This window comes from Bartonella sp. TT119HLJHH (assembly GCF_042193385.1).
Classification (GTDB): domain Bacteria; phylum Pseudomonadota; class Alphaproteobacteria; order Rhizobiales; family Rhizobiaceae; genus Bartonella.
This window is the reverse complement of record NZ_JBHILS010000010.1, coordinates 1-57671: the sequence shown is the minus strand read 5'-3', so window position 1 is coordinate 57671 and position 57671 is coordinate 1. Positions and strand designations below refer to the sequence as shown.

43 protein-coding genes, 2 tRNA genes and 6 pseudogenes (1 of these 51 running past the window's edge) are annotated in these 57671 nt (G+C 36.4%); 29 read left to right on the top strand and 22 right to left on the bottom strand.

Going from position 1 to position 57671, the window contains the following annotated elements; all coding sequences use genetic code 11:
- Positions 1–486, top strand: the end of a protein-coding gene (gene clpA, locus ACFIJL_RS06625; RefSeq protein ID WP_375623665.1) for an ATP-dependent Clp protease ATP-binding subunit ClpA. Its footprint begins 1866 nt before the window's first position; the window shows 486 of its 2352 coding nt (coding positions 1867–2352); the start codon falls outside the window, past its left edge; it ends in the stop codon at positions 484–486.
- Positions 487–493: 7 nt separating this feature from the next.
- Here the strand turns inward: clpA and ACFIJL_RS06620 are convergent, their stop codons facing one another.
- Complete coding sequence (locus ACFIJL_RS06620) at positions 494–916, bottom strand: HIT family protein (RefSeq protein WP_375623663.1); 423 nt, start codon at positions 914–916, stop codon at positions 494–496.
- A 134-nt stretch (positions 917–1050) separates the two neighbouring features.
- Entirely contained in the window at positions 1051–1512 is a 462-nt protein-coding gene (locus ACFIJL_RS06615) for a RidA family protein (RefSeq protein ID WP_375607219.1), read from the bottom strand.
- Positions 1513–1657: 145 nt separating this feature from the next.
- Here ACFIJL_RS06615 and ACFIJL_RS06610 point away from each other — a divergent pair, with 145 nt between their 5' ends.
- The 13 genes from ACFIJL_RS06610 (at position 1658) to lpxB (ending at position 15740) form a co-directional block, all read left to right on the top strand.
- A complete protein-coding gene (locus ACFIJL_RS06610) occupies positions 1658–2494 on the top strand; it encodes a cell envelope integrity EipB family protein (RefSeq protein ID WP_375623661.1) in 837 nt (278 codons plus the stop codon).
- Positions 2495–2661: 167 nt separating this feature from the next.
- On the top strand, positions 2662–3441 hold the full coding sequence (gene rpsB / locus ACFIJL_RS06605; RefSeq protein ID WP_273788135.1) for a 30S ribosomal protein S2: 780 nt from the start codon (positions 2662–2664) through the stop codon (positions 3439–3441).
- Positions 3442–3543: 102 nt separating this feature from the next.
- Entirely contained in the window at positions 3544–4467 is a 924-nt protein-coding gene (tsf, locus tag ACFIJL_RS06600; RefSeq protein ID WP_375623659.1) for a translation elongation factor Ts, read from the top strand.
- 156 nt (positions 4468–4623) lie between these two features.
- On the top strand, positions 4624–5343 hold the full coding sequence (gene pyrH / locus ACFIJL_RS06595; RefSeq protein ID WP_012755043.1) for a UMP kinase: 720 nt from the start codon (positions 4624–4626) through the stop codon (positions 5341–5343).
- A 37-nt stretch (positions 5344–5380) separates the two neighbouring features.
- Entirely contained in the window at positions 5381–5941 is a 561-nt protein-coding gene (frr, locus tag ACFIJL_RS06590; RefSeq protein ID WP_012755044.1) for a ribosome recycling factor, read from the top strand.
- Between the two features lie 725 nt (positions 5942–6666).
- Positions 6667–7482 carry a phosphatidate cytidylyltransferase gene (locus tag ACFIJL_RS06585; RefSeq protein WP_375623656.1) on the top strand — a complete coding sequence of 272 codons (816 nt, stop codon included), beginning with the start codon at positions 6667–6669 and terminating at the stop codon, positions 7480–7482.
- A 15-nt stretch (positions 7483–7497) separates the two neighbouring features.
- Positions 7498–8646 (top strand): RIP metalloprotease, encoded by a 1149-nt coding sequence (locus ACFIJL_RS06580; RefSeq protein WP_375623654.1) that lies wholly within the window; start codon positions 7498–7500, stop codon positions 8644–8646.
- A gap of 203 nt (positions 8647–8849) precedes the next feature.
- Entirely contained in the window at positions 8850–11246 is a 2397-nt protein-coding gene (gene bamA, locus ACFIJL_RS06575; protein ID WP_375623652.1) for an outer membrane protein assembly factor BamA, read from the top strand.
- A gap of 65 nt (positions 11247–11311) precedes the next feature.
- Complete coding sequence (gene lpxD / locus ACFIJL_RS06570) at positions 11312–12358, top strand: UDP-3-O-(3-hydroxymyristoyl)glucosamine N-acyltransferase (RefSeq protein WP_375623650.1); 1047 nt, start codon at positions 11312–11314, stop codon at positions 12356–12358.
- Between the two features lies 1 nt (position 12359).
- On the top strand, positions 12360–12827 hold the full coding sequence (fabZ, locus tag ACFIJL_RS06565; RefSeq protein WP_375623648.1) for a 3-hydroxyacyl-ACP dehydratase FabZ: 468 nt from the start codon (positions 12360–12362) through the stop codon (positions 12825–12827).
- Positions 12828–12851: 24 nt separating this feature from the next.
- Entirely contained in the window at positions 12852–13676 is an 825-nt protein-coding gene (gene lpxA / locus ACFIJL_RS06560) for an acyl-ACP--UDP-N-acetylglucosamine O-acyltransferase (RefSeq protein ID WP_375623646.1), read from the top strand.
- 2 nt (positions 13677–13678) lie between these two features.
- Positions 13679–14551 carry an LpxI family protein gene (locus ACFIJL_RS06555; protein ID WP_375623644.1) on the top strand — a complete coding sequence of 291 codons (873 nt, stop codon included), beginning with the start codon at positions 13679–13681 and terminating at the stop codon, positions 14549–14551.
- The gene (gene lpxB / locus ACFIJL_RS06550) at positions 14544–15740 is read left to right on the top strand and encodes a lipid-A-disaccharide synthase (protein WP_375623642.1); all 1197 of its coding nucleotides are present in this window, start codon (positions 14544–14546) and stop codon (positions 15738–15740) included. Before ACFIJL_RS06555 ends, lpxB begins: the two co-directional genes overlap by 8 nt.
- A gap of 20 nt (positions 15741–15760) precedes the next feature.
- Here the strand turns inward: lpxB and ACFIJL_RS06545 are convergent, their stop codons facing one another.
- From ACFIJL_RS06545 to gltX (ACFIJL_RS06515), 7 genes are all read right to left on the bottom strand, one after another.
- A complete protein-coding gene (locus ACFIJL_RS06545; protein ID WP_375623640.1) occupies positions 15761–16534 on the bottom strand; it encodes an amino acid ABC transporter ATP-binding protein in 774 nt (257 codons plus the stop codon).
- Positions 16535–16613: 79 nt separating this feature from the next.
- Positions 16614–17321, bottom strand: a complete 708-nt coding sequence (locus ACFIJL_RS06540; RefSeq protein WP_375623638.1) for an ABC transporter permease — start codon at positions 17319–17321, stop codon at positions 16614–16616.
- The gene (locus ACFIJL_RS06535) at positions 17318–18040 is read right to left on the bottom strand and encodes an ABC transporter permease (protein ID WP_375623636.1); all 723 of its coding nucleotides are present in this window, start codon (positions 18038–18040) and stop codon (positions 17318–17320) included. The genes ACFIJL_RS06540 and ACFIJL_RS06535 overlap by 4 nt, the downstream gene beginning before the upstream one ends.
- A 79-nt stretch (positions 18041–18119) precedes the next feature.
- A complete protein-coding gene (locus ACFIJL_RS06530) occupies positions 18120–18872 on the bottom strand; it encodes a transporter substrate-binding domain-containing protein (RefSeq protein WP_375623634.1) in 753 nt (250 codons plus the stop codon).
- A 468-nt stretch (positions 18873–19340) separates the two neighbouring features.
- Entirely contained in the window at positions 19341–20093 is a 753-nt protein-coding gene (locus tag ACFIJL_RS06525; RefSeq protein ID WP_375623632.1) for a transporter substrate-binding domain-containing protein, read from the bottom strand.
- A gap of 670 nt (positions 20094–20763) precedes the next feature.
- Complete coding sequence (gltA, locus tag ACFIJL_RS06520) at positions 20764–22059, bottom strand: citrate synthase (protein WP_375623630.1); 1296 nt, start codon at positions 22057–22059, stop codon at positions 20764–20766.
- A gap of 265 nt (positions 22060–22324) precedes the next feature.
- Positions 22325–23755 carry a glutamate--tRNA ligase gene (gene gltX, locus ACFIJL_RS06515; protein WP_375623628.1) on the bottom strand — a complete coding sequence of 477 codons (1431 nt, stop codon included), beginning with the start codon at positions 23753–23755 and terminating at the stop codon, positions 22325–22327.
- A gap of 111 nt (positions 23756–23866) precedes the next feature.
- On the opposite strand from gltX (ACFIJL_RS06515), the gene ACFIJL_RS06510 reads away from it, so the two are divergent.
- The 7 genes from ACFIJL_RS06510 (at position 23867) to gltX (ACFIJL_RS06480) (ending at position 34079) form a co-directional block, all read left to right on the top strand.
- Positions 23867–26137, top strand: a complete 2271-nt coding sequence (locus ACFIJL_RS06510; RefSeq protein ID WP_375623626.1) for a ComEC/Rec2 family competence protein — start codon at positions 23867–23869, stop codon at positions 26135–26137.
- 352 nt (positions 26138–26489) lie between these two features.
- Positions 26490–27194 (top strand): ribose-5-phosphate isomerase RpiA, encoded by a 705-nt coding sequence (rpiA, locus tag ACFIJL_RS06505; protein WP_375623624.1) that lies wholly within the window; start codon positions 26490–26492, stop codon positions 27192–27194.
- A 105-nt stretch (positions 27195–27299) separates the two neighbouring features.
- Positions 27300–27869 (top strand): DUF2059 domain-containing protein, encoded by a 570-nt coding sequence (locus ACFIJL_RS06500; RefSeq protein ID WP_375623622.1) that lies wholly within the window; start codon positions 27300–27302, stop codon positions 27867–27869.
- Between the two features lie 203 nt (positions 27870–28072).
- A complete protein-coding gene (gor, locus tag ACFIJL_RS06495) occupies positions 28073–29464 on the top strand; it encodes a glutathione-disulfide reductase (RefSeq protein ID WP_375623620.1) in 1392 nt (463 codons plus the stop codon).
- Between the two features lie 68 nt (positions 29465–29532).
- Entirely contained in the window at positions 29533–30912 is a 1380-nt protein-coding gene (locus ACFIJL_RS06490) for a class II 3-deoxy-7-phosphoheptulonate synthase (RefSeq protein ID WP_375623618.1), read from the top strand.
- Between the two features lie 121 nt (positions 30913–31033).
- Complete coding sequence (locus tag ACFIJL_RS06485; RefSeq protein WP_375623616.1) at positions 31034–32695, top strand: NAD+ synthase; 1662 nt, start codon at positions 31034–31036, stop codon at positions 32693–32695.
- A gap of 10 nt (positions 32696–32705) precedes the next feature.
- A complete protein-coding gene (gene gltX / locus ACFIJL_RS06480; protein WP_375623614.1) occupies positions 32706–34079 on the top strand; it encodes a glutamate--tRNA ligase in 1374 nt (457 codons plus the stop codon).
- Positions 34080–34139: 60 nt separating this feature from the next.
- Here gltX (ACFIJL_RS06480) and ACFIJL_RS06475 read toward each other — a convergent pair whose 3' ends face one another.
- A complete protein-coding gene (locus ACFIJL_RS06475; protein ID WP_375623612.1) occupies positions 34140–35543 on the bottom strand; it encodes a DEAD/DEAH box helicase in 1404 nt (467 codons plus the stop codon).
- 146 nt (positions 35544–35689) lie between these two features.
- Positions 35690–36463 (bottom strand): NAD kinase, encoded by a 774-nt coding sequence (locus ACFIJL_RS06470; RefSeq protein WP_375623610.1) that lies wholly within the window; start codon positions 36461–36463, stop codon positions 35690–35692.
- A gap of 263 nt (positions 36464–36726) precedes the next feature.
- On the opposite strand from ACFIJL_RS06470, the gene ACFIJL_RS06465 reads away from it, so the two are divergent.
- The 4 genes from ACFIJL_RS06465 to ACFIJL_RS06450 all read left to right on the top strand — a co-directional run bounded on the left by ACFIJL_RS06465 (position 36727) and on the right by ACFIJL_RS06450 (position 40316).
- Positions 36727–36803: transfer RNA gene (locus ACFIJL_RS06465), tRNA-Arg, on the top strand.
- Positions 36804–37342: 539 nt separating this feature from the next.
- Positions 37343–37750: a YbfB/YjiJ family MFS transporter gene (locus ACFIJL_RS06460; RefSeq protein ID WP_375623680.1), complete on the top strand. Its 408-nt coding sequence runs from the start codon at positions 37343–37345 to the stop codon at positions 37748–37750.
- 1899 nt (positions 37751–39649) lie between these two features.
- Complete coding sequence (locus ACFIJL_RS06455) at positions 39650–39880, top strand: hypothetical protein (protein ID WP_375623608.1); 231 nt, start codon at positions 39650–39652, stop codon at positions 39878–39880.
- 151 nt (positions 39881–40031) lie between these two features.
- Positions 40032–40316, top strand: coding sequence for a DUF6990 domain-containing protein (locus tag ACFIJL_RS06450; RefSeq protein WP_375623606.1), 285 nt, complete (start codon positions 40032–40034; stop codon positions 40314–40316).
- A 527-nt stretch (positions 40317–40843) separates the two neighbouring features.
- Here the strand turns inward: ACFIJL_RS06450 and ACFIJL_RS06445 are convergent.
- Entirely contained in the window at positions 40844–42412 is a 1569-nt protein-coding gene (locus tag ACFIJL_RS06445; protein WP_375623604.1) for a TerC family protein, read from the bottom strand.
- A gap of 437 nt (positions 42413–42849) precedes the next feature.
- On the opposite strand from ACFIJL_RS06445, the gene ACFIJL_RS06440 reads away from it, so the two are divergent.
- Positions 42850–42925, top strand: a tRNA-Lys gene (locus ACFIJL_RS06440).
- 1002 nt (positions 42926–43927) lie between these two features.
- Here the strand turns inward: ACFIJL_RS06440 and ACFIJL_RS06435 are convergent.
- The 4 genes from ACFIJL_RS06435 to ACFIJL_RS06420 all read right to left on the bottom strand — a co-directional run bounded on the left by ACFIJL_RS06435 (position 43928) and on the right by ACFIJL_RS06420 (position 49730).
- Positions 43928–44881 (bottom strand): YbhN family protein, encoded by a 954-nt coding sequence (locus ACFIJL_RS06435; RefSeq protein WP_375623602.1) that lies wholly within the window; start codon positions 44879–44881, stop codon positions 43928–43930.
- Between the two features lie 15 nt (positions 44882–44896).
- The gene (ybaL, locus tag ACFIJL_RS06430) at positions 44897–46648 is read right to left on the bottom strand and encodes a YbaL family putative K(+) efflux transporter (protein WP_375623600.1); all 1752 of its coding nucleotides are present in this window, start codon (positions 46646–46648) and stop codon (positions 44897–44899) included.
- 98 nt (positions 46649–46746) lie between these two features.
- Positions 46747–49260, bottom strand: coding sequence for a protein translocase subunit SecD (gene secD / locus ACFIJL_RS06425; RefSeq protein ID WP_375623598.1), 2514 nt, complete (start codon positions 49258–49260; stop codon positions 46747–46749).
- A gap of 92 nt (positions 49261–49352) precedes the next feature.
- Complete coding sequence (locus ACFIJL_RS06420; protein ID WP_375623596.1) at positions 49353–49730, bottom strand: hypothetical protein; 378 nt, start codon at positions 49728–49730, stop codon at positions 49353–49355.
- Between the two features lie 178 nt (positions 49731–49908).
- On the opposite strand from ACFIJL_RS06420, the gene ACFIJL_RS06415 reads away from it, so the two are divergent.
- From ACFIJL_RS06415 to ACFIJL_RS06405, 3 genes are all read left to right on the top strand, one after another.
- Positions 49909–52284 carry a mechanosensitive ion channel domain-containing protein gene (locus tag ACFIJL_RS06415; RefSeq protein ID WP_375623594.1) on the top strand — a complete coding sequence of 792 codons (2376 nt, stop codon included), beginning with the start codon at positions 49909–49911 and terminating at the stop codon, positions 52282–52284.
- Positions 52278–52550, top strand: coding sequence for a hypothetical protein (locus ACFIJL_RS06410; protein ID WP_375623591.1), 273 nt, complete (start codon positions 52278–52280; stop codon positions 52548–52550). The genes ACFIJL_RS06415 and ACFIJL_RS06410 overlap by 7 nt, the downstream gene beginning before the upstream one ends.
- Before the next feature lie 560 nt (positions 52551–53110).
- Positions 53111–54055 (top strand): porin, encoded by a 945-nt coding sequence (locus tag ACFIJL_RS06405; RefSeq protein WP_375623589.1) that lies wholly within the window; start codon positions 53111–53113, stop codon positions 54053–54055.
- A gap of 680 nt (positions 54056–54735) precedes the next feature.
- On the opposite strand, the pseudogene ACFIJL_RS06400 reads toward ACFIJL_RS06405, so the two are convergent.
- The 6 pseudogenes from ACFIJL_RS06400 to ACFIJL_RS06375 all read right to left on the bottom strand — a co-directional run.
- Positions 54736–55074, bottom strand: a pseudogene (locus tag ACFIJL_RS06400) (antA/AntB antirepressor family protein); the annotation flags it as partial.
- Between the two features lie 328 nt (positions 55075–55402).
- Positions 55403–55985 (bottom strand): annotated as a pseudogene (locus ACFIJL_RS06395) (hypothetical protein).
- A 10-nt stretch (positions 55986–55995) separates the two neighbouring features.
- Positions 55996–56310 (bottom strand): annotated as a pseudogene (locus ACFIJL_RS06390) (hypothetical protein); the annotation flags it as partial.
- 509 nt (positions 56311–56819) lie between these two features.
- Positions 56820–57216 (bottom strand): annotated as a pseudogene (locus ACFIJL_RS06385) (type II toxin-antitoxin system HicB family antitoxin).
- Positions 57188–57411: pseudogene (locus ACFIJL_RS06380) on the bottom strand (type II toxin-antitoxin system HicA family toxin). Before ACFIJL_RS06380 ends, ACFIJL_RS06385 begins: the two co-directional pseudogenes overlap by 29 nt.
- Before the next feature lie 64 nt (positions 57412–57475).
- Positions 57476–57671 (bottom strand): annotated as a pseudogene (locus ACFIJL_RS06375) (hypothetical protein); the annotation flags it as partial.

Sequence of the window (57671 nt, the reverse complement as noted above, 5' to 3'; positions counted from 1 at the left end):
GGATTTGGGAAAGTGCATCGTGATGGTGAGGATATAGAAGCAATCAATCGGTTCTTTACACCAGAATTTCGTAATCGGTTAGATGCAATTATTCCATTTGCACCTTTATCTCATTTAATCATCAATCAGATAGTGCAAAAATTTATTTTTCAGCTTGAAGCACAATTAGCTGATCGGGGAATTTGTTTTGAATTAAGCCCTTCTGCAACTTTATGGCTTTCCAATAAAGGATATGATTCTCAGATGGGAGCACGCCCATTAGGGCGCGTTATACAAGAATATATTAAAAAGCCATTAGCTGATGAAATTTTATTTGGAAAGTTACGCAATGGTGGTACCGTTCGCGTATTGACACAAAAATCAAATGGCAAAAAAGAAAGCTTACACTTAGAAATTTCATCTTCCGATATATCTGTAAGTTCAAAGAAAAGTAAAATAGAAAATTTTACAAAAAAGCGTGTAGGAAAAAAAAGCACAACAACTTAAGAGTGTGTTATAAAGCTGCACGAATTTTTTTTGCATTCTCTTCAAGTATTTCTGAAGGCGTTATCATATCATTATGAGGGGTAAGCTCTATTCCCTCCATACGTGGTATAATATGAAAATGGAGGTGATAGACGGTTTGTTGACTAGCTGCTTCATTAAATTGCATGACAGTTATGCCATCTGCTTGAAAGGCTTTTTTGACAGCATTTGCAATTTTTTGAACAGCTTTAATAACAGGAAATAATGTTTCAGGATCTGCATCAAGTAAGTTTCTAGAGCCTTTTTTAGGAATGACCAGCGTATGACCAGGTGCCTGTGGCATGATATCCATAAATCCAATAACATCATCATCTTCGTAGACACGAATAGAAGGGATTTCATTGCGAATCAATTTAGCAAAAATATTGTTATTGTCATAAGCTTGTTTCATACAAATATTTCCTTTTATTGTAAGTTTAAGATTCTAATTTAAAAACGAAAGAATGCAAGGTTTATCAGAATGTAAGACAAAGAAGTATTTTGACTTCAGTTATATTTAGAATGGTGCACTGTCTTAATGAAGGTTTAGATTTCTATGATGGCTTCAACTTCTACAGGAACATCCATAGGAAGAGAAGCAACACCAATAGCAGAACGGGCGTGTTTTCCAATTTCACCAAGGATATTGACGAATAAATTAGAAGCTCCATTAGCAACAAAAGGAATATCGGTAAAATGAGAATCTACAGCCACAAAAACAGTAATTTTGACCACACGTTTTATTTTATTTAAGTCACCCAGAGTTGCCTTGAGTTGCGCGAGAATATTGAGAGCGCAAGCTTCGGATGCTTTTTGGGCTTGTTCGGTATTCACAGTTGCACCAACTTTACCAATGGCTATTGGTTTTCCATTAATAAGAGGGAGTTGTCCAGAAATAAAGAGTTGATTGCCACTTTGTGAAGTGGTGATGTAATTGGCAAGGGGGGAGATTACTTCAGGAAGAGTGATTCCGAATTTTTCTAAGTTTTTTTCAATCATATTGGTCATAATGTTAACTCCATAGCTGCTCTATAATATATTCATTGCATAATCTATTTTTTTATTTAAGAAAATGTGTGGTTAATTGAGAAATTAGCCTTTTTTGCCTTATTGTATGATGTTATGCAACGGGGATAAAGTTCGGAAGTTGGGAATGATTAGATCATTATTTATAATAATTTTATATAGTGTTTTTTTATGTACTGCGAGAGCTGAAGAGCCCATTTTTATTGTGCCTCATCGAGCAATTTATGATTTTCATCTCGATAGCGTTTCTCATGAAATGACAATTTCTGCGATGTCAGGGCGAATGGTTTACGAGCTTACTGGTTCGGCATGCCAAGGCTATAGCACACGTTTTCGTTTCATTAGCCGTGTTCACATTGAAGATATGCCAGTACGTTTGACGGATCAACAGACGACGAGTTATGAAACAGGAGATAGCCGTACATTTCGTTTTAATATTACAGATCAAGAGGGAGAAGAGGTTGTGCATCGTGCCGAGGGGGTTGCGGAGCGTACGCAAGATGGTATTACAGTTACCTTAAAAAAGCCAAAGGAAAAAGAGTATAAGCTTGCCATGGCTGAATTTCCAATGATGCAACTAAAAAATATTATCCGCCATGCAAAAGCAGGAGATCATTTTTACAATGTTACTGTATTTGATGGGACAAATAAAGCAGATAAAGTTATAAAAGAAAGTATCGTCATAGGGGAAAAGAAGACGCTTTTATCTGATAGCGAAACGGAAAAAGTAAGAAAATTGGATGAAGAAGAGTATTGGCCTGTTACAATTTCTTATTTTGATGATGGAGAAAATAAAGATGGTTTGCCGGTTTATCGTAGCAGTTTTCTCTTACATGAGAATGGTGTCATGCGTGATCTTCATATAGATTATGGAACTTTTTCAGTGCGTGCAAAATTGAACAGTCTCGAATTCTTGGAACTTGGAAAAGATCTTAATCAATGTGAAAATGCAAATATTAAATGATTAAAGAAAATAACTTGAAAAAGAATCAAATATTAGTATGTTTGCGCTATTCCACACGCGGAGTCTGGGTGTTTGCAAATGATCTGTGAGAAAATTCTAGCAAGCATCCGCCGGTAGCAGGTCTTCCTGCTTTTTCCGCGGAGGTTGAACCGGAAAGGATAATATTTATGGCACTACCCGATTTTACTATGCACCAGCTTTTAGAAGCCGGTGTGCATTTTGGTCACCAGACTCATCGCTGGAATCCCAAAATGACTCCCTATATTTATGGTCAGCGTAATAATATCCATATTATTGACCTTGCTCAGACCGTTCCGCTTTTACACCAAGCGCTTAAACTTGTTTCAGATACTGTAGCGCGTGGTGGTCGTATTCTCTTTGTTGGTACGAAACGGCAAGCATCTGACATTATCGCAGATGCGGCGAATCGTTCCGCCCAATATTACGTTAATGCACGTTGGCTTGGCGGTATGCTCACAAACTGGAAAACGATTTCCAATTCGATCCATCGTTTGCGGAAGCTTGATAAAATTCTTGCTGCTGAAGCGCAAGGCTTTACCAAAAAGGAACGTTTAAATCTTGAACGTGATCGTGAAAAGCTTAATCGTGCGCTTGGTGGTATTAAAGATATGGGTTCTGTTCCAGATCTTATCTTTGTTATCGATACGAATAAAGAAAATATTGCACTCCAAGAAGCAAAACGTTTAGGTATTCCAGTGATTGCTATTATTGATACCAATTGTGATCCTGATGACGTGACACATCCAATACCAGGGAACGACGATGCTTCACGTGCAATTTCTCTTTATTGCGATCTTTTTGCCCGTGCTGCTCTTGATGGTATTGCACGCCAGCAAGGAGCAATGGGTATCGATTTAGGAGCTCAAGTTGATGCACCTGTGGAACCTATTTTGGAAGAAAATGCAGTTTCAGAAGTTTCTGAATAATATAAAATGCCTAATTAAGGTACTTTTATTGTCTAAAGAAGAAGTTATAGGCGTGCAGAGGGATTTTGCACGCTTTCACTGTTACAAAATAAAGAGGCAAATATGAGCATTACTGCTGCACAAGTAAAAGAACTTCGAGAACTATCTGGCGCTGGCATGATGGACTGTAAAGCCGCTCTAGCAGAGACCAATGGAGATATGGAAGCTGCTGTTGATTGGCTTCGTAAAAAAGGAATAGCTAAAGCAGATAAAAAGGCTGGTCGTACAGCAGCTGAGGGATTAATCGGAGTCGTATCAAAAGATTCACATGCAGTTTTGATTGAGATTAATTCTGAAACAGATTTTGTTGCACGCAATGATGGATTCCAAGACATTGTGCGTAAAGTAGCAACTGCTGCCTTAGATACGCCAGGGGATGTTGAATCTGTTTCTGTTTCTCTTTATCCAGGCTCTGAGAAGACTGTAGAGCTTACAATTAAAGATGCAATTGGTACAATTGGCGAAAATATGACTTTTCGTCGTTCCGCTAAATTGTCTGTTGAGAATGGTGTTGTTGCGACTTATATACACAATAGTGTAGCTGATGGGCTTGGAAAACTTGGTGTTTTGGTTGCAATTGAAACGGCAGGAAATAAAGAAGCTGCTCTTGCTTTTGGACGGCAGGTCGCGATGCATATCGCCGCAACCAATCCATTAGCACTTACAGCACAAGATGTTGATGCTGCTGCTGTTGAACGTGAAAAAGCAATTTTTTCAGATCAAGCACGTCAGTCGGGAAAGCCTGAAAATATCATTGAAAAAATGGTAGAAGGACGTATGCGTAAGTTTTTTGAAGAGGTTGTTTTGCTTTCTCAAGCTTTTGTTATGAATCCTGATATGACTGTTGAAGCAGCTTTAAAAGACGCTGAGAAATCAATTGGTGCACCAGCAAAAATCACAGGCTTTATTCGTTTTGCGTTAGGTGAAGGTGTAGAAAAAGAGGAGTCTGATTTCGCTGCAGAGGTTGCGGCTGCTGCAAAGGGCTAGTTATTGCAAACTCTTGATCAGAGATTTAAAATGATATCGTTGGTTGTAGAATTTCTGATGAGAACAATATAATTGTTGAAAGGGCGTCACGTGAAAAAAGTGGTGCCCTTCGTGGTGTCAAAAGCGAAAATAAATGTGCTTTTGGGGAGATTATGAATGGCATTAGCACTTCCGTATAAACGTATACTTTTAAAGGCTTCTGGTGAAGCTCTTATGGGGGGGCAGAGTTTTGGTATTGATGTTTCTGTTGTAGACCGTATCGCAGCCGATATTGCAGAAGTGCGCACAATGGGGATAGAAGTTGCGGTTGTTATCGGAGGGGGAAATATTTTTCGTGGCGTTGCTGTTGCTTCACATGGTGGGGACCGAGTGACAGGTGATCATATGGGAATGCTTGCAACTGCTATTAACTCTTTAGCATTGCGAACATCTTTGACAAAATTAGGGGTTGAAACTGTTGTACTCTCTGCGATTGCTATGCCACAAATTTGTGAAAGTTTCTCGCAACGTAAAGCAATAGCTTATATGAATCAGGGAAAAGTCGTTATTTTTGCAGGCGGTACAGGAAATCCATTTTTTACCACTGATTCTGCTGCTACTTTACGTGCAGCTGAAATTGGTGCGGATGTCCTTCTTAAAGGAACACAAGTTGATGGTATTTATTCAGCAGATCCCAAAATAGACCCTACGGCTAAACGTTTTGACCAATTAACACATGTTGAAGTTTTGCAATGGGGATTATCTGTTATGGATTCAACGGCGGTCACTTTAGCACGTGAGAACAATGTCCCGATTATTGTGTATTCCATTCATGAAAAAGGTGGTTTGGCTAAGGTCTTGAATGGAACAGGACGCTTTACAATAGTATCGGAATAAGGGTAAGCTTCAAAGGACAATTGAAGGAGACAGAAATATGAATGTTACATCAATTATGGATGATCTGAAACGTCGCATGGATGGTGCCATTACGGCTTTTAAACATGAGTTAGGTGGTTTGCGGACTGGACGTGCATCGGCCAGTTTATTAGAACCGTTGACTGTTGAATCTTATGGTTCTGTTGTGCATATAAATCAGGTTGCTAATATTTCTGTTCCCGAACCTCGGATGCTTTCGGTTTCTGTATGGGATAAGACGATGGTCGGAGCTGTAGAGCGCGCTATTCGCGATTCTGGTCTTGGTTTAAATCCCATAACTGATGGTACGAATCTACGTATTCCTTTGCCTGAGTTGAACGAAGAGCGCCGTAAAGAACTTGTAAAAATTGCGCATCACTATGCAGAGCAAGCGCGTGTTGCTACACGTCATGTTCGTCGGGATGGTATGGACAATTTGAAAAAGTTAGAAAAAGATGGTGAAATTGGACAAGATGAAGCCCATAGTTTATCTGAAAAAGTTCAAAAACTCACGGATGAAACTATTGCTGATATTGATAAAATTTTAGCCGTAAAAGAATCTGAAATTATGCACGTTTAAGACGATTTTGTCGCTAGAAAAAAGGATGTTATACTCCCAGCCTGTAAATTATTTCTAGGGATAATAGGAGGGGGTGCTCTGTGATAGCAAGGTGTGATGCAGGAAAGTGTTTTATCATTTTGATATGGGAGAGATTGATTTGAAAGTGCAGATGTTTTAATTTTTTTATCTGCGTGATAAATCATGCCCTTTACTGAAGGACACTATTTAACAGCATAGTGTGGGCTTTTAGTTGAGTTCGTCTTTGTTAAACTGCATAATATAAAGTATTATTAGAAATTATTCAAAGATTCTAAAATAAAGGTTGCGGAAAGAATATAACGCAAAAAAATACGCCTAATATTTCTCATTATAAAACATGTGGGTATAATCGATCGAGCAGATGTTGTGTGGCGTAATTTGTTTTTTAATGACAAATAGTTGATAGAAAAGTGTTTTTATACGAAACCTGTATTAGTTAATTTGTATGGGGCATAGGTGGCTGCTTTTTCATTTTATATTTGAGAAAATATTAAAAAATATTTTAGGATTAATCTTGACAGAGATTTTTGAAGCTGTTTTCATTGATTATTAGTTTCATAAGCGCTATCTTAGTAGACTGAATTATTTATGATAAATTATAAGAGAAATTATACAGGTATGATATAAAAATACTGCGTAGGAGAGTTTTTCTTGCGTTAATTTTTAGAGCTTGTATTTTCTATTTTTATTGTTTGGATGTTGTTTTGTCTAATTTGGTTTATCGTATTCTGACAGCTTTTGTTTTTGGCGTTATTGCGTTGTATCTAACATGGTTGGGAGGAAACTTCTTTTTTTTATTTGTATGGTGTATTGGCGGTTTTGTTCTTTATGAGTGGATGAGTATTACTAAAGAAAAATGGTGTGTTTTACAAAAAATATTAGCAAGTATTTTTTATTTGATCTTTGGCTTTTTTTTAGTGTTGAGTGTATCTGCTTCATTAATTTTTTGTGTTTTAATCGTTTTGGCTACGGTGTTGGCTATCATATCTATAAAGAAGAGTGGTTGGGTTTTTTGTGGTTTTTTATATGCATCTTTTCCTGTTGTTGCTTTATGCTTTCTGCGGGATCATGAAATGTTGGGGTTCCAAGTCGTTATTTTCTTATTTACGATAGTGTGGGGAACAGATATTGGTGGTTATTTTATCGGACGTGCATTAGGGGGGCCTAAATTAGCACCACAATTTTCTCCTAATAAAACATGGTCAGGAGCACTTGGTGGTACATTTGTCGGAGTTTTCGGTGGTATATGGGTTGCTTTTGGATTTTTTGATATAAATTTAGCAAGTTTTTTTGTGCCGCTCCTTACACTTGTTTTATCAATTGTTTCACAATTGAGTGATTTAGGGCAATCATGGCTCAAAAGACGGTTTTCTGTTAAAGATTCTAGCTCTTTATTGCCTGGACATGGTGGTTTTATGGATCGTATAGACGGATTGGTAGGGGCGGCTTTTCTTCTTTATTTAATTGGTTCATTTATGTCTGATATGGATGCGCCTTTTAATCTTTTTAGTATGATCTAATTGGGAGAAGATAGTTTGGAACTTTTAAATCATATCGTCACTATGGGTGATTTTCTTTTAAGAAGTTTGAGTATTCTTTTCATCATTATGATTATCATTTTTGTGCACGAATTTGGGCATTATCTCATTGGTCGGTGGTGTGGTATTAAGGCGTTAGTTTTTTCGCTTGGATTTGGACCAGAGATAGCGAGTTATACAGATAAGCGTGGCACGAAGTGGCGTTTAGCACTTATCCCCTTAGGAGGTTATGTAAAATTTGTTGGGGATGAGGAGAAAATCGATACGGTATCATCCCAATCATCTCTGATTGTTGATGGTTCATTTGCGAGTGCGCATGCTTGGAAAAAAGCAGCAACTGTTTTTGCTGGTCCCCTTTTCAATGCCCTTTTTACTGTTGTTATTCTAACATTTTTTTTCTTTATCTATGGTCGTGTAGCCATTGAGCCCGTTGTTGGTTCTTTGGTAAAAGATAGCCCTGCTCTTCAATCTGGTTTGGAATTAGGTGATCGTTTTGTTGAAATGGATGGACGACGGGTTGAAAGTTTTGAAGATTTGATGAACTATGTGACTTTTCACGGAAGAGAACCCATAGAGTTTAAAATAGAACGCATGGGGCGAGTCTTTACAACAATGATTACCCCGAAAGTCGTTGAGCGAGATGATGGATTTGGTAATCGAACTCGAAGTGCTATGATAGGTGTAGGCGTTCCTGTTGATTTAAATAATCCTGCACGTTTAGATCCAACTTATATAAAACATATTCGCTATGGTTTTGTAACAGCTATAAGAGAAGCGTCAGACCGTACTGTGTTTATCGCCACTCAAACCGTTCTTTTTATGAGTCGTTTAATAGGAGGAAAAGAGGATCATTGTCGACTAAGTGGACCTTCTAAAACCGTTAAAATTGCTTGGAAAGTGAGCGAGACAGGTTTTATCTCTTTGTTGAATTTGGCAGCTTTTCTTTCAATAAGTGTTGGGCTTATTAATCTTTTTCCGATTCTACCGCTTGATGGTGGGCATCTTTTATTGCATGTCATTGAAGTCATTACTGGGAGGCAAATATCTGCTAAAATTCAGGGAATCATTTTTCGTTTAGGTTTTTCCATTCTTCTCCTTTTTATGATCTTTGTCTTTTTTAATGATTATTTTTGTTGGTTTAGCTAATTAAATTATGGAAAACGCTTTATAAATTGAGTAATAATAGCAAAAATAAATTGAAGGTTGTTTACCATGTCTACAAAATGTTGTGGCGTTGTACATTATAATGAGTAATTAAGGAATAAAAAGTCTCGCTGTAAAAAGGTTGTTATGGCAGTTAGCTTTTTAAGGCATCATGTCCAAGGAACAAGAGTAAGGTAAAAAAGCCAATGACTACGAATTCAAAGTTTTTAAATGCAGCATCTGTATTGGTGTTAAAGATGGGGTTGCTTGCCCCAGCAACGGTTTTTATGTCACTTGCTGCGGTCGGAGAAATACAAGCGTCTGTAGTCCGATCTATTGAAGTTCGTGGGAATAAGTTTGTAAGTTCTCAGGCGATTCGAGACAATATGGGGATTAAGGTTGGGCAAGGTGTTTCCAGTGGTGATGTTGATAGTGCTGTGAAGAACCTTTTCGAATTGGGTTTATTTTATGATGTTAAAATAAATCCGGTGGGTGATAAATTGGTTGTATTCGTGAAAGAATACGAGGTTGTCAATCAAATATTGTTTCAAGGAAATAAATCTTTTAAAGACCCAGATCTTAAGCGGTTTATTTCTTTAAAACCGAATGAGCCTTTTAATTCTGCTAAGCTTTCTGCTGATATAAATACAATTCGTGAAGCTTATAAAACTCTTGGTCGTAATAATATCACTGTTAATGTTCAAACGATTAACCTCGGAAAAGGGCGGGTTAATGTGGTATTTAATGTTGTTGAAGGGAAAAAAACAAAGATTGGTGATATCACTTTTAAGGGAAATAATGTCTTTGGAAGTCGCCGTTTGCGTGATGTGATTTCAACAAAAACTTCAGGAATTTTTTCGAAGTTGTTGGGAGGTGATGTTTATAGTGAAGAGCGCCTCGCTGTTGATGAAGAAGCTTTACGTCGCTTTTATTATAACCGTGGTTATGCAGATTTTCGTGTAGTCTCTTCTAAAGCAACTTTTGATGCGGCAAGCAATACGTATAAAATTTCTTTCGTTCTTGATGAGGGTGCGCTCTATAAAATTAGCGATATTCAGGTTGAAAGTGATGTTGATGGAATTGATGTTCAATCTGTAAAAAGGGTGCTTAAAACCCAGCCAGGTAATGTTTATAGTGCAGAGGATATTGAACAGTCTGTTGCAACTATTAATAACAAAGTTGCTGATTCGGGATATGCTTTTGCTAAAGTTGAACCGCGGGGAAATCGTAATTTAGCAAATCATACAATTTCAATTTTATATAATATTGAACAAGGTACACGTGCTTATATTCAACGTATTGATATACGTGGCAATGAGAAAACGCGTGATTACGTCATTCGCCGTGAGATTGATTTAAACGAAGGAGATGCTTACAATCAAACTTTATTACAGCGGGCAAAACGTCGTCTAGAAAGTTTAGGTTTCTTCAAAGCCGTTAATATTTCAATGGTTCCTACAGATCAATCTGACCAAGTTGTTTTGGTAATAGATGTCGTTGAAGCTTCAACAGGAGATCTCTCTCTTTCTGGAGGGTATACAACAGGGGGAACAAGTCCTGGTATGTCACTTGAAGTTTCTGTTACTGAACGTAATCTTGGGGGACGTGGTCAATATGTTCGTTTAGGATTAGGTGCGGGGCAAGAAAAATCTCGTAATTATAATTTATCATTTGTTGATCCTTATTTCTTAGGGTATCGTTTATCTGCTGGCGTTGATGTTTTTCGTAGTACTTATCGTGCTGATAAAGCCTATGATGTACGGCAGACAGGTGGATCGCTGCGGTTTTCGTTACCTATTAATAATCAATTATCTGCTAATGTAGCTTATTCTTATGTGCAGGAAGAATATGATTTTGGCGGAGAGTATGATTTTGACAAAGAGAGTGACATAATAGAATTATATGGGAAATATTCTGGTGCGATTGTTCAAGCTGCAAAACACAGCCCTTGGAAACGTTCATCAATTAGTTATGGTTTCACCTATAATACGATTGATGATATGAGATCTCCTCATGATGGATGGTACGTGCATCTTCTTCAGGAATATGCAGGGCTTGGTGGGAGTGCAAAGTTCTTAAAGACCACGGGTAAGGCGATGATGTACAAGACTCTTTCTGATCAGAAGGATATCGTTGGTTTGCTTTCCTTTGGGGGTGGTTATATCCACGGAATGGGCCGAGATGGTGTTCGTATTTTCGATATGTTTAAAGTAAATTCTGATATGATTCGAGGGTTCAAATATAATGGAATAGGTCCACGTCAGGTTTCCAGTAAGGGTGAGGTTTATTTCTTGGGGGGAACGACATATATGAATGCGACTGCTGAAGTCCAGTTTCCTATCCCTGTTGTGCCTGAAGGGTTCGGGTTGCGCGGTGCTTTATTTGCGGATATTGCTACGCTTTATGGTAATAATTATAAAGCCGTTTTTAAGGGTGAACCGTCTGTTACCAATACCAAAAGTGCTTGGCGTTCATCTGCAGGTGTGAGTTTGATGTGGGATTCTCCGTTTGGTCCTTTGCGTTTTGATTATGCTTGGCCAATAACGAAGCAGGAAGGTGATCGTTTGCAACAATTGAATTTTGGTATTTCTACGAAGTTCTGATTTGAGCGATTTTAAGAAGGAAAAACTTGAAGAGAATAGCTTAAGCTGGGAGAGAAAGTGTTTTGATGGCGGATACATTTTTTTTTACGCCGTCCCGACGATTGACAGTTGCAAATGCTGCTGAGTTGACGGGTGCAAAGCTTCTTAATCCAGAGTTTTCTCATAAAGTTATCAATACTCTTTCTTCACTTGAGAGTGCTGTGGAAGGTTCTCTTGTTTTTGTAGAGCATCGGAAGTTTTCTGATGCTTTACTGGACAGTTCTGCTGTTGCTGTTTTTTGTACGAATGAGATTGTTTTTAAAGTTCCCGAAACTATGGCAATTTTGGTGACATCCACACCACAGCGTGACTTTGCTCAGATTGGTCGTATTTTGTTTCCGGATTCTGTCAAGCCAATGCCTTGGTTGGGGCAGAAGGGGATTTCATCGCATGCGCATATTCATCCAACGGCTAAGTTGGCAGATGATGTGTGTATTGAAGCGGGAGCTGTTATTGGTAAAAATGTTGAGATTGGTGCAGGAACTCTTATTTCATCCACAGCTGTTATCGGTGAAAATTGCCGTATTGGGCGAGACTGCTATATTGCTCCTAAGGTCACAGTTCAGTGTTCTATAATAGGTGATAAGGTTCAGCTTTATCCTGGCGTTTGCATTGGGCAAGATGGTTTTGGTTATGTTGGAGGCGGGGCTGGAATCGAGAAAATTCCACAGCTTGGTCGTGTTATTATTGAGGATGGTGTAGAAGTTGGTGCGAACACGACAATTGATCGTGGGACATTTCAAGATACTGTTATTGGTGAAGGAAGCAAGATTGATAATCTTGTACAAATTGCCCACAATGTCAAAATTGGACGCTATTGTCTTATTGCCGCTCAATGTGGCATTGCGGGAAGTACATCTATAGGGGATATGTCTCAGCTTGGCGGAAGTGTGGGAGTAGCGGATCACATCATAATAGGTAAATCTGTTCAGATTGCTGCTCGTAGTGGTGTTATGAATGACATTCCGGATGGCGAAAAATGGGGAGGTAGTCCAGCGCGACCATTTAAACAATGGTTTCGTGAAGTAGCGGCGTTGCGCAGTATGGGAAAAGTTAAAAAGGAGAAACGCTGATATGATCAGCAGTGAAAAAACTAAAAACTTAGAGGCTGTCGATATTGAAAAGCTATTATCAATATTACCGCACCGTTATCCATTTTTATTGATTGATCGTATCGTTGATATTGATGGTGAACAAGAAGCGGTTGGTATTAAAAATATAACGATTAATGAGCCACATTTTACGGGACATTTTCCCGCAAAGCCTGTTATGCCTGGAGTTTTGATTTTAGAAGCTATGGCACAAACGGCAGGAGCAATAGCACTTTTAAATTTAGGCAATAAGCAAACAAATTTAGTTTACCTTATGACGGTTGATAATGCGAAATTTCGTAAGCCGGTTATACCTGGTGATCAGCTAAAGATCCATGTTCAGCTTTTGAAAAAAAGATCTGGTATGAGACGTTTTTCATGTGTTGCAAAAGTAGAAGATGTTCGCGTCGCTGAAGCAGAAATTGCTGCGATGATTGTCGAAGAAGCATAAACGATATTTGATGGGAATTAAAAAATGTCCGGTACGAAAATCCATCCAACTGCTCTTGTGGAGAAGGGAGCGCAGCTTGGTGAGAATGTACGCGTTGGACCATTTTGCCATATTAGTTCAGAGGCTGTTATTGGTGATGAATGTAGTTTGACAAGTCATGTTGTAATAATGGGAAAGACAACGTTAGGAGCCAAGAGTAAAGTATTTTCTCATGCTGTTTTGGGGGCAGATCCGCAAAATAATAAACATAAAGGAGGGGCTACAACTCTTTTTATTGGTAAGAATTGTACGATTCGTGAAGGTGTAACAATGCATAGGGGTTCCGATTCGAGTGTAGGAATGACAGTTGTTGGTGATAATTGCCAATTTTTTTGTTATGCGCATATCGCTCACGATTGTTATGTAGGCAATCATGTAACATTTGCCAATAACGCAATGATTGCTGGTCATGTTACTGTTGGTGATTATGTGATTATTGGTGGTGGTGCTGCTGTTCATCAATTTGTTCGTGTTGGACATCATGCATTTATCGGCGGCGTATCTGCGCTGGTTGGTGATCTGATACCTTATGGAACAGCTGTTGGTGTGCAGGCAAAACTTGCCGGCCTCAATATTATTGGCATGAAGCGTGCAGGACTTGAGCGTCAAGATATTCATGCACTCCGTCATGCGGTTGCGATGCTTTTTGATCATAGCAAACCATTTAAAGAGCGTGTCAGTGATGTTGCTTCTTTCTATTCTTCTTCTCAGTCTGTTTCTGAAGTTGTTAATTTTATTAAAGAAGAAGGAAAGCGTTTTTATTGTACACCAAAATTTGAAGGCGATAGAATAAAAGAATATAAGGATTAAAAATGCCTATTCGGGGAGCCAGAAGTTTTCTTTCCGGCCGTACTGCTATTATAGCAGGAAATGGTGTTCTACCGATTACTGTTGCGCAGACTCTTGAGAAGAATGGAGAAAATCCTTTTCTTGTGCTTTTGCATGGTGAGGCAGATTCTGTTCTTTATCGCTATGAGCATTGCGAGCTATCAATTGTAGAGTTAGCACGACTCGTTAAAATTTTAAAAGAGGCTAGTGTATATAATGTTGTTTTGGCAGGTGGTGTGAAAAAGCGTCCACTTCTTAAACAATTGCGACTGGACTGGACAACATTTTTAGCTCTTCCTAAGTTAATTGGAGCTTTGAAGAGGGGAGATGATGCGTTATTAAAAGCTTTTATACGGATTATTGAAGCGCACGGTTTTTGTGTTGTTGGTGCTCACGAAATAGTACCAGATCTTTTAGCTCCCATAGAATTTAATTTAACAGTACGGCGTGCTACTTCAAAAGAGAAAAAAGATATTTTTTTAGCAGCAAAAGCAGCAAAGCTTTTAGGGCAATTGGATATTGGGCAAGCCGTTGTTGTTGTCCAAGGAAGGGTAGTTGCTCTGGAGGGCGCTGAGGGAACTGATAATATGTTGTGGCGTGTTTGTGAAATGCGAGAAAGAGGGCAAATTCCCTCTAAAGGTGGCGTTCTTGTAAAATGTGCAAAACCACAACAGGATAATCGCGTTGATTTGCCATCAATTGGGCCCGCGACAATAATGAATATTGCAAAGAGTGGTTTATCTGGTGTTGCGGTGGAGGCAAATAGAAGTCTAATATTATCGGTGAAAACAACAATAGAAAAAGCCAACAAATATTCTCTATTTATAGAGACATTTGAAAAGTTTGGTCATGAATAATTGTTTCTTAAAGATTGCAGTGGTTTCAGGTGAAGAATCTGGTGATTTACTTGGGGCCGATTTAATTTCTTGTTTATCACAACAGATAGGATGCAATATTCATTTGATTGGTGTTGGGGGGAGGCATTTAAAGGCATTAGGTTTAAAAAGCTTTTTTGATTCCCATGATATTGCTTTAATAGGTTTAAAGGAAGTATTGAAAAAACTACCATTATTATTGCTACATATTCGCAATTTATCCAAATTTATTGCACAAGAACAACCTGATTGTTTAATTATTATTGATAGTCCTGATTTCACGCATCGTGTTGCAAAAAAAGTACGTGCTTTAGCACCTTCTATTCCTATCATTAAATATATTGCACCAACCGTTTGGGCATGGAGACCAGAGCGTGCAAAAGCTATGTGTGGATTTGTTGATCATATTTTAGCGGTTTTTCCTTTTGAAGAAAAGATTATGCAAGATTTGGGAGGTCCTGCCACGACCTATGTTGGACATCGTCTTTTGACATATCCTCCCCTTTTGAGCGTTCAGTCAGAAAAAAAACACCAATTAGAACAAAGAAATTTGATTGATACACAAACATTATCACCTACATTGGTTATTTTGCCAGGATCACGCAATTCAGAAATTCATTCTTTAATGCCTATTTTTCGAGAAACAGTAGAGATTCTTGTACAACGTATTCCTCATTTACGTATTATTTTACCAACCCTACCTCATTTGGTAGATAGAATCCGTGACTTTGTGCAATGCTGGAAAAGCAAGATAGAAATTGTCGTTGGTGAAGATGAAAAATGGCGTGCTTTTGCACAAGCAGATGTTGCTCTTGCTGCACATGGAACTGTTTCACTTGAATTAGCCTTAGCAAAAATTCCTATGGTTCTTTGCTATAAACTTGATCGCTTTTCTAAATTATTTATTTTTCCTAAAATGATGTTATGGAGTGCTGCTCTTCCAAACATTATTGCTGATAAGCCTATTGTTTCGGAATATTTGAATGAATTAATCCGTCCTGGCATGTTAGCAAGACAAGTAGAACAACTTTTGGCTAATCCTTTATTGCGACAGGCTCAACTTGATTCCTTTGAGATGGTAGAACAGAAAATGAAAACTGAAGTACCATCGGGGGTTGTTGGTGCACAAACAATTATTACTCTTTTAAAAAATAGGAATAAAATTGTATAAATAAAGCAATATGTTAATGATTAATATTTAATTTTAGCAAGAAAATCACAAGCACGTTGGCTTTTAGGATTGGTAAAAAATTGTTCAGATTCTGTATCTTCAACAATTTTTCCATTTTCTAGAAAGAGTATTCTTTCTGAGACTTTACGTGCGAAGCCCATTTCATGGGTAACACAAAGCATTGTAATTCCTGTATCTGCCAATCGAGCCATCACGTCCAAAACTTCTCCCACACTTTCTGGATCAAGAGCAGAGGTTGGTTCATCAAAAAGCATGACTTCAGGTTCCATACAAAGTGCACGGGCAATCGCAACACGTTGTTGTTGCCCACCAGAAAGTTGTAAAGGATATTTTTCACAGTGTTTTTCAATACCAACATGCGTTAAGTAACGAATTGCCCGTTCTTGTGCTTGTTGTTTGGACAGCCCTTGAACTGTCATAGGTGCTAAAATACAATTTTGTATAACGCTCATGTGGGGAAATAAATTAAAATTCTGAAAGACCATTCCTATCTTACGAAGAACATTTTTTTGCTGTTGTACAGGAGCAGTATGGATATCAACGTTATGGATACAGATTGAACCTTTTTGTGCTTGTTCTAATTGATTAATACAACGAATTAATGTTGATTTTCCTGATCCGGAAGGTCCACAAATAACGATATGTTCACCAGTTTGAACATTAAGGTTGATATCATGTAGGACCTGAAAGTTTCCATACCATTTATTGAGGTTTCGAATAGAGATCACTGGTTTTTTACTGGGAGAGATCGATTTATTATTTTTCAAATTCATCTTATTTTATTCTTTCATTGATGAAGAACTTGATTAATTCAACATTTTTGTTTGGTAAAGTTTTTTATGATCATTTTATTTAGCGTAAATATCGAGTGAGGCGCTGTTCGATAAAAATAATAAAACGATGAATGAGTTCAACGATAAAGAGATAGATAAGAGCAGCCCAAACGTAAACTTGAAAATCGAATGTCCGTGAATAAGTGAGTTTAGCAATCCCCATTAAATCATAAACAGTAATAAGTGAGGCAACAGCACTAGATTTAATCATTAAAATCAACTCATTTCCTAGGGGGCGTAATGCTACAATCATTGCTTGTGGAAGAATAACTCTGAAAAATGTGACAGAATTACTTAAACCTAAAGCTTTTGATGCTTCACGTTGTCCAGTTGTTACGGATAGAAAACTTCCTTTAAAGATCTCAGATTGATAGGCCGCAGAATTGAGTGTAAAAATAAAAAGACAACAATACCACGCGTTTTGAAAAAACCACCATAGCCCCACCTGTTGCCAAAAACTGTTCATTGAACCAAGCCCATAATAAAAAAGGAAGAGTTGGGCTAACAAAGGAGAGCCGCGAAAAAAATAAACATAAGCATTTGCAAAATATTGTAAAAACGTATTCTTTGATAAACGCGCAAAAGCGATAAGCATACCAAGGAAAAAACCAAGAGAACAAGAAATAGAAACAAGCTCAACAGTAACAATAAAGCCATCAATAAATTTTGCTCCATAACGGCTTAAAAGATCAGGATTAAAAAGGAAATAAAGCCACTCAGGAATCATTGACCTAGCACCTTTTGATAGCCTATTTGAGTGTATGTTTCCAAATGGCGTAAGATTGCAGTAAAAACCGCTGAAAATAACAAATAGAGTAAGCATGCTACAAAATAAAATAGCATGGGTTGATTGGTAGCAGCGACAGCTAAATTCGTTTGTCGCATGAGGTCAACAAGCGCGATTGTAGAAACAAGGGATGTATCTTTCAGTAAAGTAAGCCAATTATTAGAAAGTCCTGGTAAGGCATTTCGGATGAGCTGAGGAAAGACAATACGAAAAAATGTGGTTGTTCGTGAAAGGCCTAAAGCTTTAGCCGCTTCATATTGACCTTTATCAAAAATATTAAATGCTCCAAGCCAAACTTCACAAGAAAAAGCTGCAAGAACCATACTAAGAGCAAGAACACCAGCAACAAAAGCATTGATACTGAACATGATTTCAAAATTAAAATAGTCAAATAAATTTTGAATAAGGCTTTGTAATCCGTAGTAAACTAAAAACAGAGTTAAAAGCTCTGGTAATCCACGAAACACCGTTGAAAAGAGACGTGCTAGAGCTTTAGCTATCTTAATATTGGATCGAATCATTACTGCATTGAGAAGTCCTAGAGGAAATCCTAGAAGGCCACAACATAACGCCAATGACAATGTCATTCCTGCACTGGAAAGTATAACCGCTCCCCATCCCCCATTGCTAAATGATAGCAATGCTAAATTTTCAATCATTCTTGTGTTCCTCATGAAAGAGTTAGATAATATTTTTTAGCAATAACCAACGGGTTTCATTTAAATATCATATTGATATTTAATAAACATCACTTGTAAAATATTTTCTCATAATTTTCTCATAAGTTCCATCCAAACGAATTTCTTTTAGCGCCTCATTGAGCTTATTTTTAAGATCATTATTATTTTGACGGACTGCAATTGCAACAGGAAATCTTGTTTCTTCTAGAGTTCCTAGGAGGAAACAGCAATCTTTTCCTTCATTTTTAAGCCAATTTAATGCTTGTAATTTATCAACAATAATCACATCAAGTCGATGATTTAAAAGATCACGATTCACTTCGATTGTGGAAGGATAGAGTTTTATTTTCACCTCTTCAGAGGCATAATGATCTTCTGCATAGAAAGCTTGTGTTGTATTGGATTGCACACCAAGATTTTTACCTCTAAAATCTTTTGTCGAGATTTCTTTAATTCCCGAAGCTTTGGTAACAATAACAGCCAGTGCTGTATCGTAGTAAGGATCTGTGAAGTCAATTTTTTGTAAGCGATCTTGTGTGAGAGAGAGGGAAGCAATGATAGCATCATATTTTTTTGCAATAAGTCCAGGGATCATTCCCTCGAAGTCTTGTGTGACAATAGTACATTCAATATTCATTTTTTTACAAAGTGCGTAAGATATATCAATATCAAATCCTTGCAGTTTGTTATTTGAGTCAATATAACTGAAGGGAGGATAGGTGCCTTCACTCGCAATTTTTAATGTTTTCGCATCAGCCAATTGGGTGAATAGTGCAGCGCTTATTATAAGAGCTCCAGCTAATAGTTTCATGATGTTCTCCTATTGGATAAGCGGGCAATATGAAATCATTATGTTTTTATAATCTGTAAGCTTTTTGGGAGCAATTCAAAAATTTATTGATGTTTATTTTAGATCATTATGTTGGACATTATTGATAAAAAAAGAATAAATATCTTATTGCTTGTATGATAGCTTAATTTTCACGAAATATTTGATTTGAATCATTTCATGAGTCAAAATTGCGGATTTTTCTTGAAAATAAGGCTATTAAATTTGAACATAAAGAAAAAATTAGATTTTGATACGATAAAAATACAACCTTATTGTTGTCATTAGATTCTACAAAATGTTTAGCTCTCAAGGAGCAATTAAAAGTTATTTTGATAAATGTAAATTTTCTTATAAAAAAGCCGAATTTCTAATTATATCTGCATGTCCAATAAAGATTTAAAAAATACTCCTTAAATATACAGATTGAGTTTTAATTCATAGTGCTATCTAATTGATATCGAAAGTAAAATATTTTCTCATAATTTTCTCATAGGTTCCATCGGCGCGGATTTCTTCTATTGCTTTATTAAAACTGTTTTTAAGATCATTATTATTTTGACGGAGTGCAATTGCAATAGGAAAATTTGTTTCTTCTAGAGTTCCCAAGAGGAGACAGCAGTCTTTTCCTTCATTTTCAAGCCAATTTAATGCTTTTAATTTATCAAAGATGATGATATCAAGCCGATGGCTTAAAAGATCACGATTAACTTCTGTTGCTGTAGGATAAAGTTTGATATTAACTCCTTCAGAGGCATAATGATCTTCTGCGTATGCAGCTTGTGTTGTATTTGATTGTACACCAAGGTTTTTACCTCTAAAGGCTTGTGTTGAGATTTCTTTAATTTCCGAATTTTTGGTAACGATAACAGCGAGTGCTGTGTTGTAGTAAGGATCTGTAAAATCAATTTTTTGTAAGCGCTCTTTTGTAGGAGAAAGGGAAGAAACAATAGCATCGTATTTTTTGGCAAGAAGACCGGGAATCATCCCCTCGAAGTCTTGTGTGACAATAGTACATTCAACATTCATTTTTTTACAAAGAGCATAAGATATATCAATATCAAACCCTTGAAGTTCATTATTTGAGTCAATATAACTAAATGGCGGATAAGAAGCATCGCTTGCAATTTTCAGCGTTTGAGAATTGGCCGATAGGGTAAATAGTGTCGCGCTTATTATAAGAGCTCCTGCTAATAATTTCATTATGTTCTCCTATTGGATAAGCTGGTAAATATGAAACCATCATGAATTTTTATAATCTGTAAGCTCTTTTGGAGCAATGTAAAAAATTTATCTGTGTTCATTTTGATATCATTATGCTGAATATCATTGTCAAAAAAATAATTTCTTTTTATTAAGTATGGGAATAAAAAATACAGGAAAGAAGGTCACCTCTTATTGATTGTATGATGATTTTTAATGATTTTACTTAAAAATCAATAATTTGTCTTTAAAAGAAAACCTATTAACTTAAATACAAAGAAAATTTTAGCTCTTAACATGACAAAATGTAAAGTATTTTTATTCGAATCTATTTGAAGAGGGATAAGAAGTTTTGGCATCTTAGAGACGCACTTAATGTAAGCTTTTTGCAATTTTATCTGGAGAAGATAAAAAGAAAAATTCTGGCTTTGCTAGATTTTAATATGTAATAAGGCTTTTAAACATGAGGGAATGATAGGGAATACATTTCCATTAAAGATAATGAGAATTATAAGGTAAAATTCTCAATTTCTTTACAGAGCTAAAACTTAGAATTTTTTAGTAAATTTTTATAGAGTTTTAGAATCACATTTTATAAAAATTCTTAAAGGATGTTTTTTGATTATTCTCAATAAAGCTTCAGTAAATGAAGCTTTATTGATTTCTTTTTTTAATTTGCACGTTCATCTATAGGAACATAGTTACGCATGGCATAGCCTGTGTAGAGTTGTCGAGGACGACCAATTTTTTGTTCAGGGTCTTCAATCATTTCTTTCCATTGCGCCACCCACCCGACACTGCGTGCCAATGCAAAAAGGACAGTAAACATTTCAGTTGGAAAACCTAGAGCTTTTAATGTAATGCCGGAATAGAAATCAACATTGGGATAAAGCTTTTTTTCGATAAAATATTCATCATTTAAAGCGATTTTTTCAAGTTCTATTGCAATATCAAGAAGCGGGTCATCTTGAATGTTGAGTTCTTTTAAAACTTCATGGCAAGTTTTTTGCATAATTTTTGCACGTGGATCATAATTTTTATAGACACGGTGCCCAAAGCCCATGAGGCGGAAAGGATCATTTTTATCTTTTGCACGTGCAATAAATTCAGGAATTCTTTTAATAGAACCTATTTCTTGGAGCATTTTTAGACATGCTTCATTGGCCCCACCATGTGCTGGTCCCCAAAGGCATGCAACACCTGCTGCAATACAGGCAAACGGATTAGCACCCGAGGATCCAGCAAGACGCACTGTAGATGTAGAAGCATTTTGTTCATGATCTGCATGAAGGATAAAGATTTGATCCATCGCCCGGGCAAGCACTGGGTTTATTTTATATTCTTCACAAGGAACAGCAAAGCACATATGGAGGAAATTTGCAGCATAACTAAGATCATTGCGTGGATAAACAAAGGCTTGTCCGATACTGTATTTATAGGCCATAGCAGCAAGCGTTGGAACTTTTGAGATAAGACGTACAGAAGCAATCATTCTCTGGTGAGGATCTGTAATATCAATAGAGTCGTGATAGAACGCAGACATAGCGCCAAGGCAGGCAACCATAACAGCCATAGGATGAGAGTCACGACGGAAGCCGTGAAAAAAACGTGAAAACTGTTCGTGGACCATGGTATGCTGCATAATACATCGATCAAAGTCATTTTTTTCTTGCTGTGTTGGGAGTTCACCATAAAGGAGAAGATAACAACTTTCGAGAAAATCTCCTTTTTCAGCCAATTGGTCGATAGGATAACCACGATAAAGCAATATACCTTTATCACCATCAATATAAGTAATTTTTGATTCACAAGAAGCTGTTGAAGTAAACCCCGGATCATAAGTAAAAATACCAGTTTTTTTGTAGAGAGAAGCAATTTCGATGACTTCGGGTCCACTTGTGCCTTTACGCAGGGGAAGTTCTACTTTTTTATCATTCACAATAATATGTGCGCTATTCTCAGACATTCGGTATTCCTTTCAGATCCTTCGCTTCTAAAAATTAAGACTCTGCTTCATCAGAGTAGGAGATATACAATAACTGAAGCTTTTCTTACTTATATTAAGGGTAGATTGCCTCTAAAAGTGAGTACATGCAATCTAAAAATATTTCCTTATTGATCATTATTACTCAATAGGAAATGTATTTCAATGATGTAACATAAAAAACTCTTTTAGATCGTGTTGAGATATCTGTATAGAGGCTCATTTGAGGAGATATATTCAGTACCCATTATGAGCATATTGTTGTGATAAGTTGGTCCTTGATGCGATAAAGGGATTCATCGCGTCCTAATAAAACAAGAATATCCAAAACACCTGGCGATGTTGCACATCCTGTAAGAGCTGCGCGAAGTGGTTGGGCGATAGATCCAAATTTGAGATTCTGTGTTTGTACATAAGAGCGAAGAATTTCATCTAGAACGTTCGTATCCCAAGAAGAGCAATCTTTCAGGGCAAGATAAAGATCGTTTAAAATGGTTCGTCCATTTTTATCTAAGAGCATTTTTGCTTTTTCATCAAGCTGTAAGGGGCGTTGCGTAAAAATGAAGGCGGCATTGTCAATTAGTTCACACAGTGTTTTTGAACGTTCTTTTAAATGTGGAATTGCTTTTAAAAATTGAACACGGCGTTTTTCATCAAGTCTTTCAATGATTTGTGTCCCCCTATCGGTTTCTGGTAGGATATCGAGAGCGTTATCAAAAAGTTCTTGATCATTGCTCATGCGCATATAGTGTCCGTTGATGGAATCGAGCTTTTTGAGATCAAAACGAGCAGCACCTTTGTTAATATCCTCAATATCAAACCAAGAAATCATATCTTCGAGTGACATAAGTTCATCATCACCATGACTCCAACCTAAACGGACAAGGTAATTGCGCAGAGCACCAGGCAGATATCCCATAGTTCGGTAGGCATCCACACCCAGCGCACCATGTCGCTTTGATAATTTTGCGCCGTTTTCACCATGGATAAGAGGGATATGTGCCATAACAGGAATGTCCCATCCCATTGCTTTAAAGATAATCGTTTGTCGGGCGGCGTTGGTAAGATGATCGTCACCACGTATGATATGTGTGATCCCCATATCATGATCATCAACGACAACGGCATGCATATAGGTAGGTGAACCATCAGAACGCAAAATAATGAAGTCATCGAGATCTTTATTAGGAAAACGGACATCACCTTGAACACGATCATGTACAATCGTTTCTCCATCTTGAGGGGCTTTGATGCGAATAACAGGCTTAGCACCTTTAGGAGCTTCAGAACGATCACGGTCGCGCCAACGTCCATCATAACGTGGTGGGCGCCCTTCTGCACGGGCTTTTTCACGCATTTCAGCTAACTCCTCAGGTGAAGCATAACAATAATATGCTTTACCATTCTTGACCAACTGTTCAGCGATTTGGCGGTGACGTTCTGCACGTTCGAATTGCGAAATAGGGGGGCCATCATAACTAAGACCCATCCAGTGCAAGCCATCTATAATGGCTTTTACAGCTGCTTCTGTTGAGCGCTCTCGGTCTGTATCTTCAATTCGTAGAAGCATTTTCCCACCGGTATGTTTTGCATAAAGCCAATTAAAAAGAGCAGTACGAGCGCCACCAATATGAAGGAAACCAGTGGGTGAAGGGGCAAAACGAGTAATAACAGACACGAATATTTTCCTTTAAACTAAGATATTACTTATGGAATTTTATAGAAAAGTCATGTTAGCATAAGTGATGGGGCGTGCAATAGCCGTATTGCGAGTTAAAGTGGGGGACTGATGTTTTATAAAAGTAAAGAGGGTTTATCCGAAAAATCTGTTACAGAAGAAAAAAAGCCATGTCAGATAGGGCAGAGTGTTTTTTCTAGATATGATGATGCAAAGAATGGTGGCTATAACCAACAAAAACTTTTTTTATGGACACTCTTAAAAGAAGTAATCATTTTTTTTCGCAAATGGTTAGAAGATTGTATCAATAAAGAAGTTTCTTTTGGTATCCTTTTTTCGCTGATTTTAGTCTTTTTTGCCCTAGGAATCATTTTCTATTTTCATTTAGAGTGGGAACCAAGTTGGGGACAGTTGGGGGCGTTGGTCAGTATTTTTCTCGCAATATTCTATGGTGCACGTTTTTATCGAAAAATATGGATTCCCGTGGGGTTTCTGTTTTGTATTATATTGGGTGCTTTAGCGGCAAAAATAGAAACGTGGCGTATTGCAACACCCATGCTAAGCAGTGACATTGTCACTACATTGACGGGAAGAATTGTTTCTATTGAGTCAGGTGCCAAAGGAGGATTTCGTTTAGTTTTGGATATTTTGAGTACAGAAAAGCCCGTATTACGCCATAGTCTTCTTCGTGTTCGTTTATCGGCAAGATATTTGCCATCTGGCTTAGCGATTGGTGATGGACTGCATGGAAAAGTGAGGATGCGTGCATTCTCTGGGCCGGTGCGTCCAGGAGGCTACGATTTTAGTTTTCATAATTATTTTAAAAGAATTGGAGCACAAGGCGTTTATTTAGGAAAACCAAGAAAAATATCCGTTTCGCAGCCTGATGGAATATTCGCTATCATTCTACAGAAAATTGAAAATTTACGCACGAAGATGACACAAAGAATCCGTATAGCCCTTGAAGGAGAAAAGGGGAGCGTTGCAGCTGCTCTCATAACAGGGCAGCGTGCTGGTATTTCAAATGAGACAAATGAAGCATTACGTACAGCTGGATTAGCCCATATTTTATCAATATCAGGTTTACATATGGCGTTGTTAAGCGGTATAGTTCTTTTGAGTATCCGTAGTTTTTTAGCATTTTTTCCAGTTTTTTCTTCCTATTATTCCAGTAAAAAATTTGCTGCTATCGTTGCGTTTATGATAACAGCTTTTTATTTATTATTGTCAGGCTTAGCAATATCAGCGCAAAGAAGTTTTGTGATGATTGCTGTTATGTTGGTTGCTATATTGTGTAATCGCTCTGCTATAACAATGCGTAATTTTTCCATTGCAGGGTTGATAACTCTGGCGATGACACCCCATGAAATATTAGGTCCTAGCTTTCAAATGTCCTTTTCTGCGACTGCTGCTTTGATTGCTTTTTTTGATTGGTGGAGTGGAAGATCATTTTTTCGTAAAAGAAAAACAACACCCTCTTATGTTGGAGGAGGAGTGATAAATTTTGTTTTCTCATCGATGCTTTCAACATGTGCTTCTTCCTTTGTTGCAGGGAGTGCAAGTGGAATTTATGCTGCTTATCATTTTTCTAATATGGCATCTTTGAGCATTATTAGTAATGCTTTTGCTTTGCCTGTCATCTCAATTTTTGTCATTCCCTTTGGATTAATCGCAGTTCTTGCAATGTTAGGAGGATTCGAATGGCTTCCTCTTCAAATTATGGGTTTTGGAGTTGATCTTGTAATAAAGATTGCACATGCTATCAAGGCTATTTCTCCTGATTTGAATCCTGGTTTTATGCCGTTATCAGCGTTAGTTTTATTGAGTATAGGCTTGGTTGGACTGACTTTTTGCAAAACACCCATCCGGCTCTTTTTTAGTTTGTTTATTTTGGCAGGTATTTCTATTTGTATAATGCATTCACCTGTACAACTGATTATAGCAGATAATATGCGTCTCGTGGGCGTTATCCATGATAAAAAATTATATATTGATCGTTACCATATTTCTAAGTTCACGACATCCATATGGGAAAAGTCATTTCGTGTGAATGAAACGATTAAACCAACAAAATATGGTCCTTCGTTGCACGGACAATTTATTTGTGATTATCATGTATGTACATCTTTATTGGATAATGGATTAAAAGTGATCGTTTTACAGAGAGAAACAGATCAATGTGTAGAGGCAGATATTCTCATTCAGACATTTGTAATGCATAATCCAACTTGTTACAAGAAGGCAAAAATAATATTTATACCTCAGCAATTGTTATCACGAGGAAGCGTTATGATGACCAAAAGTGGGGATATTATTTGGTCTTCACTAGGGTTTCATAGACCATGGAATATACACAGACAGTATTCACAAAAAAACATATAATTTATCACATTTTTCTTCATATCTGGATAATGACAAAATATCTGGATAATGACAAAACAAAAAATAATAGAAGACTTTTCTGGTCATATTTTGCGTTTTTTCAATTGGTAAGTTTATCAACGTCATCTTGAATGAGAAAAATGCTAACAAATTTTCTTAAAGAAATAAAAAAGATAATTGTTGATTATTCTATTTTATTCTTATCATATATTTCTATAACGAGTAACATCTCTTCAAGCAAAAGATGACGGTAAATTTAAATAGATTACGTCAAGAGGTTATCTTTTATTATCATTATTATCGGTGGTAATAGGGGGATAAATGTTGCTTACGGAAAAAGGCAAAATCATTCATGAATGTTCAGCAGTTAAAAAAAATGGCAGCTATTAAAGCGCTTGAGTTTGTTGAAGATGGTATGCGGCTTGGTATCGGATCTGGTTCGACAGTCAATGAATTTATTCGTCTTCTAGGTGAGCGTGTTGCGGATGGTTTGCGGGTGACTGGTGTTGCTACTTCAAAATATTCTGAACAACTCTGTCGTAAGTTTGGAGTGCCTGTTAGCACTTTAGAACAAATACCTGAGCTTGATCTTGATATTGACGGAGCAGATGAAATTGGTCCTGAGATGATGCTCATTAAAGGGGGAGGGGGAGCATTGTTGTATGAAAAAATTGTGGCATCGGCATCTCGTGCAATGCTTGTCATTGCGGATGAAACAAAGGTGGTAAAAAGACTTGGTGCTTTTGCACTACCAATTGAAGTTAATCCATTTGGTATCCACACAACATGCAAAGCCATTGAAAAAGTCGCTGATGATTTAGGGCTTTCTGGGAAAATTTCATTGCGAATGAATGGAAAAGATCCTTTTGAAACAGATGGTGGTCATTTTATTCTTGATGCATTTTGGGGCTGCATTTTGCAACCAAAACCATTATCGGATGCACTTCTTGCCATTCCTGGTGTTGTTGAGCATGGCCTTTTTTTGGGGTTGGCTTCACGTGCAATTGTCGCTATGGCTGATGGTCAAATAAAAATTTTAGAACCGTTTGATTTTTAGAAAAGGCATTTACATGATGATATGTTAGCACAGTAAAAAGGGTCTTAAAGATTTTAGGTAGAATAACAAATTAAAATTATAATTAGCTATCGGGGTAATCATTAAATGAGAATAATATTTTCTTTTCAGCGTTTTGTCGTATATTTTGGTGCAATCGCTATTTTTTTTGTGAATGTTGGAATGGTTTATGCACAAGGTGTGAGTGATCAACATTTGGCTTCAGCGCGAAAGGCAATCAGAGCTATTCATGCAACGGATCAATTTGATAGTTTTTTACCAAATGCGGTCCATGATTTCAAAAATGAACTGATCAGCGATGATCCGAATTTGGCAACAGCTATTTCTGATATTGTTGATAAGCAGGCGCTTGCTTTAATTAAAAGGCGCTCTGATCTAGAAAAAGAGATTGCTCATGTGTACGCAAAATATTTTACTCAAAAAGAGCTTGATGCGATAACAACATTTTATAATTCTGATACCGGTAAAAAGTTTTTGACAGAAGTCCCTAATATTGCACGTGATTCTTATTCAGCATTTGATATATGGCGTACTGCTCTTATGCGGGATCTTGTAGAAAATGTGAAAAAAGAGATGTCTGAAACACTTAATTTGAATAATTCTACTATGCCTACAAATATGCCTATAAAATCAGAATCTTCAAAAAATAAAAAATAGCTTGATCGATATCATGACAACAATGGGCAATTTCTGATTTTTTTAATAGCGGCGGTTTTCCCGCCGTTTTTAATATTTTAATGAGATTAGGTCTTTTTAGAATACTGTTTTATAAAAAAGGCTTCTTCAAAAGAAAAAAAGACTTTCATTTGATAATAAAAGACCTTAGCCTACTCTTGCAGCTATATAAGAAGGAATAATTCGTGGGCTCTTTTGATTTTGATTTATTTGTTATTGGAAGTGGTTCTGGTGGAGTGCGTGCAGCACGGCTTGCTGGAGGTCTTGGCAAGCGGGTCGCTATAGCAGAGGAATATCGTATAGGGGGCACTTGTGTTATTCGTGGTTGCGTTCCCAAAAAACTTTATGTTTATGCATCACAATATGTAAAAGAATTTAAGAAAAGTGTTGGTTTTGGGTGGGAATATGCGGATCCAATTTTTAGCTGGGACAAGTTGGTTGCAGCTAAAAATAAAGAAATATCAAGGTTAGAAGGGCTGTATCGTAAGGGATTAGAAAATAACAATGTGCATATTTATGAAAGTCGTGCTACTTTTATAGATGATCACACATTAGAGCTTTCTGCCACGGGTGAGCGGGTAAGTGCAGAAAAAATTTTGATCGCAACAGGAGCAAAATTTGCACAAAATACTCCCATAGAAGGTGGTGGATTTTGCCTTACTTCTAATGAGATTTTTGACCTTGATCAACTCCCAAAATCAATAGTCATTGTTGGTGGAGGGTATATTGGTGTTGAATTTGCTAATATTTTTCATGAATTAGGTGTAAAAACAACACTCCTCCATCGAAGTGATTTAATCCTTCGTAATTTTGATCATGATTTGCGGCAATTGCTCAGCGATGCGATGATTGAAAAAGGGATTTCTATTCTCTACGGGATAACAATTTCTAAAGTGCAGGCTGCAGAAAATTGTTATGAAGTTGTTTTATCCAATGGGAAAATAATCAGTGCCGATCAGATAATGTTGGCTACGGGGCGTGTACCAAATACAACGGGTTTAAGACTTGATAGGGCAGGTGTTCAAGTGGATGAATTTGGTGCAGTTGTTGTTGATGAGAAAATGACAACAAATATCCCTCATATTTGGGCTGTTGGTGATGTAACAGGTCATATTCAATTAACACCTGTTGCGATTCATGATGCAATGTGTTTTGTTAAGACAGCATTTGAGAATATTCCCACAACACCTGATTATGATTTAATTACAACAGCAGTTTTTTCACAGCCAGAGATTGGAACAGTTGGTCTTTCAGAAGAAGAGGCGGTAAAGCGTTATAAGCGTCTTGAAATTTATCGTACAGTTTTTCGTCCTATGCGTAATGTTCTTTCTGGTAGTTCAGAGAAAATGCTTATGAAACTCATTGTTGATGGTGAAAGCCGTATTGTTGTGGGCGCTCATATTTTAGGGGAAAATGCTGGTGAGATGGCTCAGCTTATAGGGATATCTCTCAAGGGTAAGCTGACGAAGGATATCTTTGATGAGACGATGGCAGTGCATCCAACGATGGCAGAAGAATTGGTAACAATGTATAAACCAAGTTATATATATGAAAATGGGAAGAAAATAGAAAGTTAAACAGCATATATTATGGTAAAAAGTTTTTGATATGCCAAGCTGTAAGTTTAGTCTTTAGAGAGAGTGTAATGATAAAAGAATGGGCGCCTGACTCTTGGAGAAAAAGGCCAATTAAACAAGTTCCGACTTATCCGGATAAGTCTATGTTAGAAAATGTTGAACGAAAACTGAGAAGCTATCCTCCTTTAGTTTTTGCCGGTGAAGCTCGTGATTTAAAAAATGAATTAGCAGCTGTTGCAAAAGGACAAGCTTTTTTATTGCAAGGTGGTGATTGTGCCGAAAGCTTTGCAGAACATGAAGCTGATAATATCCGAGATTTTTTTCGTGTGTTTTTGCAAATGGCGATTGTTTTAACCTTTGGTAGTTCTAAACCCGTTGTTAAAATTGGTCGTATTGCTGGTCAATTTGCAAAGCCACGCTCTTCTGATATCGAAAGCAAAGAAGGGATTGAGCTTCCTGTTTATCGGGGGGATATTATTAATGGCATTGAATTTGGCGCCGATTCTCGTATTCCGGATCCACAACGGATGTCCATGGCTTATCGCCAATCTGCGGCAACGCTTAATCTATTGCGTGCTTTTTCACAAGGTGGCTATGCTAATTTAGAAAATGTTCACACATGGATGTTGAGTTTTGTTTCTAACAGTCCGCAGGGGGAACGTTATGAATTATTGGCAGAGCGTATTTCTGAAGCAATTGATTTTATGCGTTCTATAGGGATTACATCCAAAACGCATTCTTCATTACGTGAAACATCTTTTTATACTAGTCATGAAGCGCTTTTACTTGGTTATGAAGAGGCTTTGACGCGGATTGATTCAACTTCAGGAAATTGGTATGCAACATCTGGCCATATGTTATGGATTGGTGACCGTACACGACAGATTGATCATGCTCACGTTGAATATTGCCGTGGCATTGAAAACCCTATAGGATTAAAGTGTGGCCCTTCTATTGAACCTGATGAGCTTTTAAGATTAATTGATATTCTAAATCCTGAAAATGAGCTGGGGCGGCTTACACTTATTACGCGCTTTGGTTATGATAAGGTTGAAAGTTATCTGCCTAAACTCATCCGTGCCGTTGAACGCGAGAAGCGTGCGGTTATATGGTCATGTGATCCAATGCATGGCAATACAATTACTGCCAATGGTTATAAGACGCGTCCCTTTGATTATGTTTTAAAAGAAGTCGAGAATTTTTTTGCCGTGCATCATGGAGAGGGAACTTATCCAGGAGGCATACATATTGAGATGACAGGTCGTGATGTTACTGAATGTACAGGAGGGGCGCATGCCATTTCTGTGGACGATTTGTCTGATCGTTATCATACGCAATGTGATCCACGGTTAAATGCAGATCAAGCGTTAGAATTGGCTTTTCTTGTTGCTGAACTCCTTAAAAAAAATCGTGCCACTGACTCGTTAGAAATTGCTGCTGAGGGGTAGGCAAAAAATGGCCTAATATTTTTCAGGGCATTATGGCAGAAGAGAATTTTTTAAAAGTGATATTTCCGATGATGAAAAATAAAGTTGTGGTTGCCAAACTGATGAAGTGATAAAAAGGCTTATGAAAAATGATTTTCGGGTAGCAATTGCCCAATTAAATCCTATTGTTGGTGATATTGAGGGGAATTTTTCTCTAGCTGTTATGGCACATCAAAAGGCTAAAGAAGAGGGGGCTGATCTTGTTTTATTCTCGGAGCTTTTTATAAGCGCTTATCCGCCGGAAGATCTTGTTCTAAAACCTGCTTTTACAAAAACATGTGAAGAGGCCATTGAGAAATTAGCAAAAGTAACCGTAGGCGGACCAGGTATTGTCATCGGTCTTCCATTAAGACGCAATGGCAAAATTTATAATGGTGTCATGCTTCTTGATGAAGGGAGAGTCATTGCCGAAAGCTTAAAGTTTGATTTACCTAATTATGCCGAATTTGATGAAAAGCGTCTATTTTCTTCCGGTCCACGTCCTGAGCTTATTATTTATCATGGAATCAAATTGGGAATAGTCATTTGTGAAGATCTTTGGAATGATTTCTCTCTTAGTACAGAGCTTAAAGATAAAGGGGCTGAGATTATTCTTGTCCTTAACGGATCTCCTTATTATCGTAATAAAACATTAAAACGTATAGACGTTGTTCATACGCAGGCTCTACAATCTGGAGTGCCAATTATCTACGCTAATCAAGTAGGTGGTCAAGATGAGCTCGTTTTTGATGGTGGGTCTTTTGCCTTGAATGGACAAGGAAAAAAGATATTTCAAATGAAACACTTTGATAGCCATATTGCTTTAAGCCATTGGCAAAAAACAACGACGGGATGGCACTGTATTTCAGGTCCTAATGAAAGTCTTCTCAATGGATTAGCGGCTGATTATCAAGCTTGTGTTTTGGGATTAAAAGATTACGTTAATAAAAACGGCTTTAAGGATGTTATTCTTGGTCTTTCAGGAGGAATTGATTCAGCCCTGTGTACGGCAATGGCGGTGGATGCTCTTGGTGCTGAGAGGGTTCGCACCATTATGATGCCCTATCATTATACTTCGCAAGAGTCATTAAAAGATGCCAAAGAATGTGCTGATCTTTTGGGATGTCGTTATGAAATCATACCGATTGCACAACCTGTTGAAGCTTTTTTAAAGACAATGGCCCCTGTTTTTTCAGGGTTACCCTCTGACGTCACAGAAGAAAATCTTCAAAGTCGTATACGCGGTACACTTTTAATGGCGCTTTCAAATAAATTCGGCTCAATGGTGGTAACGACAGGCAATAAGTCAGAAATGGCTGTGGGATATGCAACACTGTATGGGGATATGAATGGCGGGTTTAATCCTCTTAAAGATATTTATAAAATGCAGGTTTATGCATTAGCGGAGTGGCGCAATAAAAATCACTTGCACAATTTGAGAGGACCAGAAGGAATGATCATTCCATCCAATATTATAGAAAAAGCACCCTCTGCAGAGCTGCGGGAAAATCAAAAAGATGAAGATTCTCTTCCTCCTTATCCTATTTTAGATGATATATTACAATCTCTTGTAGAAAATGACATGAGTATTTGTGATATTGTTAAACGTGGACATTCACGAGAAACTGTTGCGAAAGTTGAACAGCTTCTTTATGGTGCCGAATATAAAAGGCGTCAATCTGCGCCTGGTGTAAAAATCAGTTACAAGAATTTCGGACGCGATCGTCGCTATCCTATAGTCAATCATTTTCGCGATAAAAATTGAGTATTATTTTATGGTTAAAGTTCGTTTTGCTCCCTCTCCAACAGGTTATATTCATATTGGCAATATCCGTATTGCGCTTTTCAATTGGCTTTATGCGCAAGCGTATAAGGGAGAATTTGTTTTGCGCTATGATGATACAGATATTGAGCGTTCTAAACAAGAATATATCGATGCTATTGCTGCTGACCTTGAATGGCTCGGTATTCAACCAGATGCAATTTATTACCAATCCAAGCGATTTAATCGATATGATGAAGTGGCAGAAATTCTCAAACAACGTGGTCTTCTTTATCCTTGTTATGAGACAACAGAGGAATTAGAGCGGCGTCGTAAAATCCAGCTTTCACGCAAATTGCCTCCTATTTATGACCGTGCAGCATTGAAGTTGACAGAAGAAGACAAAAAAAACTTTGAATTACAAGGTCGTAAACCGCATTGGCGTTTTCTTCTTCCTAATTTTGAAAGTGATCCTTTGCAAACAAAGAGAACAGAAGTTTGCTGGAATGATGCCGTAAAGGGAAAGCAGACGATTGATTTGGCTTCTCTTTCAGATCCTGTTCTTATTCGTAAAGATGGAACCTATCTTTATACATTGCCGTCTGTTGTGGATGACGCAGATATGGCCATTACACATATTATTCGTGGGGATGATCATATTACAAATACAGGGGTTCAGATTGCTCTTTTTAAAGCTCTCAATGCAGAATTACCTGTTTTTGGTCATACCAATTTATTGGCAACAGTTTTAGGAAAAGGATTTTCAAAACGCAATAATGATCTTTCTATTCGTTCTCTACGAGAAGAAGGATTTGAATCTATAGCTGTTCAGTGTCTTGCTGTTTTGATTGGGACATCACAAAATGTACATCCCTATCCCCATCAAGCAGCACTTTTAGAGCATTTTAATTTACAAGATACATCAAAATCGGTTGCAAAATTTGATATTGCTGATCTTTGTACTTTGAATAGTCATCTTGTTCATGAACTAAGTTATGAAAACGTTAACATGCGCCTTAAAAAACTTTCTATTGAAGGAGATAAGGCGGAATATTTCTGGAACGCGGTAAGAAGCAATATTGATAAAGTCAATGATGCTGTCTTATGGTGGAAAATCATTCATGATGAACAGAATTTTGACACAGTAGCATTAGAAGATTGTGAATTTGTGCGTCAATCACTCGATTTCTTACCTGAAGGTGCTTTGAATGAGGAAAGTTGGAAAATTTGGACAACCGCATTAAAAGAAAAAACAGGTCGGAAAGGAAAGTCTTTATTTATGCCATTACGTCAAGCACTTACCGGCATGGATCATGGACCTGAAATGGGAAAGCTTTTGCAGCTTTTAGGGCGTGAAAAGGTAATAGAAAGACTCTCTAAGAAATAAGAGAAACTTTTAAAAGGCATTTTTTATTTACTTTATGCTTACAGAGAGTAAAGGACAAGTCTATCTACGCGTTTTTATGAGCATGAATGCAGGAATATCATCACCAAATCCAAGGGGCGTGTAATTTTTATTTTTTCGTGGGCGCTGTTGTTCAGGTGGGTTTTCTTTATTATTCACGCTTTTGATATAATCTATTTTATTCTCTTTTGCAGATTTTTTAATGTGAGCAACAGGCTCTTTGGGAGCAGTTTTCTTTGAAGATTTTGAAGACCTTTTCTTTACAACAATATCTTCTGTTTGATCATCAGTTATTAAAGTCGAGAGATCTCCATTGAGCCATTCAATTTTTTCATTACTCATTTCCTCGATGGCATTGATATATTTTTGATCAGCTTTTGTAACGATTGTAAAGGCTTTTCCGCTGCGATTTGCACGTCCTGTACGACCAATTCGATGGATATAGTCTTCAGCATGTGTAGGAACATCATAGTTAAATACATGACTTACAGCTGGAATATCGAGTCCACGGGCAGCAACATCAGAAGCAACCAGAAGTGTAAGTTTATTATTTTTAAAATCGGCTAGGGTGCTCATGCGTGAATATTGGTCCATATCTCCATGCAATGCACCTACATTAAAGTTATGTTTAATGAGTGATCTAAAAAGTTCAGAGATATCTCTCTTGCGATTACAGAAAATAATAGCGTTTTGAAGCTCTGCACCTTCATTTTGGATAAGTTCTCGTAGAACTGCTCTTTTGTCCCATGATTTATTTCCAGATTTGACAAGCCGTTGTGTAATTGTGGTGGCTGTTGAGGAAGCTTTTGTAACTTCAACAGCTACTGGGGAATGTAAAAACTGTTTCGTTAGTTTTGTAATTTCTGGTGCCATTGTTGCAGAAAAGAACAAAGTTTGACGCGTAAAAGGGGTTAGCTTACAGATGCGTTCAATATCAGGAATAAAGCCCATGTCCAACATGCGATCAGCTTCATCAATAACAAGGATCTCAACGCCCATCAGGAGCAATTTACCACGCTCGAAATGATCAAGAAGGCGCCCTGGTGTTGCTATAAGAACATCAGCTCCCCGTTCAAGTTTGCGATCTTGGAGTTCAAAAGAAACACCACCAATCAAAAGAGCAACATTTAAACGATGGTTTATTCCGTATTTATCGAAATTTTCTTCAACTTGAGCTGCAATTTCCCGTGTTGGTTCTAAGATGAGCGTACGGGGCATTCGTGCTCTTGCACGACCTTTCTCAAGGAGAGTGAGCATAGGCAATACGAAAGAAGCAGTTTTACCTGTTCCCGTTTGAGCGATTCCTAGAACATCTTTTCTTTGAAGGACATGCGGAATTGTTTCACTTTGAATAGGTGTTGGAACGGTATATCCCGCTGATTTTACGGCATTAATAACCTTTGCGGAAAGACCTAAATCATCAAAACTGTTTAAAGATGGTATCATTTTTTTATCAACTGCTCTGTGATTTTAACTGCGTTATCTAAATGATAATTATAACCAATATTCTACACTCTTTAAAAGTGTTAAGATGTTTTTACAAAAAAATTAACTATAACAATCATATACACATAAAACGCATAATACAATCATTAATAGCGAAATTGTTCTGATAAAATGCGCTCATCCCATGAATGATTTGAGTCAAAAAGGATTGAAGCTGTTACTTCTGTTGCCATTGAAATAGTAACTGAATGGACAGATTTAACTTCAATATTATCTGCAGCAGCGTTGACAGGGCGTTTGTCAGGTTCAAGCATATCAAAGCGCACTGTTACTGTATTGGGAAGCAAAGCTCCATGCCAACGCCGAGGGCGAAAAGGGCTAACGGGAGTGAGGGCCATAAGGGGAGCCATAAGAGGTAAGATAGGTCCTTGTGCTGATAAATTATAGGCGGTTGATCCAGCTGGTGTGGCAACAAGAACACCATCACAATTTAATTGCTCCATGCGTACGTTGTTATCAATGGTGATACGAATTTTTGCTGCTTGATAAGATTGCCGAAAGAGGGATACTTCATTAATTGCAAGCGCCTCGATAGAATCTTGACATTCAGATTTTGCAATCATGCGCAGGGGATGGATTTCTTTTTTATGTGCGGCAGCAATACGATTGGGCAATTTTTTTTCATGAAATTCATTCATAAGAAATCCTACAGAACCTTGATTCATGCCATAAATAGGTTTGCCTGTGTTCATGACTTCTCGTACGGTTTGTAACATTGTCCCATCACCACCTATAGCAACAACAATATCAGTTTCTTCCAAAGAAGAATGACCATAAACGGAAATTAATTTATGGGTAGCTTTAACAGCCTCCTCAGTTTCTGCGGAAATAAAATGAAAGCGACTTGGTAATGTAGCCATTTAAAAATTATCCTGATACTTATAATTTATGTTGTAACTTATTTTTGAGAGTTTTGAAGTTGTAATAAAAGCTCTTTTTATAATAAAAAGAGCATTGAATAAAGAGAAGTTATTTCAAGGTAAAGTATCATTAAAAAGTAAAAGGAGTGCGTCGTTAGATAAATTACAAACAAGTAATTTTTTTATTAGAATGATAATTTAGCATTGAAGCTAAGAGTATGATTAGTTAAAAGACCATAACTGATTTTAATAATCAGTGTGAAGCACCCGTAGCTCAGCTGGATAGAGCGCTGCCCTCCGAAGGCAGAGGTCACAGATTCGAATTCTGTCGGGTGCACCAAATTCTTCAACTTCATATTATCCTAAATAACAATATTACCTAAAAAGAAGTCAATTTCCTCTTTTATGAAAATGGTTATTTGAATTGTTTATTAAGTTTTTTAGCGAATAAGCCAATGATTTTAAGAGAAGTAAAATTTACGGCTGCGTATTATAATTCTTCGGTTAGGTATTTTGAATGTCGAGATAAAAGAGCAAGATTATCTAAATATGCTTTCAATTTAACTATAAACATTTATAACATAAAAATACATATTAATTCAATATGTTATTCTACAATTGATCAGGTGATGTTGATAGTAGATCGCTAAATATATTGTTTTGAGCATTAAAATAGATAGCTAAATTTGCGTTTATTCTATTTTTGGAGCTAAAGGCTGTTATGGTGAGATGGAACGCGGATGAGGAATATCACCAGTTAAAGGAATCATAATGGGGAAAAAATAATCGTCAAGATTTGATTTTTTTCAAAACGCTGTATTCTGTATGGTTTTGGGAATGGGTATCTGACGATTTCTTTATACACCAATATTGCCAGTTATGTTAGATGAGGGATTGTTTACCTTTAATCAACTTTCTTATATACCGAGCGCTAATTATGGTGGTTATTTAGTTGGGAGTATGTTCTTTACATTTGGCAGAATTGGGAATATATCTCTTGCTCCTCACATACTATCTTGTGCAGCTATAGTAATGAGTGCACTTATTATTTTCATGGCGTTAACACTTGGTCCTTTTGATCCATTTGCTGCTGGTGTTGCAAGTGTAGCAATGATGGTTTTGGGGTCTATTCTGGTCATGCAGCATAGCCATAATGGGCGGATTATTGCTTCGCTTTATGCAGGTGTAGGAGTTGGTATTCGATTAGGTAATGAATATGTTATTATTAGCTTGAATATGACAACTATATCAAAAAAACAACTCTGTTATTTCTTCTATTGCAAATGAAATCACTCCTGTTAATAAGAAAAAACCATCCCAAAAATATGAATTAACCAATCAAATAGATTTCGTGACTGGTCATATATTTTATATCGCATTCGTTCTTTAAACGATTTTGGTGATGTAAAAAAAGCGGTCTAGATGCTTTTATTGAAAATGAAAGAGCAATCTCTTTCATGATGGCAATTGCTGGGTTGCTGATAGTGTCTGTGTTGTAAAATATAGTCGTGTTTATGAAAATACAAGGGGCTATAGCAATACTGCCATTGGTGGCTATGTCTATGGCAATACCCTTATATGTGATAAAACCTATGTGTATTTTAGTGCTCATGTTTATGACAATGCTCATCTTTCTTATAACGGTTGAGTTTATCATTATGCGCGGGTTTATGGGAATGCAAAATTATCCGGTAGTGCACGTATTCATAGCAATGCTGCGGTTTATGAATCATGCTGTTGTTAGGAAAGGTTTACGGGCAATGATAGCATGGGGTGTCATACTGATGTGTATAGCTCTATTTACGGAAATGCCAAGGTCTCTGGTTATTTCGTGATTAGAGGTAATGTATATGGCAATGCAAGAATAAAAAGACATAGCGATTTATATTCGGTTCCCATAAATTGTGAGGTTTATGAAAGCGATAACATTATCAAGATTGATAAACAGAATAAATGACAGACGTGGGGGGCGCTTTTTTGATGATTATAAACGCGTCATAAAAGAAAGAATTCATAAAAGAAAGCCATACCAATTGATATGACGCTGCTTTTAAATAGAGGTGCTACAGATCATACAAAAGAAATCAATAATGAATGCATATATACAAAACATATCATATTGCAAGCGCTCTATTATATTGATTAAAACTGATCAAAAGGAACGTAAATGACAGATATGATCTTTAATCACTCATTTGAATTACAGAACCTATAAACACTTTTTTATGGCTATAAAACGTATTAAGAATAACGCTCTCATTTTTGAGGTGGTCATTTGACACAAAGTACATTATCAAAATGTTTCAACGCTTGGTAGGTTCATATTAAGACAATCAAGAGAAAATGCGTATTAAGTGAATATTTGCAACAAAATCCGTTGTTTATATTTACAAGCATTGGTTTTTAAAAGCAGCTTTTCAGAAGACAATAAACAACCGCTTTTTATAAAATCTAAGGCTTTTAAACTGTTATAAATCTAGGTTTCAAACGTTTTTATAGAGATATCATTTTATGTCTCTAAACGTTTAAACGTTCATTTAGTGAGGTTCTCATAAGCGTATTTTCACTTTGCATTTAAACATAACTTCTCTGCAAATAAGCCGGTCCATATTTGAGCTGGCAAAATTAACCAGCACAAATTCGAGCTCGTTAACTTTAGAATAGAGCATTCTTTAAACATTGTCGCTTTTGACTCAAAATTGAGTAAAACCCCATGCCTTTGTGATATGATTACAATTTTTTTAAATTTATCTGCTTATCTTTGTCTTAATAGGTATCCTTAAATTTGAGGGGACCTCATTTTCTTGCGTTATATCATTAAAAAGCTTTTGATTATCACAAGATATAACATTTGCATCATGATTTGCTTTTTATGGTCTATTCATACATGGTAATTGTTTATCAAAATGGTCAATTAAATTACGTATGAAAGTGTAGATTTTAAATGGGATTCATATAAAACAATTGTACACAAAATATTGACTTTATTGTATTTTTTATTGAACAAGATTCCATCTCGTTTAAACGTTTCATGAGAAATCACCAAAGACCTTATTGATAAGATTCTTCTCTTACACGGCGTTATCACTTTTGTTTGCAAAAATCTGCTTGTCTTTTGACTTTTGATATGGATACAACCTCTTTTGAGGTAGAGCAAAGAATTTTTTAATCATGGAGAGTGCAACAGTGCTCTTTAAAAATCTTGATTGGTTTGTTGAAAAAATTAAAGAGGCAGGTAATCATTTAATACGTTATCAACGACCAGATCATGAAGCGCAAATTCTTTACAATGGCGCAATTATCAAAGATTATCCGCAATTTGATGTTGGAGTTTCGATTAGTACTGGTATTTTAGCTGTTGCCTGCATGGTAATTGATCCCTATCAATTCTTAGCACTTACAAGATCTACAACTTGATTTTGATAAAAAGGGATTGAGAGTTTGTGAAGAAGAAATATATGCAGATTAGTTGGAATTAAGCTTGATTATATCTTGAAATAGGCGATGAAAAAAATAGATCTTCATAAATGCTTTTATTCCAGATATGGAGCACCATCTTGGTAAAAGAGTGAAGTTGGAGGCACATAAGGTTATCAAGGTAGATGATGCAGATTATAGCTTACTTCATATTGGTGCAGTGGCTTTATTGGGTGATGTTGCACCCTTACAATCTTATTATCAAAGTTTCAGTGCAGAGGATCATTTAGGCTTTGATGAAAACACCCAACAGATTCATCTGGAACGTGCATTGGCTTTAGCCAAAAAAGTAGTGAAATCTAAGCAGCTCAGCTACACTTTAATTAAAAAATTAGCAAAAAATATGAGCCATCTAGAAGAAAAACAAAGTTCTTAATAAGGGGTTTCCAGAGAGGTGGAGTCTCATTCTTGGAAGGAAAAAAATAGCTACATTTATCGAAACAAAAGATAAGGAATAGCTCCTTAAGAAATATCAAGAAGATCTAAAAAGATTATAGGAACCAGATTCTGCTTTAAAGCTGCCATCATCAGTTGAGTGAACTCAACAATGGTGGAGTTTTATCCATTGGCGGAAACCTGATGTTTGAAAGAGGCTTTCTTGATGTGAAGGTAATATTGTAATAAATAATTATTATAAATCAAAATGTTGTATATATTCATTGTTTTGAGATTAATGACTATTGACAAATAATTTGCACCATTTTCTTTCTTCCAGCTTTTCGTCAATCATCAATGAAAACTTCTTGTAATGGAAAGTTCATTGATAACATAACTTTTGTATGTCATTATTTTAGGCTTAAAAAAATATAAAAATAATGAAATGCAATTAAGTCATCAACGGCTTATTATTTTCAATTTTTAATCATAAAAAAATCTTTTTATTCATCTTGCTTATAAAAAGAATTAGCTTTTTTCTGGTGATACAAGTGGAGAAATAAGGATTTTAGATATGTTTCGGCGTTCCATTTCAATCACTTTAAAGTGTAAACCATCCGTTTCAAAGCTTTCTCCCTCATTTGGTAAATGACCAAACTGCCAAAGCATAAAGCCTGCCAGAGTCGTATAACGATCTGCTTCATCTACAAGGTTACGCCCAAGATAACCACTTAAACGGCGGATATCAGCATATCCCTCAACAAGAAGACTGCCATTTTCAAGTTGTTCTGCGATCATGAGTTCTTCATCGTCATCAGGAAAGTCTCCTGCAATAGCTTCAAGAATATCAGTTGGTGTTGCAATTCCTTCAAAAGATCCATGCTCATCAACAATAATTGCAAGCTGAATCGAAGAATGACGTAACTGCTCCATCAATCGTAAAACACTTGTGTTTTCATGAACAACGAGGGGTTCTCGCATAGCTTTTTTCCAATTAATCTTTTTCCCCTCAGCCAAATTCAAAAGAAGATCTTTTGTCAACGCAACGCCAACAAATTCATCCACTTTTTCACGCGCAAGAATTAAGCGGCTATGTTTAACTTTTTGTAATTCTTCACGCATTTCATTTTCATCAGCATTTAAATCTAACCACTCAATCTCATTACGTGGCGACATGATAGAGCGAACAGGGCGATCAGCTAAATCGAGAACACCACGAATCATCTCCTTTTCTTCTGGTCTAAATAACTCAGAAGCAGCAGCCTGTTCAGCAATAACATCTACAGTCTCAGCAAGGTGACTATCTTTGCTTCCTCCTCCTAAGAGCCTCAAAACAGCATCAGCTGTTCTACTGCGTAGATCATTCGTTTTAATCATTTTTTCACGGTTACGACGTCCAATTTGATTAAAAGCTTCGATGAGAACAGAAAAACCAATAGCAGCATACAAATACCCTTTTGGAATATGAAAACCAAATCCTTCAACAATGAGAGTAAAACCAATCATCATCAAAAAACCAAGACAAAGGATTACAATAGTGGGATGACGATTAATAAAACGCATAAGAGCACCAGATCCGCACATCATTACTCCCATAGCAGCTATGACTGCGATATACATAACTGCTGCCTGCTCTTTTGCAATCATACCTGTTGCGGTAATAATACTGTCTAGTGAAAAAACGGCATCCAGCACCACGACTTGAACGATGACTTGCCAAAAAACAGCATAACCAACGCCTGTTTTTCTTTCATGTGATACTCCTTCTAACCTTTCATGTAATTCTAGCGTTCCCTTTGCTAGCAAAAAGGCTCCACCACCGATTAAAATAAAGCTATGCCAACTAAATGCAAAAGATGAAAGTGAAAGAATGACCCTATCGAGTCTCATAACCCATCCAATAACGGTAAGAAGGAAAAGCCGCATAATTAATGCTAAAGTAAGACCTATAAAGCGTGCGCGGTCACGCAAATGCAGTGGCAATTTTTCAGCTAAAATTGCAATAAAGATAAGGTTATCTATTCCTAAAACAATTTCGAGAAAAACCAGCGTGATCAAACCAAACCACGCATGGGGATCAGTGATCCATTCCATCATTCCTTACCTTTTAGAAGTTTAAAAGCGCGCGATTGACAAAAAAAATTCATAGGCTTTTATTCGTATATTGGATCATGAACATTGTATGTAAGAAAACTTAGATTCAAAGAAAAAAATAGCACAATATTGCTTGAATGCATGTGATTGTTGATAAAACAAAATGATGCCCCATCCCGCTTACAACCACAAGAAGGTCCCTCTAATTTTTGCTCGGGCATTATGCTCGATAATCCTCTAACTATAGGTCCTGTGTAACAATCAGAACATTTATTTATAAAGCTTCTTATAATGGGTTTATTTTTATATAAGATCAAGTGGTGAATATCATATTTTTAACCTTACAGACAATGAGTTTATATAACAAACAACAAAATATCTGGACATCCATCCTTAGGAGCGTTATAGAAACGCTCATTCTCGTCTTTTGAGAAGCTTATGGGTGATTAGCTCAGTCGGTAGAGCAGCTGACTCTTAATCAGCGGGTCGTGGGTTCGATCCCCTCATCACCCACCATTCTATTTTATACCGTAAATAACTTATTGATTGCGTAAATTTTTTTAAGATACGAGTTTCTAAATAAAATTGGGCAGTATGATTTCCTCATATCTGTTTGTTTAAAAGTGAAGATTGTTGATATAGTTTAGTCATCGGTTTTGTACTTTTTAGGGGACTCAAAAAACTTCCAAAGGATATTTAAAGATCTTTTAATACGTATTGTTTCTTCTTTTAATATAAATTGATTAAATTTTTTTTGGATTTTTAGCATATTGTTTAAAGACAGAAGAAACTTTGGACTTTAGTTGTATTAGCAGCGTGGATATTTTTTGATAACTCTCCCGCTTAAACAAAAAACTTCTGTAATAATCATCAGTATTCCAAGAAGGTAAATCAAGATAAAATAAAGTATTTAGCGGATATAACAGGAATAAAATTAGATTAGTTTAATTGTTTAAAATTAATACCTGTTAAACGAAAGAGAATAAGCTTTAATGAGGCTTAAAGTTTTAAAATATTAAGCTGTGCAGTTACGCTATGCTGTCTTTCCGTTAGCTTAACCTCTAAAAATATAAATATTAAGAAAGCCGCTCAGAATAATTATAATATATTGATTTATAATGATTAATTATTATTTTTTAAACTTTACTATCATAAACTTCTTTTGTCTCAATCCCTCTTATAATAAATCAATTAAAATTATTATTTTTGCTTTATAAATGGGATTAACGTGTGGATAAAGACTATTGAAGAAAAGCATAAAAATGATTCTTATTAACGTTCTTAGGCGCCAAAAATTATCCCAACATTGGGAAAATAGTATAATGGTGCAGGCTTGCTCTTTTATTAAGTATAAAGATGATGTTGCAACAATGACTTTATTATACCATTCACGGGTATTGTTGTGTAATGGGGAAGAGCACTGAGAGAATTTTCTTAAAAAAGATATGTAAATTGGTAATACGATGGTGTTCTGTTCTTAATAGGCACACAAAAAAGAAGTAATTGATAACCTTTTGTTTATTCAGGTGGTGTTTTAGGGGCTCTTTTCCAATATTGGTGCGCTTCAAAAATGGCGACCACAAATAATGAAATGATGAGCGGTATAATCAAATAAAACATTCTAAAGACAATAAGTGCTGCAATAACATCAGCTGGATTCATATTGGGCATGCCTGTTATGAAGAGAGCTTCCAGAACTCCTACTCCTCCTGCTGGAGCATTAGAGAGAAGAGTTATCGTAAAAGATGTTAGGAAAACACCAAGAACAGAGATAAAATGAACATCTGCGTTGTGTGGGAGAACAGCATATATAATTCCAGCTGCTCCTAAAAGCTCTAGAGGGCTAATGAGAAGCTGTTGAATAACAATTTTCAGCCGTGGGTAGGAAAGTTGAATTTTCTTACCCACGCGTAAGGGTTTTAACTGAAGCCAGCTACCAAACGTATAAAGTGCTATACAGCTGAGTAAAATTGCTCCAGCCGTTGTTCCTAGCCATTCGGGAAGTTCTTTATGAATGAGAGTGATAATTTCGGGTTGCAGCACCAAAACGATTCCCAAAAGTAAGATTGTTCCGATTACAAAAGTAAAAGAGCAAAAACCTACTAATATTGCGATTTCTGTTCCGTTTAATCCTTTCATTTTATAGGCGCGATAGCGCACAACGGCACCAGAAAAAACTGAAGCACCGATATTGTGTGAAAGAGCGTAGGTTGTAAATGAACATATAGCGATAAAAATCCAAGAAATTTTATGGCCTAGATGTTGTAAGGCAATTCGATCATATCCAGCAAGAGCAGCATAAGCTAGGAGAGAACATAAACAGGCTAATAACCAGTGCTGTGCATTTAAATCGCTCAAGCGCTCCAATACGTCCCCAAATGAAATGGCAGAGAGCTTCATATAAAGGATCCGAATAGACACCAGCATTGCTAAGATACCAATCAATGGCCATATAAATTGCTTTATTTTCATGATTCTGTATCCATTTTATGTTTTCTGTAAATTTTCATGATTGAGCATATTCCTTACAGATCTTCGTTCTGTTATATACTCTATAATGCCATTGGCAATTTCTTCATCATCTGTTACTACAACATCAGCACCTAAATCAATGAGATATGTTGTTTCTGTGTCAGATAATGCATGTGTGATTATCTGGATATCTTTCTTCATATCACGTATATTCACGATACATTCTCCTACTTCAATGGTACTTCGCATTGTAATAACAACTTTATGTGCATTATTTATATTTGCTGCGTTCATTATTTCTTGTTGAATGATATTGCCGCAAATAGTCTCAAATCCATCTGCAATCGCTTTATCAGAGAGGCGTTTTGATTCTTCTACAATCACTATAGGATCACCTCTATTTATTAAAGATAATGCAACACACTTACCGATACGACCATAGCCAATAATTACGATATGGTTATTTTTTAATGTTATCGGTAAAAAGTCTTGGTCAGGATCTTGTGGATCAATATCAATAATTGTTTGGGTATTTTGTGAAGCTGCAGAATTTTTTTCTAAACGTTTTTTAATTTTATTACAGGCAATGAAAACAAGAGGATTGAGCAAAATAGAAAAAATTGCTCCTCCAAGAATTAAATCATGAGCGTCATTGTTTAAAAGTCCTAAGCTTAAACTTAAACCAGCAAGGATAAAGGAAAATTCTCCAATTTGGGCAAGGCTTGCAGAAATAGTCAAAGCTGTTGCATTAGAATAGCGAAAAGCCTTAACGATGAAAAAGGCAATAGCAGATTTTCCGATTACGATAATGAATAAGGTTGCTAAGAGAGGGAAAAAATGAGTTAAAAGTTTCTCTGGGTCAAATAACATGCCTACAGAAACAAAAAAGAGAACAGAAAAGGCATCTCGCAGTGGTAAAGATTCTTCAGCGGCACGGTGGCTTAATTCTGATTCGCTCATGACCATACCAGCAAAAAAAGCACCAAGAGAAAGAGAAACACCAAATAAATGAGCGGCTCCGAAAGCTACTCCTAATGCAATAGCAAAGACGCTAAGACGAAATAATTCACGTGATCCCGATTGTGCGCTCATTTTTAAAAGCCATGGGATAACGCGTCGCCCAATGACAAGCATAAGTGCAATAAATACAATTACTTTCAGGATGGTGAGACCAAAAATACCCCAAATACTTAAATCCAACCATTGAACAAGAGGATCCAACGCTTCTTTTTTGGTATTGCTGAGGGCACTTGCCAAGGAAGGGATGAGGACAAGTATAAGGACCATTGCTAAATCCTCAATAATCAACCATCCAACGGCAATGCGTCCTTTTTCTGTTTCAATAAGATGACGCTCTTGCAAAGCACGTAGCAGGATAACGGTACTAGCTATGGATAAAGCAAGACCGAAGATCAAACTACCACTAAAGCCCCATCCCATAATCAGACCAAGGCACGAACCTAGAAAAGTAGAAAATACTATTTGTGCAATAGCGGCGGGGACAGCAATAGCTTTGACAGATAAAAGGTCTTTTAATGAAAAGTGGAGCCCAACACCAAACATCAGCAAAATAATACCAATTTCAGCAAGTTGATTAATGATGACGGAATCTATTTTAAATCCGCCTGTATTGGGTCCCACAATAACACCAGCTAATAAATAGCCTACAAGTGGTGAAATACGTAAACGGCTCGCAATCATTCCCAAGAGAAATGCTAAACATAAGCCTGCAACAATAGTTGTGATAAGTGGTGTGTCGTGGAGCATGGATTATTACTATTCTTGATCAAAAAGCGAATGAATGAAAACGACTATATTTCTATGAGAAGAGAGGCGAGATGTATCATACGCATTAAAGGGCATTTTTATTTCACTTTGGTATTTGCACGATTATTTCGCTCACGCCACCAATTTCCTAGCAGGAGTAAAATAGGAGCAGCAATAAAGATAGAGGATGATGTTGCAATAATAATCCCAAAGACCATGGGCAATGCAAAATTATGAACAGCACTTCCACCCCATATCGCCATGGGGAGCATCGCAAGAATTGTTGTGGCTGATGTAAAAAAACAACGTACAAGAACCTGATTAATGGACAGATCAATCAGCTCACGCAACGGCATTTTTTTATAAAGACGCATATTTTCGCGCATTCTATCATAGACGACAACTTTATCATTTATAGAATATCCAACAATTGTTAAGAGTGCAGCGATAGCCGTTAAATTAAAATCAAATTGAAATAAAGCAAAAAAGCCAATCATTTTTGTGGTGTCTAGAATGAGTGTGACAATGGCTCCAACGGCAAAGAACCACTCGAAGCGGAGCCATATATAGAGAGACATGGCAATCGCCGCAAGAATAACAGCAGTAAAAGCAGCTGTGGCAAGCTCGCCTGAAATTTTGGGACCAACAACTTCTATTTGATCGAATGTGGTATCGGGATAGATATTTTGTACAGCTGTTTTAACCTTATCAATGGCGATGGTTTGTTGTGCTTCGCTACCGCTTTGTTTCTGCATGCGAATTAATACGGTATTTTCGTTATCAATATTTTGCAAGGAAACTTCACCAACATTAAGAGTAGAAAGCTTGGAACGCAGAGTTGCTAGATCTGCTGGTGCTTTCGTGGTAATACTCATTTGGCTTCCACCAATGAAATCAATTCCGAAATTCAACCCAGGCTTAAAAAAGAGAAAAACTGAAGCTATTGATAAAACAATTGAGACGCCAATACCAATGAAACGTGCTTTCATAAAGTGGAAAGTTGTGTTTTGTGGCATGATATTGAAAGCAGAGTGAATATGCAACTTTTTAATTTTCCATTTACGAACGATCCAAATCATGATGATGCGTACAATGGTGATATTCGTAAACATGGAGATGATAATACCAAGCAACATTGTTACGGCAAAACCACGAACGGGACCGGTACCGAACCAAAATAGTAAGACAGTCGCTATAATTGCAGTAACATTTGCATCAACAATGGTTGCAAAAGCTTGTTTAAATCCACGATCTAAAGCTGCAAAAGCACTCACACCTTTTCGACTTTCTTCACGGATACGTTCATTGATGAGAATATTAGCATCAACGGCAATACCAATGCCTAAAATAATACCAGCAATACCAGGCAGTGTAAGCGTAGCACCGAGGAGGCTCAGGGCAGCAAATGTTAAAATCGTGTGGAGGGCTAGTGCTATATTGGCAATTAATCCCCAAATACGGTAGAGAAGAAAAATAAAAATTGCAACAAGAATAAAGCCGATAACGCCGGTGTAAAGTCCCATTTGGATGGCATCAGCACCAAGATTGGGACCTACGGTTCTCTCTTCAATGACCGTGAGCGGTGCGGGGAGGGAACCAGCGCGGAGCAGGGCAGCCAGAGTTGAGGCTTCTTTGGGATCAAAGTTTCCTGTAATTTGACCTTGTCCATTGGGAATGACACTATTGATGGTAGGCGCCGTTAAAACTTTATTATCCAGAACAATAGCAAAAGGACGGTTAATATTTTGTCGTGTTATATCGGCAAATATTTTAGCGCCAGCGGAATCTAGAGTAAATGAAATAATAGAACGTCCTGGTATTTGGGGGTCAAAACCTGCACGGGCATCTTTCAGGACATTTCCATCTAAAGCGATTTGATCATAAATTGCATAATGTTGTGTCTCATCTGTATATCCAGGGAGAATAGAAACACCTATAGGGGGATTATTGGGGTCCACATTAGAAGGAACAAGATGAAAACTCATCTTAGCGGTTGTTCCTAAGAGATCACGCAGTTGTTTGGGATCTTGTAGGCCAGGCAATTGGACCATAATACGATCATTTCCAATCTTTTGGATGGCTGGTTCTGAAACACCAACTTGATCTATACGGCGACGGATGATTTCTAAGCTTTGTTCAATAGCATTGCTTACACGGTCTTTTATACCAGCTTCCGTTAATGTGACGCGGAGAGTTTCATTTTGAGCACTGATCGCGATGTTATGTTCTGTTGTGCCAAAGCTACTATGTATGGGAGTTATTAATGTTTTCAAAGCAGAGAGCGCTTTTTCAGTTTGTGATGGGTCAGAAATAAGGGCAATAACGCTATCTTCAACAATACGCACACTTAAGGTGCGGATTTGTTTTTCACGCAATGTATTGCGTACACTGCTTAAAACTGTGTGTAACTGATCGTGTTTTAACGTTTTGCTATCAACCTCGAGCAGGAGAGAAGAGCCTCCTTGAAGGTCAAGACCAAGTGCTACACGGGTGTCGGGTAAGAATTTCGAGTTTTTAACTTGTTCGTGTGAAAATAAATTGGGTAAGGCAACATAAATGCTGCCTAAGAGAATAAAACAATAAAGGGCAGTTAACCAATTAGGTGTACGCATGATATATTCCGCAAATAGGCAATCTAACAGTTATTCAAAGTTAAAAGCACAAGTAAAATAAGATGATCGTTTTTATAATTCAAGGAAGAGGATTAAGTGTGTTTATTGGGAGGAGCGCGTTTATTTGAGAAATATTGCGTTTTAACGCTACGAAATTGTGTGTCAACAGCTGGAATCTTTATTAAAAAGAAATCCAATGCTAGGATTCTTTGAAAGGTTCTCATAAAAATAGATTCTGTATGGCATGTTACAAGTTTTTTGTTTTCAGTTGTGGTAACATTCACCTGATCACACTTATTGTGTAAATCAAATCTATTCGTTTTAATGATATTATTGGTGTGTGATTGTTTGATTAAATAAGCACGCGTTCCTAGGTTGCTCGTCAAGAATACACCTAAACTGGATAGAAAAATCCAAGTTGTCAAAGGAAGAAAATCTTCTTTTTTGCAATAAAGGTGCAAAAAAAACATGCTAGAGTGCCTTCTTTAATCTTATTGAGTTCATCTTATTTAATTCTTTTATCTTATTACCAGTATTATAGGATAAGGGAAAGCTTTTATAAGATTATTCTATAAAAGTTGAAAATATCTATTTTATAGCATATTTAAAAGAGAGGAATAAAATCCTTTTTGTTCTTGCAAGGTAGATATGTATTCATTTTGTAGAAAAAATATCCACATACTTTTCCTTCTTTTGGGGATTATCTTTGTATTTAATTCTGGTGCATGGGGGAATAGGGGGGCACAAAATACAATTGTCGAACAAACGATAGCTTCTTATTCAGTTGATGAAATTATTCAACAACAACTGTTGATTATTAAGACTCTTGAAGAAAATACTGAAACTTTAAAAAGAGATTTTGACAGAAAGCCAGAAGATGAGCGTGCTTTAGAAGAATTGCGGTTACGTGCACAAGATATCGGTGAACGTGCTATTGAGGCAGCATTTGTTTTGCGTTCTCCTCTTAATGAGATTAATACACTTCTTGATCAATTAACGGAGCTCCATCGTGATGTGAAAAAACTGAAAAGCTCAGTGAAGGAATATTCTTACTTGATAGAGCAAAAAGCTAAAATTAACAGTACCATGCTTCGTTTTGAGGCAATTTTCTTAGCGGCAAATAGAATAGCTGAACTTTCTATTTCTCAATCTCGGGAGCTTTTTAAACGCACGCTTACGTATAGGCTTGAGTTTTCGATTGCGATGGTTCAGCATCTCGCCCAAACAACAAAAGAGGCTTCATCAGATTTTCTTTTGTTGTTAGATTCTTGGTGGAATTTTATATTTTATTTCAAGTTTTTACAACTATTTCTTTGCTTTTTAATTCCACTTTTTATTACTTTGGGACTTTCGTATTTTTCTCAAAAAGTTCTTGTTCATGTGTATTGCCATTTTACGAAGTCTAATGAGGAAATATCTTATTTACAACGCTTATTGATCGCCTTTATTTCAGTTCTCTTACCTTCACTTGTGTGTATTCTTTGCGTTTATCTTGTGTTGTTTTTGTTTCGTAGTTTTAACTTAGATCCAGGTAGGCTTACAACAGTTTTTGATATGATAGGTTGCCAAATTATTTTAGTATTTTTAATCAATCGCTTAGCGATTGTTCTTTTATCATCGAATAAGCCCCATGTGCGTCTTTTCAGTATTGCGCCATCGTCTGCTTATCAATTAGTGATTTTACTCACTTCTTTAGGGGGGATTTTGGCATTTGACGCTGTTCTTGATAGTATTTATCAAATCATTTCAGCGCCTCTATCTTTGACAATTGCTAAAAGTTTTATTGCTGTTTTTCTGATAGCGATATTGCTGTTTATAATATCATTTGTACCTTTGCGGTTTAGACGTAGGCGTGTTCAAGAAGAAAAAAAAGAGCCATACTTTTGGCCATTTTATATACGCATTCCTCTTATTGGCTTTGGGTTACTGCTCTTTGTGTTGAATTTTTTAGGTTATGTTGGTCTTGCGCGTTTTATTATGCAGCAAATTATGATTGATGGAGTATTTTTAGTTCTCATGTATTTAGGAATACAAAGTGCTCAAGCACTTGGAACTAAAGGCCAATTGATGAAAACAACGGCTGGTCACCTTTTGATGCAGCGATTTCATTTAGAAGAAAAAACGATGAATCAATTGGGAGTTTTTGTGAGCGTTTTTCTCAATTTGTTTGTTGTTATATTTTGTACAATGCCAATTGCTGTACAGTTTGGATTTTCCTATTCTGATTTAAAAGCAGTTTTGTGGCAATCGGTGACCGGTTTTCAGATTGGAAATATGACTCTTTCTTTGACTTCTCTTGTAACAGGAATTATTTCTTTTTGTGTTTGCTGGTTTCTTATTCGCCGATTTATTGGTTGGTTAGATAGTGTTGTGTTGGTTCATGGAGAGTTCGATTCTGGTATACGTAATTCTATCAAAACAGTGATAAGTTATGGAGGCGTTGTTGTATCTGCTTTGACGGGATTATCAATGGCAGGTTTGGATCTTAGAAATTTCGCTCTTATTGCTGGAGGACTTTCACTTGGTATAGGTTTTGGTTTACAGAATATTGTCCAAAACTTTGTCTCTGGACTTATTATTTTAGTTGGAAGACCATTTAAAATAGGAGACTATATAGAATCTGGATCAGTAGCTGGTGTTGTTAAGCGTATTAGTGTGCGTGCAACGGAACTTGAGACGATTCAGCGTAAGACAATTATTATTCCCAATTCAAGCCTTATTAATAACAACGTTAGTAATTGGACACGACGTAATAAAGTAGGACGAATTGATATACCAGTTACTGTATCATCTAAGGTTGCTCCAGAGCATGTTGTTGAAATTTTGTTAGAGATTGCTTCTGAGACAGAAGGCGTTTTAAAAAATCCTATCCCACAGGTGAGTTTTACTGCATTTGATCATAAGAGTTTTTCCTTTAATTTGGCTATTTATGTTCCTAATATTACCTCACCTTCTCATGTAACCAATGCTCTTCGATTTAGCCTATATAAGCGTTTTTCTGAGGAAGGAATCTTAGAATGCTGAAATATACTTATGCTTTGATTACAGTTATTCTGTTAAGTATTTTTACCATAACAGCTTTTGCTGCAACAGTGAAGAATACTGATTTAAAGATACAGTCTCTTATTGTTGTTGAAGGAAGTATACCTTCAACAATTTCTTTAAATACTCATCAAACAATTACAATTTGTATGAAGGGATGTTTTATAACTTTTCCTAATAAAGATCGTTTTGCAATAAAGGCAGATGATACTATAGAAATCAGTAGGGGAAGAGCAATTTTTAAATAAAATGATTGAGAATTTGTGTTTAGAGACAAGATTTAGAAGGATAATGATATTGTGCGTAATTAATAAAAACATCCTTTAGAAAATGGTAAAAAAGTATGATTTTAGTATAAAATAGATGTGTTTTTATACTATGTAGAATCTACAGTATGCATTTAGGGTGTAAGAATATTTAGGTATTTTTATAATATTTTTAATGAATATCAATTTTCTAAAAATTATTACATCATTTTATGCATTTTTTCTCATAAAAAATGCATAAAATGTACTATTTTGTAATTTTTTTGCAGTATTATTGATACAAAATGTTTTATATTTTCTCCTTTTAAAAATATAATAGTTTTTTTATTAAATATTTATTATTCGAAGTATTGATTATTATAATATTTTAAAATTTATTTGATAATATTAAATTTTGATGTAATGATATATTAGTATAGTGATAGATTTAAATGTAACTATAAAGGAGTACATGCGATTTTGCGGCATAAGATTTTATAAAACTTTGTTTTTCTAAATGTGATTTTTGATTATATTTAAATTTAGCAATGGGGTATAATTTTATGAATACAAAATTTATAACAGCATCTGTTTTTTCGTTAATTTCACCTTCTATAGTACATGCTGCAGATGTGGTGGCTCACGAAGAGCCAGTACATGTTGCCTCAGAAGTTTTTGCTTCTTCACCTTTTTCTTGGGCAGGTTTTTATTTTGGGGGGCAAGTTGGGGGCTTTTCAAGTAAAATTTCTGCAACAACGCCTCATGTTGATATTCCTCTCCATCATACTGAGGAGAGTAAAAGTAAACCATGGATCCCCATCGAGAAACAGTATCTGCCCGATCTTTCTGGGTTTATAGGTGGTTTTTATGCGGGTATTAATTTTGATCTCGGTAATAATTTTATTATGGGGGTTGATACGGATATCGTTTTAACGGAAAAAAAGGATACAAAAACAAAATTTCAGGCTGATGAATCGAGTGCTGGTGGGACTGGTACTGATGGTCCTAGTACTGAAGGATCGGGTACTAAAGAATCGGGTAGTGATACTGATGCAAGTGCAGAAAAAAAAAGTCGAAAAAGGGCAAAACTTGTCAGGAGACAGGGTAGAGGCTTTTCTCGCTCTGCTGCAGAGGCTAAAGAAGAGAAAGACAGTTTAACTTTTAATCATACGTTAAAACAAAAATGGACAGGTGCTACACGGGTGCGTGTTGGGTTTTCTGCAGGGCGTGTGATGCCTTATATTGCTGGTGGTGTTGCTTATGGACAGTTTCAAGATATTCTGTCGACAGTAATTACGGGAAGTGAGCCATTTAATAGGACATCGGATGTAACAAAAACGATGATGGGTTATACTCTCGGTGGTGGTGTTGATTTTGCAATGACAGACCATTTTGTTGTGCGTGCGGAATATCGTTACTCAGATTTTGGTAAAAAGAAATTTAAAGACGAGATTGAAGTTAAGTATAAGACGAATGATTTTCGCGCAGGAATAGCTTACAAATTCTAGTTTTGTAGGATAAAGGAGCTTAAATTTAAAAGGTCCTATTTCTTTGATAGGGCCTTTATTTTTTAATTTTATGCATTGCAAATACTATTTTATGGTGAAAAAAGGGAGCTTTGACTTTGAGTGAGAATGAGGAGGTAAGGAAGAGTTACTCAGATTCTTAATTGTTAAGAATGAAAAATTTTTAGTTCACGAGGTGTGGTTGAAATATATGTTAGCAAAGAAGGATTAATTCGTCTTTCATATTATTACAGTTATCATTTTATAATATCGTTATAGAGTTGCAAACAGTAAATTTAAAGAGAGTTTTTACTATCTAAGTAATGAGAAAATAAAGAAAATACACATAGAGCGATGCGGGCAGCGTGCACGTTTGTGCACCAATTTTTTCTTCCCTTAGAACTCTCTACAATATCATCTGATAGCGCGGTTTATCTTTTTTCTATTTAATAACTAATTGTTTTTATTTTATTTATTAAATTGCTTTTTATATATAATCTTGGTACCAGATGAAAGTGCTCTAAGTGCGATTCAAAAGATGGTTTTTAAAAGGTGGTTCGAAGAACAAGAACACGTGATAGACTGTCTGTCTTATCTGTATCTATCTAAAGGCAAATATGCTGATAGAGCTGTTTTATGGCTTATCAAAACTACACCAGATCAAGGATAATGGGTTTTTAGGTTTGACCTTTTTTCTCGTTGCTTTCAACCATTGAGAGCTCTTTTGCTATATCTAGGGTGAGATGATATTCTATACTTGGACGACCGCCTTTAGGTTTCGATAAATTTTTACCGAAACTCATAACACCTTGATTTTCTTGAGGGGCATTAGGTTTTACTCTTTTTTGAGTAAAACTCACAAAGTTCTGATTTTCTTTAAAAAAATATTCCTCAATTTGTCGTGCAATCCAATCATTGAAACGCACATTAACCTCTAAAAATGCATATAATTCACGTGCGTTAACAGTTTGAACTGTTTCTTGGCCAATAGTTTGTTCTTTAATTTCTATAAGAGTGTTCATGATGAACTTCTTACTATTTAGACGTTTTTCATTAACACTTTAATTAGAAAGTGCCGGGCGCTGAAAAACACGCTAGTAAGTCTGTCGTTATGCTTTCCCTAAAAAGGGTATTTTTTAGCACAACCACACCCGATGAGCCTTTCACATACTATCTCGAGCATAAAAAATAACCGATTTTTAAAATGCGGGGAAAGATTGTTTCGTAATTCATCTGCTAATCGCTTAAGTGTTTTTCAAGCACTTAATTTAACGATATATGTTTTCCGTGAATCTTGTCAAGTAATAAGATGACGGTGTGGAGTACATAGACATAGCTTGAGAACATGATCTAGCCTTTCTTATTAGCAGCGTATTCTTGACGAGTAAGTTGATACTGTATGTTTTTGATTAATCTTTCATTGTTTTTTTTTACAATAGCACTTGCAATCTCTGGCTTGGACATCACCCCAGCAATTGAGAGGACTTCTTGTGTTGCAATGGGAAATTGATTTTTATCCACTCTTTGAAATACATTACCATTCAGCTTTTTTAATTCAACACGCTTTGGAAAACTGCCTCCCTTGATAAAAGCATGGGGTAAGATTTCTTTTTTTCCAAACATTTTGTAAGCCACACCGCGTTTTGTTTCTCTTGCTTGAAAAAAAATTAAGAGGTATCAGTGTTCCAGAACCAATGATATCTGTCTCAAGAAACTTTGCTGTCGCTTTTTCTTTAATATAACCCCCTTTTTTGATACGCTTTGATTGGGCAGATGTAACTTTGGCAATTTGCTTTTCGGTAAAGCGTTCGACTTGTTTTGCTGTGTTGTTTACAGCATCACGCAGAGTCCAATTAAGGCGAGGGGCTTGAAGACTTGTGAAGATATCCTTCACCTGTTGAAGATAGCATTTTGGGTGGATGATTAACTTCAACTTCTAAGCCTTTTTTGGGGGGAGGTGTTGATGACTTGGAAGCTTTAGATGCTTTTGGTTTTTCGAGTGAGGTTTTCTCTGTCACTGGTTCAGATGATGTTTGTGTGGAGTCTTGTTCTATTTGCTTAATTTGTTCAACTGCCTTGTCAGGTTTTGCTGTTGTTTTGACTTCAACAAAAAGTTTTGCAGCATTGGCGCGCTTGAGACGTGCGTAGACTTGATTGGAAACCTCAACAAATGGATTATTTTGTGTTGAAGTTTAAAAACGAACAATACTCTTATTATCGCTAACAATACACATTGGCTTCGTGATGATTGCTTTCATCATTGCTCCTTTTGAGTCATAATTAATGACATCATTAGTCAAATATTGATTTTTATTCTGTAAAAAATAGATTAGTCAGAATTACCTAGAAAACAGAGCTTTCTAGCTATATTAAAGGCATGATATTTTACTGAATTTTTGGGAACATTTTTGAATTTTGGATGCAATTTAACCAATACAGAATCATTATGAAATAAGAATTTTTACATATTGTCAACAGAAAAAATCTATATTTTATATTTTTTTATTTTAAAATAGAATATATAGAATTTTCTAAGACATTTTAGATTTTATAAATTATTGAGCAATTATTATAGGAGGGAAAGGCCATGACAGGTCCAGAAATATTAGATGCCGTGTATATGGTATCAATGATAGTTATATCTCTCTTAATTATAGCGTTTTGTTTGCCTGCTGCCTTTTGATTTTCATTAATAGTTTGCAGATCATATGCAATTACACGCTTTTGTAAAAAAATCTAGAGTGAGAAATTTTTCCAGATTGATGAGCTAAATATTAAGCTCGTGAAGGCCTGCTGTTGCCAAAAAAGCATATCTTGTTAAACCTCTTTCTTGTGCACAATCATCAATTGCACGTAAAAGCCCTCGTTCAATTGATATATTTATACGTACCACTTCTGCATCATTTTCAATAAAGGGGAATTGTATTAAAAAAGCTCCTTCTGACAAAGCTGTTTTGACAGATTTCCGTTGTATGCACTTCTTCAAATTTTGAAGGAATAGGCACTGTATCTATATCTTCACAATAAAGTTGAAGTGCTTCTGTTGCATTTTCGATTAAATTTTCTTCCTTATCAGCAGCAGAAAAAAGTCCCTCAAAATCAGGAAATTGAACACCAAAAGCAGAATCTTCATCTTTATGAACAAGAGCAAAAAATCTCTTCATTTTTCTTCTCTTTTTTTAACCAGCCTGCTTGTTGTGCAATAGAGCGTGTTGTTCCAATCGGAAGATTTTTTTAGGATGTGGAACAATAACAACCTTACCATCTTTTTTTAATTTATGATGAGAACCTTTTACTTTGACAAGTTCGAAGCCATCACGCTTTAATTTTGCAATGATTTTTCGGCTATCTTGTTCCATTCCCTAAACTAGTAATGTTTAAATATATACATACTATATTTTTTCTTATTTTAAGTGAATGTTTTTAATAACCAAAATATTTCTGGAGAGCGTTAAGGACTATCCGCAATAAAGGTACAAGGTATGGTAATTCTTGATCTTCTATAACAAGATACTGTAGAGAGGCATAAAAATTATGCTGTCGATAAAGGCATTGTCTTTCTTTTACTATCTCTTGCATAGCTTGATAATGATTGGTTGCTTTTTGTACCCATTTCTCT

Coding starts and splice junctions, on each gene's coding strand:
- ACFIJL_RS06420 (WP_375623596.1), bottom strand. CDS start 49,730: ATGTTTTTTTTGCACCTTTATTGCAAAAAAGAAGATTTTCTTCCTTTG.
- tsf (WP_375623659.1), top strand. CDS start 3,544: ATGAGCATTACTGCTGCACAAGTAAAAGAACTTCGAGAACTATCTGGC.
- secD (WP_375623598.1), bottom strand. CDS start 49,260: ATGCGTACACCTAATTGGTTAACTGCCCTTTATTGTTTTATTCTCTTA.
- lpxA (WP_375623646.1), top strand. CDS start 12,852: ATGTCCGGTACGAAAATCCATCCAACTGCTCTTGTGGAGAAGGGAGCG.
- ACFIJL_RS06510 (WP_375623626.1), top strand. CDS start 23,867: ATGTTTTATAAAAGTAAAGAGGGTTTATCCGAAAAATCTGTTACAGAA.
- ACFIJL_RS06460 (WP_375623680.1), top strand. CDS start 37,343: ATGTTAGATGAGGGATTGTTTACCTTTAATCAACTTTCTTATATACCG.
- fabZ (WP_375623648.1), top strand. CDS start 12,360: ATGATCAGCAGTGAAAAAACTAAAAACTTAGAGGCTGTCGATATTGAA.
- rpsB (WP_273788135.1), top strand. CDS start 2,662: ATGGCACTACCCGATTTTACTATGCACCAGCTTTTAGAAGCCGGTGTG.
- lpxD (WP_375623650.1), top strand. CDS start 11,312: ATGGCGGATACATTTTTTTTTACGCCGTCCCGACGATTGACAGTTGCA.
- ACFIJL_RS06415 (WP_375623594.1), top strand. CDS start 49,909: ATGTATTCATTTTGTAGAAAAAATATCCACATACTTTTCCTTCTTTTG.
- ACFIJL_RS06470 (WP_375623610.1), bottom strand. CDS start 36,463: ATGGCTACATTACCAAGTCGCTTTCATTTTATTTCCGCAGAAACTGAG.
- ACFIJL_RS06535 (WP_375623636.1), bottom strand. CDS start 18,040: ATGATTGAAAATTTAGCATTGCTATCATTTAGCAATGGGGGATGGGGA.
- rpiA (WP_375623624.1), top strand. CDS start 26,490: ATGAATGTTCAGCAGTTAAAAAAAATGGCAGCTATTAAAGCGCTTGAG.
- ACFIJL_RS06490 (WP_375623618.1), top strand. CDS start 29,533: ATGATAAAAGAATGGGCGCCTGACTCTTGGAGAAAAAGGCCAATTAAA.
- bamA (WP_375623652.1), top strand. CDS start 8,850: ATGACTACGAATTCAAAGTTTTTAAATGCAGCATCTGTATTGGTGTTA.
- ACFIJL_RS06445 (WP_375623604.1), bottom strand. CDS start 42,412: ATGATGGAATGGATCACTGATCCCCATGCGTGGTTTGGTTTGATCACG.
- ACFIJL_RS06540 (WP_375623638.1), bottom strand. CDS start 17,321: ATGATTCCTGAGTGGCTTTATTTCCTTTTTAATCCTGATCTTTTAAGC.
- ACFIJL_RS06485 (WP_375623616.1), top strand. CDS start 31,034: ATGAAAAATGATTTTCGGGTAGCAATTGCCCAATTAAATCCTATTGTT.
- ACFIJL_RS06545 (WP_375623640.1), bottom strand. CDS start 16,534: ATGAATTTGAAAAATAATAAATCGATCTCTCCCAGTAAAAAACCAGTG.
- ACFIJL_RS06620 (WP_375623663.1), bottom strand. CDS start 916: ATGAAACAAGCTTATGACAATAACAATATTTTTGCTAAATTGATTCGC.
- ACFIJL_RS06525 (WP_375623632.1), bottom strand. CDS start 20,093: ATGAAATTATTAGCAGGAGCTCTTATAATAAGCGCGACACTATTTACC.
- ACFIJL_RS06500 (WP_375623622.1), top strand. CDS start 27,300: ATGAGAATAATATTTTCTTTTCAGCGTTTTGTCGTATATTTTGGTGCA.
- ACFIJL_RS06410 (WP_375623591.1), top strand. CDS start 52,278: ATGCTGAAATATACTTATGCTTTGATTACAGTTATTCTGTTAAGTATT.
- ACFIJL_RS06435 (WP_375623602.1), bottom strand. CDS start 44,881: ATGAAAATAAAGCAATTTATATGGCCATTGATTGGTATCTTAGCAATG.
- gltX (WP_375623614.1), top strand. CDS start 32,706: ATGGTTAAAGTTCGTTTTGCTCCCTCTCCAACAGGTTATATTCATATT.
- frr (WP_012755044.1), top strand. CDS start 5,381: ATGAATGTTACATCAATTATGGATGATCTGAAACGTCGCATGGATGGT.
- pyrH (WP_012755043.1), top strand. CDS start 4,624: ATGGCATTAGCACTTCCGTATAAACGTATACTTTTAAAGGCTTCTGGT.
- lpxB (WP_375623642.1), top strand. CDS start 14,544: ATGAATAATTGTTTCTTAAAGATTGCAGTGGTTTCAGGTGAAGAATCT.
- gltA (WP_375623630.1), bottom strand. CDS start 22,059: ATGTCTGAGAATAGCGCACATATTATTGTGAATGATAAAAAAGTAGAA.
- ACFIJL_RS06555 (WP_375623644.1), top strand. CDS start 13,679: ATGCCTATTCGGGGAGCCAGAAGTTTTCTTTCCGGCCGTACTGCTATT.
- ACFIJL_RS06405 (WP_375623589.1), top strand. CDS start 53,111: ATGAATACAAAATTTATAACAGCATCTGTTTTTTCGTTAATTTCACCT.
- ACFIJL_RS06475 (WP_375623612.1), bottom strand. CDS start 35,543: ATGATACCATCTTTAAACAGTTTTGATGATTTAGGTCTTTCCGCAAAG.
- ACFIJL_RS06615 (WP_375607219.1), bottom strand. CDS start 1,512: ATGACCAATATGATTGAAAAAAACTTAGAAAAATTCGGAATCACTCTT.
- ACFIJL_RS06530 (WP_375623634.1), bottom strand. CDS start 18,872: ATGAAACTATTAGCTGGAGCTCTTATAATAAGCGCTGCACTATTCACC.
- ybaL (WP_375623600.1), bottom strand. CDS start 46,648: ATGCTCCACGACACACCACTTATCACAACTATTGTTGCAGGCTTATGT.
- ACFIJL_RS06610 (WP_375623661.1), top strand. CDS start 1,658: ATGATTAGATCATTATTTATAATAATTTTATATAGTGTTTTTTTATGT.